Annotated in this window: 50 protein-coding genes, 4 tRNA genes and 1 other RNA gene (1 of these 55 only partly in view); 12 read left to right on the top strand and 43 right to left on the bottom strand. The window is 66.6% G+C overall.

Annotated features, from left to right (window positions below):
• The 9 genes from ABQ137_RS05965 to prpB form a co-directional block, all read right to left on the bottom strand.
• Window positions 1-3807, bottom strand: partial view of an alpha-2-macroglobulin family protein gene (locus tag ABQ137_RS05965; RefSeq protein WP_349781478.1) — the 5' portion only. The gene continues 1095 nt to the left of window position 1, outside the view; the window shows 3807 of its 4902 coding nt (coding positions 1-3807); the start codon lies at window positions 3805-3807; its stop codon lies off the left edge, out of view.
• A 676-nt stretch (window positions 3808-4483) separates the two neighbouring features.
• Window positions 4484-5461: a nucleoside hydrolase gene (locus tag ABQ137_RS05960; RefSeq protein ID WP_349781537.1), complete on the bottom strand. Its 978-nt coding sequence runs from the start codon at window positions 5459-5461 to the stop codon at window positions 4484-4486.
• Between the two features lie 106 nt (window positions 5462-5567).
• Window positions 5568-7784 (bottom strand): TonB-dependent receptor, encoded by a 2217-nt coding sequence (locus ABQ137_RS05955; protein WP_349781476.1) that lies wholly within the window; start codon window positions 7782-7784, stop codon window positions 5568-5570.
• A 188-nt stretch (window positions 7785-7972) separates the two neighbouring features.
• Window positions 7973-9172 carry a 2-methylaconitate cis-trans isomerase PrpF gene (gene prpF / locus ABQ137_RS05950; protein WP_349781474.1) on the bottom strand — a complete coding sequence of 400 codons (1200 nt, stop codon included), beginning with the start codon at window positions 9170-9172 and terminating at the stop codon, window positions 7973-7975.
• Window positions 9173-9265: 93 nt separating this feature from the next.
• Entirely contained in the window at window positions 9266-9583 is a 318-nt protein-coding gene (locus ABQ137_RS05945) for a type II toxin-antitoxin system RelE/ParE family toxin (protein WP_016903136.1), read from the bottom strand.
• The gene (locus ABQ137_RS05940) at window positions 9580-9822 is read right to left on the bottom strand and encodes a type II toxin-antitoxin system ParD family antitoxin (protein ID WP_029220676.1); all 243 of its coding nucleotides are present in this window, start codon (window positions 9820-9822) and stop codon (window positions 9580-9582) included. Before ABQ137_RS05940 ends, ABQ137_RS05945 begins: the two co-directional genes overlap by 4 nt.
• Before the next feature lie 91 nt (window positions 9823-9913).
• Window positions 9914-12505 carry a Fe/S-dependent 2-methylisocitrate dehydratase AcnD gene (gene acnD / locus ABQ137_RS05935; RefSeq protein ID WP_349781472.1) on the bottom strand — a complete coding sequence of 864 codons (2592 nt, stop codon included), beginning with the start codon at window positions 12503-12505 and terminating at the stop codon, window positions 9914-9916.
• Between the two features lie 191 nt (window positions 12506-12696).
• Window positions 12697-13851, bottom strand: coding sequence for a bifunctional 2-methylcitrate synthase/citrate synthase (gene prpC / locus ABQ137_RS05930; protein WP_102581866.1), 1155 nt, complete (start codon window positions 13849-13851; stop codon window positions 12697-12699).
• Window positions 13852-13926: 75 nt separating this feature from the next.
• Window positions 13927-14823, bottom strand: coding sequence for a methylisocitrate lyase (prpB, locus tag ABQ137_RS05925; protein WP_104568847.1), 897 nt, complete (start codon window positions 14821-14823; stop codon window positions 13927-13929).
• A gap of 146 nt (window positions 14824-14969) precedes the next feature.
• On the opposite strand from prpB, the gene prpR reads away from it, so the two are divergent.
• The gene (prpR, locus tag ABQ137_RS05920) at window positions 14970-16571 is read left to right on the top strand and encodes a propionate catabolism operon regulatory protein PrpR (RefSeq protein ID WP_349781469.1); all 1602 of its coding nucleotides are present in this window, start codon (window positions 14970-14972) and stop codon (window positions 16569-16571) included.
• Between the two features lie 205 nt (window positions 16572-16776).
• Here prpR and ABQ137_RS05915 read toward each other — a convergent pair whose 3' ends face one another.
• The 14 genes from ABQ137_RS05915 to ABQ137_RS05850 form a co-directional block, all read right to left on the bottom strand.
• A complete protein-coding gene (locus ABQ137_RS05915) occupies window positions 16777-17103 on the bottom strand; it encodes a hypothetical protein (RefSeq protein WP_039523911.1) in 327 nt (108 codons plus the stop codon).
• Window positions 17104-17409: 306 nt separating this feature from the next.
• Window positions 17410-17484 (bottom strand) — tRNA-Val (locus ABQ137_RS05910).
• 232 nt (window positions 17485-17716) lie between these two features.
• Window positions 17717-18070, bottom strand: a complete 354-nt coding sequence (locus tag ABQ137_RS05905) for a PilZ domain-containing protein (protein ID WP_024938459.1) — start codon at window positions 18068-18070, stop codon at window positions 17717-17719.
• A complete protein-coding gene (locus tag ABQ137_RS05900) occupies window positions 18067-19026 on the bottom strand; it encodes a DNA polymerase III subunit delta' (protein WP_039523908.1) in 960 nt (319 codons plus the stop codon). The genes ABQ137_RS05905 and ABQ137_RS05900 overlap by 4 nt, the downstream gene beginning before the upstream one ends.
• The gene (gene mltG / locus ABQ137_RS05895) at window positions 19023-20087 is read right to left on the bottom strand and encodes an endolytic transglycosylase MltG (RefSeq protein ID WP_154831558.1); all 1065 of its coding nucleotides are present in this window, start codon (window positions 20085-20087) and stop codon (window positions 19023-19025) included. The genes ABQ137_RS05900 and mltG overlap by 4 nt, the downstream gene beginning before the upstream one ends.
• A 60-nt stretch (window positions 20088-20147) precedes the next feature.
• Window positions 20148-21503 (bottom strand): aminodeoxychorismate synthase component I, encoded by a 1356-nt coding sequence (locus tag ABQ137_RS05890; RefSeq protein ID WP_184431935.1) that lies wholly within the window; start codon window positions 21501-21503, stop codon window positions 20148-20150.
• 179 nt (window positions 21504-21682) lie between these two features.
• Window positions 21683-22918, bottom strand: a complete 1236-nt coding sequence (fabF, locus tag ABQ137_RS05885) for a beta-ketoacyl-ACP synthase II (RefSeq protein ID WP_024938455.1) — start codon at window positions 22916-22918, stop codon at window positions 21683-21685.
• A 141-nt stretch (window positions 22919-23059) separates the two neighbouring features.
• Window positions 23060-23299, bottom strand: a complete 240-nt coding sequence (gene acpP / locus ABQ137_RS05880) for an acyl carrier protein (protein ID WP_002814322.1) — start codon at window positions 23297-23299, stop codon at window positions 23060-23062.
• 155 nt (window positions 23300-23454) lie between these two features.
• The gene (fabG, locus tag ABQ137_RS05875) at window positions 23455-24198 is read right to left on the bottom strand and encodes a 3-oxoacyl-ACP reductase FabG (RefSeq protein WP_016902515.1); all 744 of its coding nucleotides are present in this window, start codon (window positions 24196-24198) and stop codon (window positions 23455-23457) included.
• Window positions 24199-24280: 82 nt separating this feature from the next.
• Window positions 24281-25225: an ACP S-malonyltransferase gene (gene fabD, locus ABQ137_RS05870; protein ID WP_104568852.1), complete on the bottom strand. Its 945-nt coding sequence runs from the start codon at window positions 25223-25225 to the stop codon at window positions 24281-24283.
• Between the two features lie 104 nt (window positions 25226-25329).
• A complete protein-coding gene (locus tag ABQ137_RS05865) occupies window positions 25330-26112 on the bottom strand; it encodes a BUD32 family EKC/KEOPS complex subunit (RefSeq protein ID WP_016902517.1) in 783 nt (260 codons plus the stop codon).
• Window positions 26113-26172: 60 nt separating this feature from the next.
• Window positions 26173-27150 (bottom strand): beta-ketoacyl-ACP synthase III, encoded by a 978-nt coding sequence (locus ABQ137_RS05860; RefSeq protein WP_024938452.1) that lies wholly within the window; start codon window positions 27148-27150, stop codon window positions 26173-26175.
• A 90-nt stretch (window positions 27151-27240) separates the two neighbouring features.
• On the bottom strand, window positions 27241-27435 hold the full coding sequence (rpmF, locus tag ABQ137_RS05855; RefSeq protein ID WP_003483870.1) for a 50S ribosomal protein L32: 195 nt from the start codon (window positions 27433-27435) through the stop codon (window positions 27241-27243).
• A 97-nt stretch (window positions 27436-27532) separates the two neighbouring features.
• The gene (locus tag ABQ137_RS05850) at window positions 27533-28042 is read right to left on the bottom strand and encodes a YceD family protein (protein WP_046341941.1); all 510 of its coding nucleotides are present in this window, start codon (window positions 28040-28042) and stop codon (window positions 27533-27535) included.
• Window positions 28043-28152: 110 nt separating this feature from the next.
• On the opposite strand from ABQ137_RS05850, the gene ABQ137_RS05845 reads away from it, so the two are divergent.
• A complete protein-coding gene (locus ABQ137_RS05845; protein WP_184431937.1) occupies window positions 28153-28728 on the top strand; it encodes a Maf family protein in 576 nt (191 codons plus the stop codon).
• Between the two features lie 103 nt (window positions 28729-28831).
• On the opposite strand, the gene ABQ137_RS05840 is transcribed toward ABQ137_RS05845, so the two are convergent.
• Genes ABQ137_RS05840 through ABQ137_RS05830 form a run of 3 tightly spaced genes read right to left on the bottom strand, consistent with a single transcriptional unit; the run spans window position 28832 to window position 33509 of the window.
• The gene (locus tag ABQ137_RS05840) at window positions 28832-30664 is read right to left on the bottom strand and encodes a hypothetical protein (protein WP_349781465.1); all 1833 of its coding nucleotides are present in this window, start codon (window positions 30662-30664) and stop codon (window positions 28832-28834) included.
• Complete coding sequence (locus ABQ137_RS05835) at window positions 30664-31659, bottom strand: glycosyltransferase (RefSeq protein WP_349781463.1); 996 nt, start codon at window positions 31657-31659, stop codon at window positions 30664-30666. Before ABQ137_RS05835 ends, ABQ137_RS05840 begins: the two co-directional genes overlap by 1 nt.
• An 8-nt stretch (window positions 31660-31667) precedes the next feature.
• Window positions 31668-33509: a glycosyltransferase family 39 protein gene (locus ABQ137_RS05830; RefSeq protein ID WP_349781461.1), complete on the bottom strand. Its 1842-nt coding sequence runs from the start codon at window positions 33507-33509 to the stop codon at window positions 31668-31670.
• Between the two features lie 36 nt (window positions 33510-33545).
• Here ABQ137_RS05830 and ABQ137_RS05825 point away from each other — a divergent pair, with 36 nt between their 5' ends.
• Genes ABQ137_RS05825 through ABQ137_RS05810 form a run of 4 tightly spaced genes read left to right on the top strand, consistent with a single transcriptional unit; the run spans window position 33546 to window position 37936 of the window.
• Entirely contained in the window at window positions 33546-34499 is a 954-nt protein-coding gene (locus ABQ137_RS05825) for an AAA family ATPase (RefSeq protein ID WP_016902524.1), read from the top strand.
• Window positions 34500-34504: 5 nt separating this feature from the next.
• On the top strand, window positions 34505-35461 hold the full coding sequence (locus tag ABQ137_RS05820; RefSeq protein ID WP_039515942.1) for a DUF58 domain-containing protein: 957 nt from the start codon (window positions 34505-34507) through the stop codon (window positions 35459-35461).
• Window positions 35454-37406, top strand: a complete 1953-nt coding sequence (locus tag ABQ137_RS05815) for a transglutaminase TgpA family protein (protein ID WP_349781459.1) — start codon at window positions 35454-35456, stop codon at window positions 37404-37406. The genes ABQ137_RS05820 and ABQ137_RS05815 overlap by 8 nt, the downstream gene beginning before the upstream one ends.
• On the top strand, window positions 37403-37936 hold the full coding sequence (locus ABQ137_RS05810; RefSeq protein WP_024938444.1) for a Slp family lipoprotein: 534 nt from the start codon (window positions 37403-37405) through the stop codon (window positions 37934-37936). The genes ABQ137_RS05815 and ABQ137_RS05810 overlap by 4 nt, the downstream gene beginning before the upstream one ends.
• A gap of 111 nt (window positions 37937-38047) precedes the next feature.
• On the opposite strand, the gene ABQ137_RS05805 is transcribed toward ABQ137_RS05810, so the two are convergent.
• The 4 genes from ABQ137_RS05805 to dnaX all read right to left on the bottom strand — a co-directional run bounded on the left by ABQ137_RS05805 (window position 38048) and on the right by dnaX (window position 41561).
• A complete protein-coding gene (locus ABQ137_RS05805) occupies window positions 38048-38398 on the bottom strand; it encodes a histidine triad nucleotide-binding protein (protein WP_016902528.1) in 351 nt (116 codons plus the stop codon).
• A gap of 105 nt (window positions 38399-38503) precedes the next feature.
• Window positions 38504-39097 (bottom strand): recombination mediator RecR, encoded by a 594-nt coding sequence (recR, locus tag ABQ137_RS05800; protein ID WP_016902529.1) that lies wholly within the window; start codon window positions 39095-39097, stop codon window positions 38504-38506.
• Window positions 39098-39197: 100 nt separating this feature from the next.
• Window positions 39198-39518: a YbaB/EbfC family nucleoid-associated protein gene (locus ABQ137_RS05795; protein WP_005913896.1), complete on the bottom strand. Its 321-nt coding sequence runs from the start codon at window positions 39516-39518 to the stop codon at window positions 39198-39200.
• Window positions 39519-39524: 6 nt separating this feature from the next.
• On the bottom strand, window positions 39525-41561 hold the full coding sequence (dnaX, locus tag ABQ137_RS05790) for a DNA polymerase III subunit gamma/tau (RefSeq protein ID WP_184379690.1): 2037 nt from the start codon (window positions 41559-41561) through the stop codon (window positions 39525-39527).
• A 235-nt stretch (window positions 41562-41796) separates the two neighbouring features.
• Here dnaX and ABQ137_RS05785 point away from each other — a divergent pair.
• Together ABQ137_RS05785 and ffs are read left to right on the top strand one after the other, a co-directional pair.
• Window positions 41797-41889 (top strand) — tRNA-Ser (locus ABQ137_RS05785).
• A 69-nt stretch (window positions 41890-41958) separates the two neighbouring features.
• An RNA gene (ffs, locus tag ABQ137_RS05780) (signal recognition particle sRNA small type) lies at window positions 41959-42055 on the top strand.
• A 248-nt stretch (window positions 42056-42303) separates the two neighbouring features.
• On the opposite strand, the gene ABQ137_RS05775 is transcribed toward ffs, so the two are convergent.
• The 6 genes from ABQ137_RS05775 to ABQ137_RS05750 form a co-directional block, all read right to left on the bottom strand.
• The gene (locus tag ABQ137_RS05775) at window positions 42304-42753 is read right to left on the bottom strand and encodes a molybdenum cofactor biosynthesis protein MoaE (protein WP_184379688.1); all 450 of its coding nucleotides are present in this window, start codon (window positions 42751-42753) and stop codon (window positions 42304-42306) included.
• On the bottom strand, window positions 42750-42995 hold the full coding sequence (locus ABQ137_RS05770) for a MoaD/ThiS family protein (protein WP_184379686.1): 246 nt from the start codon (window positions 42993-42995) through the stop codon (window positions 42750-42752). The genes ABQ137_RS05775 and ABQ137_RS05770 overlap by 4 nt, the downstream gene beginning before the upstream one ends.
• Window positions 42992-43489 (bottom strand): cyclic pyranopterin monophosphate synthase MoaC, encoded by a 498-nt coding sequence (gene moaC, locus ABQ137_RS05765; protein ID WP_024938436.1) that lies wholly within the window; start codon window positions 43487-43489, stop codon window positions 42992-42994. Before moaC ends, ABQ137_RS05770 begins: the two co-directional genes overlap by 4 nt.
• Window positions 43490-43565: 76 nt before the next feature.
• Window positions 43566-44597, bottom strand: coding sequence for a GTP 3',8-cyclase MoaA (gene moaA, locus ABQ137_RS05760; RefSeq protein WP_024938435.1), 1032 nt, complete (start codon window positions 44595-44597; stop codon window positions 43566-43568).
• On the bottom strand, window positions 44597-45346 hold the full coding sequence (locus tag ABQ137_RS05755; RefSeq protein WP_349781454.1) for an MBL fold metallo-hydrolase: 750 nt from the start codon (window positions 45344-45346) through the stop codon (window positions 44597-44599). The genes moaA and ABQ137_RS05755 overlap by 1 nt, the downstream gene beginning before the upstream one ends.
• A complete protein-coding gene (locus tag ABQ137_RS05750; protein ID WP_024938433.1) occupies window positions 45346-46095 on the bottom strand; it encodes a 3-deoxy-D-manno-octulosonic acid kinase in 750 nt (249 codons plus the stop codon). The genes ABQ137_RS05755 and ABQ137_RS05750 overlap by 1 nt, the downstream gene beginning before the upstream one ends.
• A gap of 20 nt (window positions 46096-46115) precedes the next feature.
• Here ABQ137_RS05750 and ABQ137_RS05745 point away from each other — a divergent pair, with 20 nt between their 5' ends.
• Window positions 46116-47165 carry a glycosyltransferase family 9 protein gene (locus tag ABQ137_RS05745; protein WP_349781451.1) on the top strand — a complete coding sequence of 350 codons (1050 nt, stop codon included), beginning with the start codon at window positions 46116-46118 and terminating at the stop codon, window positions 47163-47165.
• Window positions 47166-47402: 237 nt separating this feature from the next.
• On the opposite strand, the gene ABQ137_RS05740 is transcribed toward ABQ137_RS05745, so the two are convergent.
• A complete protein-coding gene (locus tag ABQ137_RS05740; protein WP_039530440.1) occupies window positions 47403-47807 on the bottom strand; it encodes a DUF6165 family protein in 405 nt (134 codons plus the stop codon).
• Between the two features lie 99 nt (window positions 47808-47906).
• A tRNA-Ser gene (locus ABQ137_RS05735) sits at window positions 47907-47997 on the bottom strand.
• Between the two features lie 197 nt (window positions 47998-48194).
• On the opposite strand from ABQ137_RS05735, the gene ABQ137_RS05730 reads away from it, so the two are divergent.
• Complete coding sequence (locus ABQ137_RS05730) at window positions 48195-48899, top strand: PP2C family protein-serine/threonine phosphatase (protein ID WP_024938430.1); 705 nt, start codon at window positions 48195-48197, stop codon at window positions 48897-48899.
• Between the two features lie 602 nt (window positions 48900-49501).
• On the opposite strand, the gene dnaQ is transcribed toward ABQ137_RS05730, so the two are convergent.
• From dnaQ to ABQ137_RS05715, 3 genes are read right to left on the bottom strand one after another with little or no spacing between them, the layout of a single operon-like run.
• Entirely contained in the window at window positions 49502-50236 is a 735-nt protein-coding gene (gene dnaQ / locus ABQ137_RS05725) for a DNA polymerase III subunit epsilon (RefSeq protein WP_024938429.1), read from the bottom strand.
• A gap of 19 nt (window positions 50237-50255) precedes the next feature.
• The gene (gene rnhA / locus ABQ137_RS05720) at window positions 50256-50708 is read right to left on the bottom strand and encodes a ribonuclease HI (protein ID WP_024938428.1); all 453 of its coding nucleotides are present in this window, start codon (window positions 50706-50708) and stop codon (window positions 50256-50258) included.
• Window positions 50709-50739: 31 nt separating this feature from the next.
• A complete protein-coding gene (locus tag ABQ137_RS05715) occupies window positions 50740-51396 on the bottom strand; it encodes a hypothetical protein (RefSeq protein ID WP_184516356.1) in 657 nt (218 codons plus the stop codon).
• 12 nt (window positions 51397-51408) lie between these two features.
• On the opposite strand from ABQ137_RS05715, the gene gloB reads away from it, so the two are divergent.
• Window positions 51409-52176: a hydroxyacylglutathione hydrolase gene (gene gloB, locus ABQ137_RS05710; protein WP_184516353.1), complete on the top strand. Its 768-nt coding sequence runs from the start codon at window positions 51409-51411 to the stop codon at window positions 52174-52176.
• Entirely contained in the window at window positions 52173-53357 is a 1185-nt protein-coding gene (locus ABQ137_RS05705; RefSeq protein ID WP_046341927.1) for a lytic transglycosylase domain-containing protein, read from the top strand. Before gloB ends, ABQ137_RS05705 begins: the two co-directional genes overlap by 4 nt.
• A 643-nt stretch (window positions 53358-54000) precedes the next feature.
• Here the strand turns inward: ABQ137_RS05705 and ABQ137_RS05700 are convergent.
• Together ABQ137_RS05700 and ABQ137_RS05695 are read right to left on the bottom strand one after the other, a co-directional pair.
• Window positions 54001-55971: a peptidyl-prolyl cis-trans isomerase gene (locus ABQ137_RS05700; RefSeq protein WP_349781447.1), complete on the bottom strand. Its 1971-nt coding sequence runs from the start codon at window positions 55969-55971 to the stop codon at window positions 54001-54003.
• Between the two features lie 165 nt (window positions 55972-56136).
• Window positions 56137-56213 (bottom strand) — tRNA-Asp (locus ABQ137_RS05695).
• Window positions 56214-56381: the final 168 nt, after the last annotated feature.

Raw genomic sequence — 56381 nt, 5'->3', positions numbered from 1 at the left:
GTCCTGCCCGTAGAACTCGTTGCCACCGGACAGCAGGTCCTCGCTGAGTCGATTGAGCGCCTTCTGCAGCACGTTGTCGGGCACCGCAAAGCCGGCATCCTTGGCGTCGAGCAGGAACTCGGCGATGTACGGGGTCAGGCCCGGATTGACGTAACCGTCGTCGCCCCACATCGAAAAATGCCCGCTGGCGATCTGCATCGAAGCCAGGCGACCGAATGCGCCTTCCATGCGCTCGCGGCGCTTGGCCGCCTCCAGCCCCTTGGTGCCCAGTGCCCTGGCGGTGGCATCGTCGAGCAAGAGCGCGGCGTAACCCTTGCTGGTGGTCTGCTCGGCGCAGCCATACGGATAGTCCAACGCACCCTGCAGGGCGCTGGCGAACGGAATCGGCGGCAGCGGGCTGACCACCATGCGCGCGGTCACCGAGCCGGCCATCAGGCCATCGGCAAAGCCGCTGTCCAGGGTGATCGGCGCCAGCGGATCGAGCACGCGCGTCTGCGCACGCAACACCTGCGGCCAGCCGGCACGCACCGGCAGGTCGTAGCTGCGGTCGGCCTTGAAGCCGTTGCCGTCCACACGTACGCGCACCTTGGCCACGCTATAGCCTTCGGTGGCGGTCAGCGGGAAGCTCAGCGTCTGCTTGGCATCCACACCAAGCTTGACGCTGCGCGCCGCCTCGGCGATGGCCAGCGGGCCGATCCCGTCCACGCGCACATTGAACTCGCCCGGCTTGCCGGTGAAGTTCTGCACATCCAGCGTCACCGTGCTGCGGTCGCCCGGCGCCATCACGCGCGGCATGCTGGCCTCGGCCAGGATCGGGGCGCGCACCACGGTTTCCACCGCGTGGTTGCCGAACCGCGTATCCGAATACACCAACGCCGACACCCGCAGCGTGCCGTTGAAATCCGGCACCGGCAGTTGCACGCGCGCATTGCCCTTGGCATCGAGCTTCACCGAGCCGGAGAACAGGTCCACGGTCTGCACGCGCGCGGTCGGGCGCTTGGCCTGCGGCAAGGCTTCCAGCGCCATGTCGCCGCCGAACTTGAGCTTGCCGCTGGCGCCTTCGAAGCTCTCGATCACGCGGCCATAGATGTCGTAGGCATCGGTGCCCAGACGACGCTGCGCGAAGAACTGCGCGTTGGCATCGGGCACCGGGAAGCGGGTGATGTTGAGGATGCCCACGTCCACCGCCGAGATGGTCACGTGCGCCGCCTTGCCGGCCAGCTCGGGCACGCTCACCGTCACCGGCAACGCCTGCTCGGGGCGCATCTGCTTGGGCGCAGCCAGGCCCACCGCCACGCGTCGCGCCTTGCGATCCATCGGCACATACGCCACGCCCACCGCACGCGCCGGGGTGATCTTGCTCGGCGCACTGCCGCCGCGGAACACCAACGCGGTGACGTAGACATCGTGGCGTTCCCACGCGTCGGTCACCGGAATTTCGAAGCTGCTGCCCGGCTTGACGTCGATGTCCTGCACGTACAGCAGCTTGTCGCTTTCCACCAGCAGCACGCCCTTGCCGGCATGCGGCGGGGTCAGCGTGACGGTGAGCGTGTCGCCGGCACGATAGGCGGTCTTGTCCAAGGCCAGCTTGACCTTGTCCGGGCGCGCGTCCAGGCCGCGGTTTTCGTCGTTCCAGCTCCAGCCGGCGCGGAACGGGTAGCGCGTGGTCAGCCCGGTGGACGGGTCGAACACGTCCAGGCGGTACTCGCCCCACTCCACCGGAACCTCGAGCTTGGCATTGCCGCCGGCGATGTCGAGCGTGCGCATGTCCTTGTTCTCGAAGCGGCGGGTGAAGTCGTAATCCCAATGGTCGTCGGTGTAGTTCCAGTGGTAGTCGCGCAGCTCGCGCACCAACGTGGCCTTCAGGCCCTTGACCGGCTGCGGCTTGCCATCGGCATCCACGCGGGTGATTTCGAAGCGCGCGGTGCCGTTGGCGTCGGTGCCCTCCTTGTCGTCGAACAGGGGGCGTACGCCGACCAGCGCCTTGGCCGGCCACAGCACGCGCTTGACGCTGCGGGTGACGGTGCGCCCGCCGGTCTCGTACACGCTGCCCGAGACCACCGCCGCAATCGTGCTGACCGGCTTGGCTTCGGCAGGCAGCGCGATGTCTTCGCGCAATACGCCATCGCTGCCGAACTCGGTGTCGATCACGTCCTTGGCGTCGCGCGGCAGCTCCAGCGTGGGGTCGCCGAAGAACCAGCCCGGCAAGGACTCGAGCGGGTGCTGCTCGACGCTGACCGCAAGCTTGGCGGTGAAGCGGTTGCCGTCGGCCGGCGCGCCATACAGGTACGCGGCATTGGCGACCAGCGTGAACGGCTGGCCGGCGCTCAGGGTCTTTTGGGTGCTGTCCAGATCCAGCTTCATGCGCTCGGGCAGGAACTCTTCCACGCGCACGGTCATGCCCTGCACGGCGTCCTTGCTGGCCGGATCGGTGCGGAATTCCACCTGCCAGCGGCCGGTCGGCGCATCGGCCGGAATCTGCTGGCTGAATTCGAAATAGCCCTGCTCGCCCGGCTGCAGCTTGGTCTCGCGGAAGGTCTTGCCGTCCGGCTGCTTGAGGCGCAGGAACACCGGTTGCGGCTTGGTCGGCTTGCCGTCGTTGTCGCGCAGGATCGCCGACACGCGCATGGTCTCGCCAGGGCGATACAGGTCGCGGCCGGCCCAGGCGAACACGTCGAACCAGGCGCTCTCGCGCCCGGCCACCGCAAATTCGCTCAGGTCCAGCGCCGGCTGGTTGAACGGCAGCACCGAGATATCGGTCTTGCTGCGCGCCACCAGCACGTGGCCGGCATCGAGCGTGTAGTTGAGCAGCGCATTGCCGTTGCCGTCGGTGGCGCCCTTGAGGAACAGCTCGCCCTTGGCATCGAGGACGCGCACCTCCACGTTCTTGATCGGCTCGCCGCTTTGCAGCGAGGCGGTGTGCACGAACAGCTTGTCCTTGTAGGCGCGCGTGTGCAGGCCGATGTCGCTGACGGTAAAGAACGCGGTATCGAAGCCATTGTCGAAACTGCCGGCACGCTTCATCACCGCAAAGTACAGGCCCGGCTCCTGCAGCTCCTTGATGTCCTGCGTGGGCAGGTAGGTCAGCACGCGCTCGTTCTGCTTGCCGCCGAGAATGAAACGATTGACGTACACCGGGTCGGCCAGCTTGGACAACGGCTGCTTGTCGTTATATTCGCTCTCCAGCTCCCAGCTGCCGCGACGACCGCCGCGCTGGAACTGCTGGAAGAACGCCGGCAGCGACTTCTCGCGCACGCGCAGGAACTCCACGTCCACTTCCGGCACGTTGACCGACACCACCGGCAGACCGCGGCTCTCGCGTGCCGGCAGCACGCTGCCTTGCGAAGCGAACCCGGCCACTGGCTTGAGCGCGCCGGTGTAGACCTTCTGCTTGAGCGGCTTGCCCAGGCGGCTGCCATCGGCGGCCAGCAGGTTGGCGTCGACCAGGACGGTGTAGTCCTTGGCCGCTTCCACGTACGGGTAGCGCAGCGTCTTGCCGTCGTCGGACAGGGTCCAGCTGCTGTCGCCGGTGCCGACCTTTTCCTCGAAACGCACCAGCGCATCGAAGTCCTGCGTGCCCACCAACGGCCGCGAGAATTCCAGCGCCAGCGACAGGCCGTCGCCGGTCTGGTCGGGATAGGCGCGCGCCAGCGCAAAACCGGTGATGGCCTGCTTGTCGGCCTTGATCGCCTCGCCACTGGCGGCAGGCAGCTGGCCGCTTTCGTTGCGCTTGCACGCCACCGCGCCGATCGCCACGCCCAGCAAGACCACCCACAGCAACATGCGCCGCGTACCCGACCGCTTCATCCCTGATTCCCGGCTATCCATTCGCACTACCCCATGACTGAGGACGCAAGTATAGCGATGCCGTTCACTTCACCGATGGCGGCATGGGGCGACGCAAGGACTTGCCGATGGGCGGCGATGACGCGCCACCGGGCCAGCGCTGCGATGGGACCGCCGCGCCCGACCGGTGGTAAGCGCAATGGTTTGACGCCGGTCCATGGCAGGTCGCTGAGTTGCGGACTGGCTGCAGGGCCCTTGCCCGCCCACCATCGCAGGACACGCCGCAAGTACGTCCCTGTAGGCTCTTACGCGGCATCCATGCCGCGTAAGGTCCCGCGACGGTGGGCGGGCAAGGACCAGTCGAGATGGTCGGTGTGCAGGGGCGCACAGGGCATGGCGTGCATTGTTCGGAGGATGGTGCGTCCAACAAACGTTCCATCACAAGCAGAGCAACAAGCAGGCGTTCAACCAAGCAACCGACGCATTTTCTGGTGCGGTGTCCTCGCCGATTGCGGGACCGTGTGGCGGCATGGATGCCGCCACCGAGCCTACAAGGACGTACTTGCGGCGTGTCCCGCGAGCGGTGAGGGCACCGCGCACACGACCAACCAGGCTTTTGACTGCATCCCAAAGTACGGCCAATAAAACCACTGCGCTCGCCACCAAGCCGGCGCTCACCACATCTTGATAGCCACTCCTAGCGCAACTGCAGCACCGTGCGCATGTACAGGTCGATCAACGCCGGCTTGTCCGCGCGCAGGCAGGCCTGCACGTTCGGCGTGTCTGTGCCTTCGCGGGTGTAGCCCTGCGCATCGACGTCCAGATGCAGCGGCGTGGTCGGGCACAGGTCGGGGCGCAGCAGCCAGGCCACCGGCACTGCGTCGAACAAGGTCGGCGTGGCGCTGGCCCAGGGCTGGTCGGTATTGCGCCACTGGTAATACAGCTGGGTGAGCGCATCAGTGAGCCCATCGCCATGTGCAAACAAGGCGATGCGCTCGGGTTCTTCCAGCGTGATCTGGGTGGCGTCCAAGGGCAGCAACACGATCGGCACGCCGGCCGCGAACACCCGCTGCGCCGCCGGCACATCGGCCAGGATGTTGTACTCCGGCGCCGGCGCGCTGGCCGGACGATAAGCCGACTTGCCGTAGCCGACGCGTACCGAACCGCCCATCGCCACGATACGCTTGAGCTTGGCAAAGCCGGCCGGGTCGCGCTGCTGCGCCACTGCGGCGTCGGTCATCGGCCCCAATACCAGCAAGGTCACCTTGCCAGGGTGCAGGCGCGCCTGCTGCAGGATCATCGCCGCCGCATCCGGCAGCTTGCCGGGCAACTGTCCCCTGGCGGCCCAGCGCGCCTGGCTGAAGGGGATCGCGCTGATGGTGCGTGCGCCCACCGCCAACGGAATCTCGCTGCGCCCGGCCTGCTGCAACAGGCGCTGCAGCAACTGCGCACGCAAGTTGGTATCGCCCCAGGCCGATGCGATGCCCAGCACATGCAGCTGCGGGCTACGCAGCAACAACCCGAGCGCAAACGCATCGTCGATGTCGTCGCCGATATCGGTGGAGACCACCAGCAACTCGGGGGACGTCGACGTCGATGTGGGCGTTGGCTGCGCTGCAGTGGCGGCAGGCGTCTGCGCCCATGCCACTGCCGACGCACACCATAGCCCCAGCATCCACCACATGTTTCGCCATCTCCGCTGCATGTATCCACTCCTGCGACCATAAAAAAACCGCCGGCATGTTGGCCGGCGGTTCGATAGTGCTACACCACGACGCCGATCAGAAGTTGGCGCGGAACTGCGCGCCGACGATGCGCGGGTCGTTGATGAAGCCGGTGAGGTTGTTGAAGTCGATCGCACCGGTCACGCGGATCTGGTTGGTGCAGTTGCGGCAGAACACCGACAACTCGTAGGCGCCCGCGCCCCAGTTGTAGCCGATCTTGGCGCCGCCCTCGACCAGCGGCTGGCCGGTGAACTCCTTGGAGTCGTACAGGAAGAAGTTCACTTCGCTGCGGTAGGACCAGTCGGTGTAGAAGAACAGCTCGCCGTCGTTGCCCATCGGGATGCCGTAACGCAGGGTGGCGTTGGCCATCCACTTGGCAGCCTGCGGCAGGTCGTTGCCGTCGATGATGGCATTGCCGGCCGCATTGAGCGGGTCGGTCACGGTGCAGGTGCGGCATACGCCCACCGACAGGGTCGGGTCGTCGATGCGGGTCCAGTTGTAGGCGCCGCCGGCGGTGACGCGCAGGTTCTGGGTGAGCAGCGCTTCGAAGTCGAACTCGGCGCCGCGCGCCTTGGTCTTGTCGGCGTTGAGCAGGCGCACGTCGTTGGAGACGCCGCCCACTGCGGTGAGCTGCTGGTTCTTGACGCGGAAATCGTAGATGTCAAAGCTCAGACGCGCGCGGTTGTCGAACAGGTCGGACTTGATGCCGATCTCGAACGAATCCACCGTCTCCGGCTCGGCCACGGTCAGCGGCGCGGTGCCCGAGGGCACGCCGAAGCTGGCGCCGCGGAAGCCGCGTGCGGCACGGGCGTACACGTTGACGGCGTCGTTGATGGCGAAGGTGGCCGCCAGATCGCCGGTGACCTTGGAATTGTCGGTCTCGCCGCTGGACGGCTCGACCAGCGTGACGCGGTCCAGCGCCAGCACGTCGAAGGTCTTCTTGTCGTAGGTGTAGCGGATGCCGGCGCGCAGGTTCAGGCGATCGGTGGCCGCATAGTTCAACGAGCCGAACGCCGCCCACGAGGTGTTGCGCTGGCGGGTCAGCTGGTAGCTGGCCAGATCGCCGCCGCTGAAGGTGTTGTAGGTGTAGTTTTCGCCTTCCACATCGTCGTGGAAGTAGTACAGGCCGGCCTGCCAGTTGAGCGGGCCTTCGTATTGCGATTCGGCACGCAGTTCCTGGCTGTACTGGTCCAGGCTCTTGATGCCGCCGGCGGTTTCCACCGGGAACGGAATCACGCCCGGGCCGGACGGCGGTGCGAACACCGCGCCGAAGCCGCCGTCGATATCACCGCGGCTGTAGTACTTGCCGATGCCCTCGTAGGCAGTGATCGAGTGCAGCGCGATGTCGCCCAGGTCCCAGGTCAGATTGGCGCTGCCGCCGTAGGTCTGCAGTTCCTGGTTGTTGGCGCCGTCGATGAAGGACTTCTCTTCGTCGAAGCCGTCCACCAGCTGGTTGGTGCCGGGCTGGATGATGTTGGCGCGGAACAAGCGTGCGGTGCCGTCCAGGTGACGCGCATGCGCGTTGAACAAGGCGCTGAAATCGTCGCTGGCTTGGTACAGCAGCTGCAGGCGCACGGCCGAGTCGGTATAGCCTTCCAGATCGCGGCCATCGCGGTTTTCCACCCAGTCGTCGCGGCGCTGGCCCAGCGTGGACAGACGCGCCGCCCAATGGTCGCCCATGGCGATGCTCAGGCCGCTTTCCAGGGTCATGGTGCCGTAGGTGCCGTAGGACAGGCTGGCGTAGCCGTCATTGGCGCCGATGGCCGGCTTGACCGAGTTGAACTTGACCACGCCGGCCGGCGTGTTGCGGCCGAACAGCGTGCCCTGCGGGCCGCGCAGCACTTCCAGGCCTTCCAGATCGAAGATCGGGAAGCCCTTCAGGAATGCATTTTCCTGCACCACGTCGTCATAGATCAGCGACACCGGCTGCGAGGCATAGGTGTTGAAGTCGGTGTTGCCGTAGCCGCGGATGTACACGCGCGGGAACACACGGCCGTTGGACGATTCGATGTTGAGGCTGGGCGCCTTGCCCGCAAGCACGCGGATATCTGAGCCGCTGGTGGAGATGGCATCCAGGAATTCCGGACGCAGCACCGATGCCGAGACCGGCACGTCCTTGGAATCTTCCGAGCGGCGCTCGACCGTGACCTTGACCGCGTCCAGGCGCACGACACCATCGTCGCCGGGCGCCTGCTGGGCAGCGGCATGGAGCGGGAGAAGGGAAGCAACGGCAACGGCGAGCGCGCTGATCTTGAGCGACCGGCTGGCGGACATGGGAAGACTCCGAATTCGGTTGGCGGAGCGGCCTGATCTGCATGCCGCGTTGCAACAGAATTAACACGATTTACACAAATTTGGCAGAGCGCGTGCGAAAAAGTTTTCCGAATTCGAAAAGGCGTTCGAATTAATGCAACACGCGCGTGCAATTTGTGCGTTGGGGCCTGCCCAGTCTCAGCGGGCGATCAGCCGCCCCCGGTAGCGTCGACCGGCACCCGCACCCAACCTTCCATCAGCACCCGCGCACTGCGGCTCATCAGCGCCTTGGTCACCTGCCACTGGCCGTCCACCAGCTGCGCCTCGGCGCCGACGCGCAAGGTCCCGGAGGGATGCCCGAAGCGCACCGCAGAACGCGCCGCGCCGCCCGCTGCCAGATTGACCAGGGTGCCGGGCACGGCGGCCGCGGTGCCAATCGCCACCGCGGCGGTGCCCATCATGGCGTGATGCAACTTGCCCATCGACATCGCCCGCACCAGCAGATCGAGTTCGGCAGCGTGCACCGGTTTGCCGCTGGAGGCGGTGTAATCGGCCGGCGGCGCCACGAACGCCACCTTCGGCGTGTGCTGCCGCGTTGCTGCGTCTTCCACCTTCGCAATCAAGCCCATCCGCACCGCGCCGTGCGCACGCAGGGTCTCGAACATCGTCAATGCACGCGGGTCGCCATTGATCGTCTCCTGCAGCTCGGTACCGGTATAGCCCAGGTCGCGCGCGTTGACGAAGATGGTCGGAATGCCGGCATTGATCAGCGTTGCGGCGATCGTGCCCAGGCCGGGAATCTCCAGCTGATCGATCAGCTGGCCGGTGGGGAACATCGCCCCGCCCTCGCCTTCGGCATCGTCGGCCGGGTCGAGAAATTCCAGCTGCACTTCGGCGGCAGGAAAGGTCACCCCATCCAGTTCGAAGTCGCCGGTTTCCTGCACCTGGCCATCGGTCATCGGCACATGCGCCACAATGGTCTTGCCGATATTGGCCTGCCAGATCCGCACCGTCGCCAAGCCGTCGCGCGGCACCCGCGCGGCATCGACCAAGCCATTGGCGATCGCAAACGGTCCCACCGCCGCCGACAGGTTGCCGCAGTTGCCGCTCCAGTCCACGAACGCGCTGTCGATGGACACCTGCCCGAACAGGTAGTCCACATCGTGCCCGGCACGGGTACTGGCCGACACGATCACGCTCTTGCTGGTGCTGGAGGTCGCCCCGCCCATGCCATCGATCTGCTTGCCGTAGGGATCGGGGCTGCCGACCACCCGCAGCAACAACGCATCGCGCGCAGGCCCGGGCTGCTGCGCGGCGGCGGGCAGATCCTGCAGACGAAAGAACACGCCCTTACTGGTGCCGCCACGCATGTAGGTGGCCGGGATGCGGAGTTGGGGGAGCGGGGTCATGGGCTTGGTCTATCTCGGTTGATCGTGATCACAGCGAAGACGCACTGACTGCGGCGCTGCCGGAGAGTTGAGGCAAAACTCGCGTCGAACCGCTCAGGCGTCGCCGCTCATCCACGCAGGAATGTCGCGCTGCATCTGCAGCACACGCCAGATGACGATGTCCGTGTCGCGTTCGATGTAGAAAATCAAATAGGGAAATCCCTTGAGTGGCCACACCCGCAGGTCCTGCAGCTTCAACAGCACCGCATGTCGGCTGGAACCGACACCCGGGTGCTGCATCAGCATCTTGACCGCCGACTCCAGCGCGTCGGCAAACGCCAGTTCCAGCGCGAGCCCGGCTTGTTCGCCATACCACGCAGCGGCTTCGTCGACGTCACGCAGCGCCAATGGGCGCCAGCGCGCCGGCTTCACTTGCTGGCAGCGCGTGCCTGCGCGCGCTCACGCATCTTGTCGAAGAAATCAGGTTCCGTTGCCACGGCCGGCCCGGAGTTGGCCCCATCCAGCAGCAACCCACGCAGCTGTTCCACATCACGTTGCTTGCGGATCAGTTCGCGCAGGTACTCGCTGCTGGAACCGTAGGCGTGCTCCTGAACTTGCTGATCGACGAACTGCTTGAGCTCGTCGGGCAAAGAGATATTCATCGTGGCCATGCGACCTCCTGATGGCAAAGATTGCCAAAGTGTGCGCGCCTGCACGGGTGGGTGCAAGCGGGCGACCTGGCGTCCTCGGGCGTCGAAGCCATCAGGCTGCCGAGGCCTCAAGAAAATCCTGCGCAAACCGTTGCAGCACGCCGCCCGCCTCGTAGATGGACACTTCCTCGGCGGTATCCAGGCGGCAGATGACCGGCACCTGCACCTGCTCGCCGTTGCGCCGATGGATAGACAGCGTCAGTGTCGCGCCCGGCGTGCGCTCGCCGACCACATCGAAGGTTTCGCTGCCATCGATGCCCAGCGTCTTGCGGTCGGTGCCCGGCTTGAACTCCAGCGGCAACACGCCCATGCCGATCAGGTTGGTGCGGTGGATCCGCTCGAAGCCTTCGGCCACGATCACCTCCACCCCGGCCAGACGCACGCCCTTGGCCGCCCAGTCGCGCGAGGAGCCCTGCCCGTAATCGGCACCGGCAATGATGATCAGCGGCTGCTTGCGCATCATGTAGGTTTCGATCGCCTCCCACATGCGCAGCACCTGCCCTTCCGGTTCCAGCCGCGTCAGCGAACCGGCGGTGACCTGTCCATCGATCACCGCCATTTCGTTGACCAGCTTGGGGTTGGCGAAGGTGGCGCGCTGCGCGGTGAGGTGATCGCCGCGATGGGTGGCGTAGGAATTGAAGTCTTCCTCCGGCACGCCCATCTGCGCCAGGTATTCGCCTGCCGCGCTGCCGGCCAGGATCGCATTCGACGGCGACAGATGGTCGGTGGTGATGTTGTCGCCCAGCACCGCCAACGGGCGCAGGCCCTGCAAACTGCGTGCACCGGCAAGCGCGCCTTCCCAGTACGGCGGGCGCCGGATGTAGGTGCTGGCCGGCCGCCAGTCGTACAACGGGCTCACCTGGATGCCCTGCCCCACGCTGCGCTTGAACATCGGGTCGTAGACGCTGCGGAAGTGCTCTGGCTTGACGCTGCGCGCCACCACTGCATCGATCTCCGCATCGCTCGGCCACAGGTCCTTGAGCGTCACCGCCACGCCATCGGCATCGATGCCCAGCACATCCTTTTCGATATCGAAGCGCACCGTGCCGGCGATGGCATAGGCAATCACCAACGGCGGCGATGCCAGAAACGCCTGCTTCGCATACGGATGGATGCGCCCGTCGAAATTGCGGTTGCCCGACAACACCGCGGTGGCATACAGATCGCGGTCGATGATCTCCTGCTGGATCGCAGGGTCCAGCGCACCGCTCATGCCATTACAGGTGGTGCAGGCAAACGCGACGATGCCGAAACCCAGTTGTTCCAGCTCCCCCAGCAACCCGGCCTCTTCCAGGTACAACTGCACCGCCTTGGAGCCCGGCGCCAGCGAACTTTTCACCCAGGGTTTGCGCGTCAGTCCGCGTGCGTTCGCATTGCGCGCCAGCAAGCCGGCGGCAATGACATTGCGCGGGTTGGAGGTATTGGTGCACGAAGTGATCGCGGCGATGATCACCGCGCCATCGGGCATCTGGCCCGGCACGGCATCCCAGACGCCGGCAATGCCGCGCTCGGCCAGCTCGCTGGTGGCCACGCGTTTGTGCGGATTGGATGGCCCGGCCATGTTGCGCACCACGCTCGACAGGTCGAACTGCAGCACACGCTCGTACTGCGCTGTGACCAGGTCATCCGCCCACAGGCCGGTGTGCCGCGCGTAGGTCTCCACCAAGGCGATCTGTGCGTCCTCGCGCCCGGTCAGGCGCAGGTAATCCAGCGTCTGCTGATCGATATAGAACATTGCCGCAGTGGCACCGAACTCCGGCGTCATGTTGGAGATGGTCGCGCGATCGCCGATGGTCAGCGCGCTGGCGCCGGCCCCGTAGAACTCCAGATAGGCACCGACCACACGTTGCTGCCGCAGGAACTCGGTCAGGGCCAGCACGATGTCGGTAGCGGTAATGCCGGGCGCCGGCCGGCCCAGCAGTTCCACACCGATGATGTCGGGCAGCCGCATCCACGAGGCGCGCCCCAGCATCACGTTTTCCGCTTCCAGCCCGCCCACGCCCACTGCGATCACACCCAGCGCATCCACATGCGGGGTGTGGCTGTCGGTGCCTACGCAGGTATCGGGGAACGCCACGCCATCGAGCGTGTAGATCACCGGCGACATCTTCTCCAGATTGATCTGATGCATGATCCCGTTGCCCGGCGGAATCACTTCCATGTTTTCGAATGCGCGCTTGGTCCACTCGATGAAATGGAAGCGGTCGGCGTTGCGCCGATCTTCCACGCTGCGATTCTTGGCGAAGGCCTGCTTGTCGAAACCGGCGTATTCCACCGCCAGCGAGTGATCGACGATCAACTGCACCGGCACCACCGGGTTGACCTGCGCCGGGTCGCCACCCTGTTCGGCGATTGCATCGCGCAGCCCGGCCAGGTCGACCAGCGCGGTCTGCCCCAGAATGTCGTGACAGACCACCCGCGCCGGAAACCATGGAAAATCCAGGTCGCGCCTGCGCTCGATCAGCTGGCGCAGGTACGCCTCCAGCATCTGCGGTTCGGCACGCCGCACCAGATTCTCCGCGTGCACACGTGCGGTGTACGGCAGCCCTGCGTAGGCGCCGGGTTGCAGCGCATCCACGGCGGCGCGTGCATCGAAGTAGTCCAACGAGGTGCCCGGCAAGGGCTTGCGGTACTGGCTGTTCATGGCTGGCGATATCGAAGCGGGCGGGGGGTATTCGGGATTCGGGATTCGGGATTCGGGAATCGGGAATCGGGAATCGGATTCATGATTTCCGGCGTGTGGGGGGACTGCCATCTCTCGTTGCGGTTGCCATCGTCTTATCGCCTTCGTTGATCGAAGGCGATCGGCAGATCAATCCAACCGCTGGCGCGTCCTCAGGAGCGTTGATCCAGCGGTACGAAGACCTGATCTTCCGGGCCGGTGTAATTGGCCGAGGGACGAATGATCTTGCCGTCCATGCGCTGCTCGATGATGTGCGCGCTCCACCCGGCAGTGCGCGCCAGCACGAACAGCGGCGTAAACATCGCCGTCGGCACGCCCATCATGTGGTAGCTGACCGCACTGAACCAATCCAGGTTCGGGAACATCTTCTTGATGTCCCACATCACCGTCTCCAGGCGCTCGGCGATGTCGTACATCTTGCGGCTGCCCTGCTCATCGGAGAGTTCGCGCGCCACCTCCTTGATCACCTTGTTGCGCGGATCGGACACGGTGTAGACCGGGTGCCCGAAGCCGATCACCACTTCCTTGCGTTCCACACGCGCCTTGATGTCGGCCTCGGCCTCGTCCGGGGTGTCGTAGCGCTTCTGCACCTCGAAGGCCACCTCGTTGGCGCCGCCATGCTTGGGCCCGCGCAACGCGCCGATGCCGCCGGCGATGGCGCTGTACATGTCGCTGCCGGTGCCGGCGATCACCCGGCTTGCAAACGTGGAGGCATTGAACTCGTGCTCGGCGTACAGGATCAGGCTGGTGTGCATCGCACGCACCCATGAGTCCTTCGGCGCGAACCCGTGCAGCAGATGCAGGAAGTGCCCGCCGATCGAGTCGTCGTCGGTTTCCACCTCGATGCGCTTGCCGTTGTGGCTGTAGTGGTACCAGTACAGCAGCATCGATCCCAGCGAGGCCATCAGCTTGTCGGCGATATCGCGCGCGCCGGGATGATTGTGATCGTCCTTTTCCGGCTGCAGGCAGCCCAGCACCGACACCCCGGTGCGCATCACATCCATCGGATGCGCCGACGGCGGCAGCTGCTCCAGTGCGGTTTTCACTGCCGCCGGCACGCCGCGCAGCGAACGCAGCTTGGCCTTGTAGCCGCGCAGTTCGCCGTTGTTGGGCAGCTTGCCGTGCACCAGCAGATAGGCAATTTCCTCGAACTCGCTGGTGGTGGCCAGATCCAGGATGTCGTAGCCGCGGTAATGCAGATCGTTGCCGCTGCGGCCCACCGTGCACAGCGCGGTGTTGCCTGCAGCAGTGCCGGACAGTGCGACGGATTTCTTCGGCTTGAAGCCGGGATTGACGGTGTCGTTCATGCGATGCGCTCCCAAACGGTGTCGTGTTGCGGTGTCACGGATGAAGTGGCCAAACCTGCACGCAGCAAGGCGCGATCATGCGCCTTTGCGTGCAAACAACGCGTCCAGGCGCTGCTCGTAGCCGTGGTAGCCGATGCGCTCGTACAGCTCTTCGCGCGTCTGCATGGTGTCCAGCACGGCCTGCTGATGGCCATCGCGCCGAATCGCGGTATAGACCGCCTCGGCCGCCTTGTTGGCCGCACGGAATGCCGACAGCGGAAACAGCTGGATCGCCACACCGGCCTGCGCAAGCTGGTCGCGCGTGAACAGCGGCGTCTTGCCGAATTCGGTGATGTTGGCCAGCACCGGCACGCCCACTGCATCGACAAACCGCTTGTAGGTGTCCAGGTCGTACGCGGCTTCGGCAAAGATGCCGTCGGCACCAGCTTCCACGCAGGCGATCGCACGTTCGATCGCCGCATCCACGCCTTCCATCTGGATCGCATCGGTGCGCGCAATCAAGAAGAACGCCGCATCGGTCTTGGCATCGGCCGCCGCCTTGACCCGGTCGACCATCTCGGCCTGGCTGACGATCTCCTTGCCCGGCCGATGCCCGCAACGCTTGGCGCCGACCTGGTCCTCGATATGGCAGCCGGCTGCGCCCGCCTTAATCAGCGACTTGATGGTGCGCTCGATATTGAACGCGCTCGGCCCGAAGCCGGTGTCCACATCCACCAGCAGCGGCAGCTCGCAGACATCGGTGATGCGGCGCACGTCGATCAGCACGTCTTCCAGCGTATTGATGCCCAGGTCCGGCAGCCCCAGCGAACCAGCCGCTACACCGCCGCCAGACAGGTAGATGGCCTGGTAGCCGGCACGCTGCGCCAGCAGCGCATGGTTGGCATTGATCGCACCGATCACCTGCAGCGGCGATTCGGCAGCCAGCGCAGCGCGGAAGCGCATGCCGGCGGAAGCGGTGGGTGAGGACGTCATGGCGATTCCAGGGTTGGGATACGGGATTAGGCGCAAATGGCATGCCAACGCCAAGTCATTGATTCGATTTGGCCAGAACGACCCATATGTTGCAAACCTGCAACGCAACGAGCAGCATGCAACATCCTTGCAACGTGGCACCAACGATGCGCAGCCCCAGGTTTACCGAGCCGATGGAGCCCTCTCCACCGGTCATCTGGACCGTCAGCGTCTCTCGCCTGACCGGCCTGCTGGCCGACGTCATCCCCGAGTTCGACCAGCGCGCGCGCATCGAGCAAGTCAACCTCGGTTTTGCCGAGGCGGTGGAGGTCATCGGCCAGCGCCTGCGCCGCGAGCGCTGCGACGTACTGGTCGCCGGCGGCTCCAATGCCGCCTATCTGCGTAGCCGGCTCGCACTGCCACTGGCGCCGATCCAGGCCACCGGGTTCGATCTGATGGAAGCGCTGGCGCGCGCACGCCGCATCGCACCGCGCATCGGCGTGGTCACCCATGCCACCGACGTGCCCTCGTTCCGCGCCTTCCAGGACAGCTTCGACCTCGACATCGAGCACCGCCGCTTCGTCACCGCCGAAGACGCGCGCGACTGCATTGCCGACCTGCGCGCCAGCGGCATCCAGGTCATCGTCGGCACCGGCATGGCGATCGATTTCGCCGAGCAGGCCGGTCTGCCCGGCGTGCTGCTGTACTCGGCAGATTCGGTCCGCCTGGCGCTCGAACACGCCATCGCGCTGGGTACCGCACCCGGCAACGAGCGCGGCGGCAGCCGCACCGGCACGCGCCGGGTGCGGCGCACCGACGCATTGCTTGGCGAAGACGCCGCAATCGCGCAGGTGCGCGAGCTGGTGCAGCTGTACGCCCCCCATCCGGGCACCGTATTGATCAGCGGCGAGACCGGCACCGGCAAGGAACTGGTCGCGCGCCAGTTGCATGCCGGCAGCCGACGGCGCGGCCGCTTCGTCGCCATCAACTGCGGCGCCATCAGCGAATCGCTGCTGGAAGCGGAATTGTTCGGCTACAGCGACGGCGCCTTTACCGGCGCACGCCGCGGCGGCCATGTCGGCCTGATCGAAGCCGCGCAGGACGGCACGCTGTTTCTCGACGAGATCGGCGAACTGCCGATGCCGCTGCAGACACGCCTGTTGCGCGTGCTGGAAGAGCGCGAAGTGCTGCGCGTCGGCGCCACACTGCCGGTTTCCGTCGACGTACGCGTCATCGCCGCCAGCCTGCAACCATTGCAGGCCCTGGTCGAACAGGGGCGCTTCCGCCGCGACCTTTTTTATCGCCTGGCGGCGTTACGCATCGCCCTGCCGCCGCTGCGTCATCGCCCCCACGAGATCGCCTTGTTGTTGACGCATTACTTCCAGCAACTCGGCGCGCTGCCGTCGCCATTGTCTCCAGCAGCGCTGCAGCGGCTGCAACAACACACCTGGCCGGGCAACGTGCGCGAACTACGCAACCTGGTCGAACGCCTGTGCATCCACTGGAAGGCCCAACCGCACGACAGCCTGGACCTGGATCAATTGCGAAGCTGGGCACCCGAGCTGTTCGACATGCGCATTGACGGCAGCGTAGCGGCCCCCGAGCACAGCGATCTTGCAACCTCGCGCATGCAACTCACCGCCGCAGCGGTCCGCTCCGCGCTCGATCGCGCAAACGGCAATCGCGCCCTCGCCGCCCAGGCGCTCGGCGTCTCGCGCACGACGTTGTGGCGCTGGATGCAGGCGCACGCGTCGGCATCGCCTGCTTGAGATGCAGCTGCGGGCTTTGGCTTGCGCGCTCGGGCCGCAAGCGCAGACGTTGGTCGGCGAGTCTTCAGCACGCAAGACTGGCGGTCGGCGGCGACCGGTCATGCGACACGATCACACGACAGGGTCGGCGCGACGTTGGTGATGCGATCCCGCCGCAGATGCAGCACGCCACCCAGCACTCACCTAGTGAGCGAGCGCGCAGCGATCACTTGACCCGCGTGTATTCGGTATCGCCCGTGCTCAGGTGCCCGGTCGCCTGGTCGATCGCGTAGTTGACGGTGCCATCGGCGTTGGATACCTGCAGCACGCCCTTGTTCAAGATCGCCGGATGATTCCTTGTCTTGACGCCACCGCCCAGCAGCTCCGGCGTGGTGTCGCGAATGATGAAGCTCTCGCCGTTGTGCTCGATGCTGAGCACGTTCTTCTCCGACTTCATGTTGACCCACTTGCCCACGTACTGCTCGCCCACGTCACGGGCACAGCCCGCCAGCAGCATCATTGCAACCAGAGCACTTCCAAGCAGCGCCTTCATCGCCACTCCTTCTTCAACGCGGGGGATTGCAGGATGGCGATTCGTTCCCGAGCCTGCAACAAGCAGGCACAACCGGATGAACACGGCTGTCAGCGACTTGAACAAACCCCTGAGTCGACAGGCTCCGTACTTCGCTCGCACGGATATCGTGACAACGGCCATTTGACGGCGCGGCCCAGGTCCACACGACCACGTCAGCCAAACCAGGCGCCCATGGCTTCGCCCGCCGCTGCAGGACAACAAAAAAGCCGGCCCATGGCCGGCTTTTCTTCTCGCGCTAAAACCCTTGCTGTTGCTGGGTTTCGATGGTGGGCGGTACAAGGTTCGAACTTGTGACCCTTGCCGTGTGAAGGCAATGCTCTACCGCTGAGCTAACCGCCCGATGACGCGAGCCGCACATTATAGGGCAGCTGCGGCGATCGTCAACAGGTTCATCCACTGCGATGATGATGCGGTCGAAAACGCCGCGTTCCGATGACCGGGCGCGGCATTCGCGCTAGCTGGCAGCGATGACGCGGCGTTCGATTCGGCGCCGTTCAAACGCCCGATACGCAGCTTCGATGGCCCGCGTCCAACACGACTGCGATCACGCGCACCCGCACCCGCACCCGCCTCACATCGTATGCGTCGGCTTGTCCGATGTGGTCAGGCCCGCCAGCAACATCTCGATCTTGTTGCGCACGCCTTCGCCTTCCGGGCCGTCCGGGAACTGCACGCCGATGCCGGCGGCGCGGTTGCCCTGCGCGCCGGCCGGAGTGGTCCAGACCACCTTGCCGGCCACCGGCAGGCGCTCGCTGGAGTCAGGCAGGGTCAGCAGCAGGAAGACTTCGTCGCCGAGCATGTAGCGCTTGGGCGTGGGCACGAAGATGCCGCCGCCTTTCACGAACGGCATGTAGGCGCTGTAGAGCGCCGGCTTGTCCTTCAACGCCAGCGACAAAATGCCCTGGCGTGCATTCATTGCACTCATCGAGTTCCCCTAGAACGTGCCGGACGCTCTCCCTCGCGCCAGGCCAGCAACAATTCCGTCACCGCCAGATCGGCGCGGACGGTGGTGCGCAGCAGGTCGCGGGTGCGATTGGCAGCGTCGAACCAGGTCGCCAGCTTGTGCAACCGCGATGGATCGGTCAAGCCGGCCGATGCCTGTGCCAGCGCAAGGTCTGCCGCGTGGCGCAGACGTTGGTCGGCCTGGCCGTCGTTGGTCCAGCGCTGCGCGATATCCACTGCGCTGGCGCGCCCGGCGGCGATCTGCTCCAGGTCCTGCGCCACCGCGCGGCGCACCGCCAGGCCATCCTCGCGCAGCCACTGCGCCGCAAGCCCCGGATGACCGCGTGCGGCATCCAGCGCTTCCTGTGCAGCCCGTTCGTCGACACCTTGCGACAGCAGCCAGGCCAGCGCCTCGTGTGCGGGCGGCAGCTTGAATTCCAGACGCTGGCAGCGGCTGCGGATGGTTGCCGGCAGGCGCGCCGGCTGCGCGCTGATCAACCACAGGTAGCGCCCCGGCGAGGGTTCTTCCAGCGTCTTGAGCAAGGCGTTGCAGGCGGCGCGATTGATCGCATCGGCCGGGTCGACGATCACGATCTGGGCAATGCCGTATTGCGGGGTCAGCGACAGCTTTTGCGAAATCTCGCGTACCTGCTCGATCACGATCTCGGTACGCAGCTTGTCGCCGGTGCGGTTGGGAATGAACGAGATCAACTGCAGGTCCGGGTGGGTTCCGGCGGCGATCAGCTGCCGGCTGCGCTGCGCCAGCGCCGGGTCCGGCGAACTGGCCAGCACATGCTCGGCCAGCGCCAGCGCCACCGCACGCTTGCCCAGACCATCCGGCCCGCAGATCAGCAGGCCGTGCCCGAGCCGGCCGGCGTCCAGTGCCGCTAGCGTCTGGTCGTAGGCGCGCTGCTGCCAGGGTGAAAACGCAGTGGTCATGGAGTGGACTCCGGTTGCGGCAGGCGACGGCGCTGCAGATAACGCGCGACTGCCGCATTGTGTTCGGCCAGGGTGGCCGAGAACGCATGCGCGCCGGTGCCATCGCCGACCGCCACGAAGTACAGGGCATTCCCCGGCGCCGGACGCACCGCCGCCAGCAAGGCCTCACGGCCGGGCATGGCGATCGGCGTCGGGGTCAGGCCGGTACGCGTGTAGGTGTTGTACGGCGTATCGGTGGTCAGGTCGCGGCGGCGGATATTGCCGTCGTAACTGCTGCCGATGCCGTAGATCACGGTGGGGTCGGTCTGCAGCTTCATGCCCAACTGCAGGCGGCGCAGGAACACGCCGGCAATCAACGGGCGCTCCGAGCCCAGCGCGGTTTCCTTTTCGATGATCGAGGCCAGGATCAAGGCCTGTTCCGGCGAGCCGAGCGGCAGATCCGGCGCACGCTGCTCCCAGGCCTGCGCCAGCGCCTTGTCCATGGCCAGGTGGGCACGCTTGAGCACGTCCAGATCGCTGTCGCCGCGCTGGTAGAGATAGGTTTCCGGCAGGAAGCGCCCTTCCGGGTGCTGGTTGGCGAACCCCAGCCGCGCCATCAACGCCGCATCGTCCAGCGCAGCGATGGATTGCTGCAGCGGCGTGGCGGTGGCGATCGCGGCGCGCAGCTGGCGGAAGTTCCAGCCTTCCACGATGGTGAAGCGGTACTGGATCACCCGGCCCTGGCGCATGCGTTCGAGCAGCTCGCGCGGCGACAGGGCCGGCGCCAGCGCGTATTCGCCCACCTTGAGCTTGCCGGCCGCATCGACCTGGCGCGCGAGCAACTGCCATTCCAGATCGGTGCCCTGCGCCACGCCGGCGGCGCGCAATTTGCGCAACGTGGCCTTGAGCGAATCGCCGGGCGCAATCACCACGCTGGGCGCGCTCGCGCTCACCGGTGTCTCGGCAAAGTGCAGGTAATGCCGCCACGCCACCAGCCCCGCAATGGCCAGCAGCGCCACGAGCAACAGGGCCGTGCCCAGCACAGCCAGACATCCACGTTTGCCAGTCACCGCCACACGCACCTCGTCATTGCCCCAGCGCCGCGCAGGATACCGCGCGCCGGTGATGTCCCGTTGAAGCGCTCATGCCTGGTCCAAGGCGCGCAGCACGCCGCGCGCCTTGGCGCGGGTCTCGTCCAGTTCGCGCTGCGGGTCCGAATCCACCACGATCCCGGCGCCGGTGCGGAAATGCACCTGCTCCCCGGCCACCTCGGCGGTGCGGATCAGGATGTTCAGATCCATGTCGCCGTCGCGATTGAGCCAGCCGAATGCGCCGGTATAGGCGCCCCGCGCGGTGCGTTCGAGCTCGGCGATGATCTGCATGCAGCGCACCTTCGGGCAACCGGTGATGGTGCCGCCGGGAAACACCGCGGCGATCGCCTCGCCCGGAGTGACGTCGGCGCGCAGACGGCCGCGTACATTGCTGACGATGTGGTGCACGTGCGCGTAGCTTTCCACGCCCATCAGCTCGTCCACCTCCACCGTGCCGGGCGCGCAGATGCGTCCCAGGTCGTTGCGCTCCAGGTCGATCAGCATGACGTGCTCGGCGCGCTCCTTCGGATGGCCGACCAGCTCGCGGATGCGTGCGGCATCGTCGTCGCCAACAAAGCGCGCGCGCGTGCCGGCGATCGGGCGCGTCTGCACCACATCGCCCTGCACCGACACCAGCCGCTCCGGCGAGGAACTCACCACCGCGCGTCCTGCCGCAACAAACAGGCCGGCAAACGGCGCGGGATTGGCCGCGCGCAGGCGCGCATGCAACGCCGCCGGATCGACCGCCGCAGCGAACCTCGCATGCCAGGCGCGCGAGATATTGGCCTGGAACACATCGCCGGCGCGCAGATAATCGAGCACGCGCTCCACTGCGTTGGTGAAGCGCTCCGGCGCGTCCTCATCGACAGCCAGCGGCCCGACCCAGCCGGGCAATGGTGGCAATGCGGCGCAGGCGGCGATGTCCTCGACGATGCGGGTCAGCAGATCCTCGCGGCCCGGCTCGGCCAGCGCGATGCAGCGGCCTTGTACCCGGTCGCGCAGCACCGCGGCGGGCGCACGCAAGGCCAGTGCGCTCGGCAGGCCATCGCTGCGCGTGGGCAACTGCAGAATCGGTTCGACCTGCGCGGCCAGTTCGTAGTCCAGCAATACCGCCCAGCCGCCGCGAAACGGCCAGGGGCTGGTCGCATCGTGCGGCACGCGCTCGGCCTGCCAGGCCGCATCCAATGCCTGCAGAAAGCCGCCGTCCAGCACGCGTCCATCGCCGTCGCGCGTGCGCCCATCGGCATCCAGCCGCAGGCGTGCGCCGTCTGCAAGCAGCAGCACATCCCAGCGACCGTGCGCGGTGCCGGAGGCGGTGGATTCGAGCAGTGCCGGATACCGCTGCGGCGCCAGCCGATGCAGCGCCAGCAGGTCGATGTCGGCGTGCAGGGGTCTGGTGAGCGTCATCGGCCGGTTGGGCGTGGGGTGCTAAGAGGCGCCGCCCTGCGAGAGAGGCAGGGCACACATGAAGAGAAGGATCAGCTCGCGGAGCGACGTTCGGCCGCGTACACGCCCTGCCCGACCGCCGTAACCTGCGTGCGGCGTGTACCGCGAAGCATTGTTCGCGGTACACCAACGCCGGGACGTCAGACGCGCTTGAACACCAGCGTGCCGTTGGTGCCGCCAAAGCCGAAGCCGTTGGACATCACCGCATCCACCTGCACCTCGCGCGCCACGTTCGGCACGTAATCCAGGTCGCAGCCTTCGCTGGGCTCTTCCAGATTGATGGTCGGCGGAATGATGCCGGTATGCAGCGCCATCACCGAGAAGATCGCTTCCACGCCGCCGGCCGCGCCGAGCAGGTGGCCGGTCATCGACTTGGTCGAGCTGACCATGGTCTTGTAGGCGTGGTCGCCCAGCGCGCGCTTCATCGCCAGGGTTTCGGCCAGATCGCCCAGCGGCGTGGAGGTGCCGTGCGCGTTGAGGTAGCCGATCTGCTCGGGATTGAGCTTGGCATCGCGCATCGCCGCGGCCATGCTGCGCGCCGCACCCTCGCCGTCTTCGCTGGGTGCAGTCATGTGGAAGGCGTCGGAGCTGGCGCCGAAGCCGACCAGTTCTGCATAGATGCGTGCGCCACGCGCCTTGGCGTGTTCGTACTCTTCCAGCACCAGCACGCCGGCACCGTCGCCCAGCACGAAGCCGTCGCGCTGCTTGTCCCACGGACGCGAGGCTCCGGTCGGGTCGTCGTTGCGGGTGGACATGGCCTTCATCGCGCAGAAGCCGCCCACCGAACTCGGCGAGGAGCCGCGCTCGGCGCCGCCGGCCAGCATCACATCGGCGTCGCCATGCTGGATCATGCGCATCGCGGTGCCGATCGAATGGTTGGAGGTGGCGCAGGCCGATACTGCCGAGAAGGTCGGGCCTTTCAAGCCCTTGATCAGGCTAACCTGGCCCGGCAGCATGTTGATGATGGTGCTGGGCACATAGAACGGCGAAATCTTGCGCGCGCCGCCCTCGTGGAATTTGATGGTCTGCTCTTCGATACCGAGCAGCCCGCCGATGCCGGAGCCAAGAATGGCGCCAACGCGTTCGGCATTGCTTTCGTCGATTTCCAGGCCGGAGTCGTCCAGCGCCATGAACGAGGCACCGACACCGTAATGGATGAACGAATCCATCTTCTTGACGTCCTTGGCGGACACAAAAAGCGTGGGGTCGAAATTCTTGATCTCGCCAGCGATCTTGGTGGTGAACTGCGAGGCATCGATCTGCGTGATCGGGCCGATGCCTGAGCGCCCGTGGATGATTCCATCCCAGCTGGTGGCCAGATCATTGCCCAGCGGCGACACCATGCCCATGCCGGTAACGACAACACGACGACTCATTGCAGATCTCCTCACCACGGAACGGACGGTGCTTGCAGTTTGCGGATGACGCTTGAAAAACACAGGGCCGCATCAGCGGCCCCATGGAATGTCTGACGCAGCAGCGGCTTGACGCACGCCACCGCCGTCAGGAACAACGCATCAGCTCTTGACGTGAGCCTTGACGTAGTCGATCGCCTGCTGGACCGAGGTGATCTTCTCAGCCTCTTCGTCCGGGATCTCGCACTCGAACTCTTCTTCCAGCGCCATCACCAGCTCGACGGTGTCCAGCGAGTCGGCACCCAGGTCATCGACGAACGATGCGCTGGTGGTGACTTCCTCTTCCTTGACGCCGAGTTGTTCGACGACGATTTTCTTGACGCGTTCTTCGATGGTGCTCATTGGGGATATCGCTCCAGATGGAGTAGTGGTGGTACGAAAAAAACGCCATCGGGCTGCGATGGCCGCGTTGGATAGTGTAGTGGAAGCGACCGAGCCTTGCATTGCATCACAAGTCCCGGCCGATCAGCCACTTAGCGCCTCCCGGCGCCGCACGCTCACGGCATGTACATGCCGCCGTTGACGTGCAGGGTCTCACCGGTGATGTAACCGGCGCTCGGGCCGGCCAGGAACGCCACCGCGTTGGCGATGTCTTCCGGCGCGCCCAGATGCCCGAGCGCGATCTGCTGCAGCAGGGCGGCCTTGGCCTCCTCCGGCAGCGCCTTGGTCATGTCGGTATCGATGAAACCGGGCGCCACCACATTCACGGTGACCCCGCGCGAGCCGATTTCCTTGGCCAGCGACTTGGAGAACGCGATGATGCCGGCCTTGGCCGCGGCGTAGTTGGTCTGGCCGGGGTTGCCGGTCACGCCCACCACCGAGGCGATGTTGACGATGCGGCCCTTGCGCGCCTTCATCATGCCGCGCATCACTGCCTTGGAGGTGCGGAACACGCTGGTCAGGTTGGTGTCGATGATCGCCTGCCAGTCGTCGTCCTTCATCCGCATCAACAGGTTGTCGCGGGTGATGCCGGCGTTGTTGACCAGGATCGAGATCGCGCCAAACTCCTTGCCGATCGCATCGATCAGGCCATCGACCGCCGCAGCGTCGGTGACGTTGAGCTCGCGGCCGTGGCCGCCCTGGGCAGCCAGGCGCGCGCCGATCGCCGCAGCGCCGGAGGCCGAGGTCGCGGTGCCGATCACGGTGGCGCCCTGGGCGGCCAGCGTATCGGCGATGGCCGCGCCGATGCCGCGACTGGCACCGGTGACGAGGGCGATCTCGCCCTGCAGAGGCTTGCTCATGAATGCTGTTCCTCGAGTGGGGAGCTCGCGACCGCAGCCGCGAACGGTGAGGGCTGCCGGCAGCGCCGGCAGGTGCGTCGAATCAGTGCGTCCACGCCTCGAGCGCGCCGGCGTAATCGCCAGGCGTGGCCAGCGGACGGGCGTCCAGGCTCTTGTCGATGCGCTTGATCAGCCCGCTCAGCACCTTGCTGGGGCCGCATTCGGCGACCCGGGTGATGCCCTGGGCGGCCAGCGCCTGTACGCAGCCGGTCCACTGCACCGGCAGGTACAGCTGCTCGGCCAGCGCCTGGCGGATCGCATCGCTGCCGGTGTGCACGCGCGCATCGACGTTCTGCACCACCGGAATCTGCGGCGCGTGCCAGCTCAGCCCGGCCATTGCTTCGGCGAGCTGGTTGGCGGCATCGCGCATCAACGGGGTATGCGAGGGCACGCTCACCGCCAGCTTGACCGCCTTGCGCACGCCACGCTCGGCCAGCAGGGCCAGCGCGCGATCCACCGCCGCCGCATCGCCGCCGATCACGATCTGACCGGGCGAGTTGAAATTGGCCGGCACCACCACCTGGCTGCCAGCCGCCTCGGCACAGACCTCCAGCACCAGCGCATCCTCGGCGCCCAGCACCGCCGCCATCGCACCGACACCGGCCGGCGCAGCGGCCTGCATGAACTGGCCGCGCAGCCGCACCAGGTGCGCGCCGTCGTGCAGCGACAGGGCGCCGGCAGCGACCAGCGCGGTGTATTCGCCCAGGCTGTGCCCGGCCAGGACCGCCGGGCGCTGCCCGCGCTGCGCATTCCACAGCCGCCACACCGCCACGCCAGCGGCCAGCAAGGCCGGCTGGGTGTACTCGGTGCGGTTGAGCATCTCTTCCGGGCCGCCCTGGGACAGCGCCCACAGGTCGACGCCGGCGCCTTCGGAGGCTTCGGCGAAGGTTTCGCGGATCTGCGGATGCAGCTCGGACAGTTCGGCCAGCATGCCCAGGGACTGCGAGCCCTGGCCGGGGAACACGAAGGCGAGAGTGGATTCGGTCACGCGTTGCTGCCTACAAAAATCGAGCCGGGATGATACGTGCGAAATCGCCCCGGCGTCTGTACTGCCGCGTATGCAAGGCCCGTCCGGCGCGACCGCCGGCACACTTACAGCAAGGCGTTGAGCAGGTCCATTTCGCCATCGGCGAGCCAGTCCACGCACATCACCAGCACCAGCACCACGGCCAGGGAGGTCGCCGCGTGGATGGCCAGGATGGCGCGCGCCAGCGCCCCGGCCGAGCGCCCCAGGCGACCGGTGAGCTGCGCAAACCGCTGCAGGCGCCCGGTCACCACGTGCGCATGCGCCGCCACCGCCGGGCCGGCCGCATCGAAGGCGCCCGTCATCAACCGCTGCAGCACCTCGCGGCGGCCGCGGTAGTACTTGGCCACGCCGTAGCCGAACACCAGCCAGTCGCGCGCCTGGGCCTGGGCCAGGTCCATCACTTCCAGCGGGTCTTCTTCGAAATCGATGAAGCCGACCGCCTGCCCGTCGAAGGTCATGTTGCGCGGAAGCGGCTGGCCGAAATACGCGCCATCGCGATGGGCAGCGGCAATGGCCGCCACCGCCAGCGCGATCAGGCGGTCGCGCTCGGGCGCATCGGCCTCGCGCAGGCAGCTGGCAAAGGAACGGCCGTTGTCGCTGAGCACCAGGGCCGCCTGCCCGCAACCGACCACGCGCGGCACATTCACCGCTTGCGCCTGCAGTTCGCCGAGCCGGCGCGCTTCCAGATCGCGCGCGGCATCGCCGCCACGGTGCGGCGGTGGACGCAAGGCGTCCAGGCCCCAGCGGCGGGCGACGAAGTTGAGTGCTCCGAGCGAGACCGCCCGGCTGTCGCGGCGGTACTGCTTCAGCCAGACGCGCTGTCCGGCGATGACGATGGGTTCTGCCATAACGGGTCCGTCCCTGACGCTGTCAGGCATCGCCGGCGGACGCGGCGCTGCCTGCGGAACTCAGTAGCGCAGCAGCGCCGAGCCCCAGGTAAATCCACCACCGAACGCTTCCAGCAGCAGCAATTGACCCCGCTGCACGCGGCCGGAGCGTACCGCTTCGTCCAGTGCCAGCGGCACCGAGGCCGAAGAGGTATTGCCGTGGCGATCCACGGTGACGACCACCTGCTCCATCGGCAGATCCAGCCGCTTGGCGGTGGCCTCGATGATGCGCAGGTTGGCCTGGTGCGGGATCAACCAGTCCAGGTCGTGCTTGTCGTAGCCATTGGCGGCCAGGGTCTCGTCGACCACCGAATCCAGCGCCTTGACCGCGTACTTGAATACGTCGTTGCCCTTCATCAGCAACGCGCCGCCGCCGTTCTTGCCTTCGCCGAAGCCCACCGACACGCCGACCGGATCCCACAGCAGCTCTTTCTTGCTGCCATCGGCATGCAGATGGGTGCTGAGGATGCCGGTGTCTTCGTCGGCCTTGAGCACGACCGCGCCAGCGCCATCGCCGAACAGCACGCAGGTGGTGCGGTCGGTCCAGTCGACGATACGGGTCAGGGTTTCGGCGCCCACCACCAGCACGGTCTTGGCGTCGCCGCTGCGCACGAACTTGTCGGCCACGCTGAGCGCGTAGACAAAGCCCGAGCAGGCGGCGTTGACGTCCATCGCGCCACACCCGACATTGCCCAACCGCGCCTGCAACAGGCAGGCAGTGGACGGGAAGATCAGGTCCGGCGTGGTGGTGCCGACGACGATCAGATCGAGCTCGTCGGCGGTGACGCCGGCCGCTTCCATCGCCTTCAGCGAGGCGAAATACGCCAGGTCGCTGGTGGTCTGGTCGTCGGCGACGATGTGACGCTCACGGATACCAGTGCGCGAGAAGATCCATTCATCGCTGGTGTCGACGATCTTGGACATGTCGTCGTTGGTCAACACCTTTTCGGGCAAATAGCTACCCGTGCCCGCGATTCTGGAATAGATCCGCTTGCTCATACTGTTCCCTGTTGCAAGAGCCGCGGTGGTCGGCGGCTCCGGAAGAAGCGAGGGTCACCCGGCAGCGTCGAACGCGCCGGGTGCCACGAATCAATCTTCTTGGACGGCCGACGACTTGGTCGCAATCACCTTCTTGCCGCGGTAGTAACCGTCAGCGGTGATGTGGTGGCGCAGATGGATTTCGCCGCTGGTCGGATCGGTCGACAGCTGCTTGGCGGTCAGGGCATCGTGCGAACGACGCTGGCCGCGACGCGACGGGGTAACTCGGGATTTCTGCACAGCCATGGGATTGCTCCAACTTAAGTTCGATAACTTGTCTGTCGAGTCGAACAGGACGCTTCACGCCCGCGCCGACCTGTCTTTCCGCCCTTCACAGCGGCGGTTACTGTTTTTTGAACGCTGCCAGCGCCGCGAACGGACTGGCCTTGTCTTGCTCTTCCTGGGTCGGAACCCACTCGGCCTCGACGGCTTCGCTACCCGGCGCCATCGGCACCACCGGTATCGACAGCACCAGTTCGTCCTCGACCAGATCCGCGGCCCGCAGCATGCCATCTTCCGGCACCAGCAAGGCCTCGTACTCGGCCGGCAACGCAGCTTCGTCGGCTTCGTCACGGATCAAACCAAGACGCTGTCTGATTTGCACCGGATACAGAAAACGCTGCAGGCTGCGCTGGCAGGCCAGCGGAAGCTCGACATCGACACTGAGTTCGACGTAGGCGACCTTCAACAGGTCGTCATGATCGAATTGGAGCGAATAGACACACTCGCCCTCGGTATCGACCAAGCTCCCTTGCAGGCGGGTCATCGCAGAGAGCGGGATGCGGCCATCGAAGCGCCTGCGCGCTACGACCATCCGCCAAGCATCCAGCATTTCGGGTACGTTCGCGGACATAAGCCGCAGAATGTTAAAGACCCGCCGACGCCCTGTCAAATACCCCTATTCACGCGCCTCGCAAGGCGCCAACGCTGGCAGACTTCCCTGCCCGTCCTGTGCAGCGCCCCATGATGCCACGCCTGATTCTTGCCTCCACCTCTGTCTATCGACGCGAGCTGCTCGGCCGGCTGCGCCTGGAGTTCAGCACCGCCCGGCCGGAGGTCGACGAGCAGGCGCAGCCTGGGGAGTGCCCGGACGCGCTGGCTAGCCGGCTGGCTGCCGAAAAGGCAGCAGCGGTGGCTGCGCAGGCGCCCGACGCCTGGGTGATCGGTTCGGACCAGGTCGCCGACCTGGATGGCCTGGCCCTGGGCAAACCAGGCACGCTGGAGCGGGCGCATGCGCAGCTGACCGCGATGTCCGGCCGCGTGGTGCGCTTCCATACGGCAGTGAGCCTGGTCGGCCCTGGCCGCACCGCGCACGCGCTGGACCTGACCGAGGTGCAGCTGCGCCCGCTGATGCCCGCCGAAATCGACCGCTACCTGGCCGCCGAGCCAGCGCTGGATTGCGCCGGCAGCTTCAAGTGCGAGGGCTTCGGGATCAGCCTGTTCGACGCCATTCGCTCGCAGGACCCCACTGCCCTGGTCGGTCTGCCGCTGATCGCGCTGGCACGGCTGCTGCGCCAGGCGGGGTTCGAGATCCCATAAGAATTGCCGTGCGGCCAAGAGTGAAGACCGCGCACGGAAAGATCGGGCACGAGCAAAACTCCCGAATCCCGAATCCCCAATCCCTGCACCCACGCACGCAGCCCTAACCGGGCCGAGTCAACTCACAGAACTGATACGGATAATCAGCCTGCCCCACGCGCGAGGACAGCGTGCGGCAGCGTGCAGGGTCCAGCGTCAGCCCGTACGCGGCCAGGCGCTGCTGCGCGGCCTCGCGCACGGCACGGTCGGCGGCGGCGATGTCCAGCGCCCTACCCTTGGCAATGTTGAGCACGCAGCGGCCCGGCTGCGATGCATCCAGTTCGGCACGCAGGCCGCGCGCGATCAACCAGCGCAGGCGCGTGCATTGCGGTTGCACGCTCCAGCCCAGTTGCTGCGCCCAGCGATTCATCCGGTCGATCCGCAGCTGCTGCTTGTCGCGCGCCGCGCCCAGCACGGCGTAGAGCTGCGGCCGCCCGGCAATCAGCGTGCGCACGCGCTGCCGGTACTGGTCGGTCTCGGCGATATTCGTCGCCACACCGATGTAACGCGCCTGCCGCGGAAGCAGCGGCACCCGCCAGGATTGCGGCTCGTCGCCGACCAGCAACACCGTGGAGGCGGCAGGTTCGCCCATCGCCGGTTGCTGCACCTGGAAGCTGTCGCGTGCCCAGGCTTCATGCCCCCAATCCTTCCACCCGACCACCGCGACCAGGGCACATAGCCCGATCAACCAGGCCGCCTTGCGATCCGTGCGTGCGGCAAATGCGTGCCGGCACACGATCCAGAGCACCAGCGGCGCAAGTAGCTCCAGCACCACCAGATAGCGATGAATGCTGAAAATGGCCTGCCACAGCGCGTACGCAACGCCGAAGAACACCAGCAGGACCACGGCCGAGCGATCCAGCCCGACCTGTCGCACGGGCCGGCGCAGCAACCTGCGCCCTGCAGCGACCAGCGTCACCGCATACAGCACCGCCCAACCGGCCTGCACCAGACCGAGATCGCCGATCCGCTGCGGCTTGAAGGTAAACAGCAGTGGCCAGATCAGCTGCTCGCCGAGATTGCGTGGCAACCACCGCACATCGGCGATCGACACCGGCTGCGCCAGCGGCGATTTGAAGACTCCGTTGAACTGCGGAAACAGCGGATTGCCCAGGTGTTGCCAGACCTGCCAATACCAGGGCCCGGCCACCAGCACCACCACCAGCGCCGCAACGCCGGAAAGCACGCCGAGGCCCAGCACGCGTGAGCGCAGGCGCCCGCCATCGCACAGGACCGCCGGCACCAGCGCCAACGCGTAGAGCGCATTGGTGAGCTTAAGCGAGACGGCCAGGCCGATCAGTGCGCCGGCGATGGCCCATCGATGCACCGCATGCGCGCCCTGCCGCGCCCGCGCCTGCGCCGACAACACCAGCGCCAGCGCCGCCAGCACCGGGATCGCGCTGGCGGTGTCGCCCATGGTGCCGCCGAGCTCGGACAGAAACACCGCGCTGCACATGCCGGCCACTGCAAGCAGCGGTGCCCCCTGCGCGCGCCGCGTTTGCCCGGCCAATACGCGCCATGCCACTGCCGCCACCGGAACGAACACCAGCGCATGCAAGCCGCCCAGCAGCAGCCCGGCCACCGGCCCGGGAAGCTGCAGCATCAACCAGGCATGCAGCACATCGAGCAATGGGCTGAAGTAACTCTGCATCTGCGCCGGCGCCAGATCCACGCCCAGCCGGTCGTGCGCCCAGGCATCGCCGATATAGAGGTGGTAGTTGCGCAGGTCCCAGTTGGCGTCCTGGCCAAGCCCAAGCGAGAGCAGCGCGCCCAGCAGCACGACCGCCGTCACCGCCGCGGCGATCTGGCGTGGCGAATGAAAGCCGAAATGGCGATCGGCCCAGCCCAACAGCCGCTGCCGCCGGCCCACCGGCGTCGATGTCGCGATGGCTGCCATCAGCGGGTAGCTCCAGGCGCACGCGGCGCCACAAGAGTGGCGACGCCCGGCTCAGCCAGATACGCCAGATGCTTGGCCTCGACGCGTCCGCGCGTGACCGTGTCCAGGATCAGCCCGCACGCCAGCAGCAGGAAACCCAGCAGCATCAGCGCCACGCACAGGATCGCCGTGGGAAACCGCGGCACCAGTCCGGTCTGGAAATAGGTTTCGAACAACGGAATCGCCAGCACGATCGACAACGTGGCGCTAAGCACAAAGCCGATGGAGAAGAACAACAACGGCCGCTCGGCCTTGAACAACTTGGCAATAGTGGTGAGGATGCGCCAGCCATCGCGCCAGGTATTCAACTTGCTTTGCGAGCCCTCCGGGCGCACACCGTAGGCGGTTTCGACCTCGGCCACCGGCATGCGCAGCTGCAATGCATGCACGGCCAGTTCGGTTTCGGTTTCGAATCCCTGCGCATGCGCAGCGAAGGATTTGACGTAGCGCCGCGAGAACACCCGATAGCCGGACAGCATGTCGTCGAAACTGCGGCCGAACAGCAGCCCCGCGCACCGCGTCAGCAACACGTTGCCGACGCGATGACCGGGCCGATACGCGGCCTGCTGCTGCTCGCGGCGCGCGCCGACCACCATGTCCAGGCCTTCGTCGATCAGCTTGCGCACCAGCGCCGGTGCGGCGGCCGCATCGTAAGTCGCATCGCCATCGACCAGCACATAGATGTCCGCTTCCACATCGGCAAATCCACGCCGCACCACATTGCCCTTGCCCTGCAGCGCCACGCGGCACACCTGCGCGCCGGCCGCCGCGGCGATCGTCGCGGTGGCATCGCTGGAATTGTTGTCCAGCACATGGATTGCCGCGCCTGGCAAAGCAGCAGCAAACGCAGCGATCACCGAGGCGACCGTCGCCGCCTCGTTATGGCAGGGCACCAGCACGGCGATTCGGATCCCGGGCACAGGCACGGGAGGGACAACAGTCATGGCGTCGGTCATTGCGTGATCTAAGGTGCGGAAACGGTGATGGGCTGTTCCCACCAGTCCTCGACGCTGCCGTCGTGGCCATGCAGGCGTAGTCCCAGCCAATGCGTGCCCGGCGGCAGCGCATGCGTGTCGAAGGTGGCGTTGAAACCGACGTTGGGGTGCTGCGGGTCGGTGGAGATCTTCCAGTACGGGCGCACATCCAGTGGCGTGCCGTACTCGGCCTGCGCGACCGGGCGCCCGTCCAGCAGCAGCTCCACCTGCGACAGCCCGACGCCGTCCTTGAATGCCCAGCCGCCCACCTGCACCTGACCGGCCACGCGCACGTCCGGCAGCGGCGTGTCGATCCAGGCCATCGCCGGAGCGATGCACGGCCCGGGCTGGCGTTGCGCCGGCAGCGCGAACAACAGGAAGCGCTGGTAGCCGTGATCGGTGGACACCACGGTGGGCGGCGGCAGCGACCCGACCATCTCGCAGATGTCGTGATAGCGCTTCAACAGGTCGCGATAACGCTGATCGCTGGGCGAGAGCACCAGCAGCCGCGGCCCGGCGCGCGTGCCATCGCTGAGCAGCCCCCACTGCTGCAGCTGTGCGCTGCGTCCGTGCTTGTCGTTCAACTCCGCGCGCAGCACTTCCACGTTGGCATCGTGCAGTTGAAAGCCCAGCTCGGCACCGACCTTGAAGTTTTCCGCCAGCACGCGCGTGCCCGGCGGCATCTGCGCGAGCCGGAGCTCGACCGCGCGCGCCAGGTCCTTCCACCCGGCAAAGTTGCGCGGATAGTATTTTTCGCCGGCCGCATGCGCGCGAATCGAGGGCACCGACACGGCCAGGTAATAGCCGTACGCACCCAGGGTGCCGAGCAGCGCAATCGCCCAGGCCGCGCGACGCAGCGTATGCGGCCAACGCATCAGGATCACCGGCACCGCCACCAGCAAGGCCAGGTAGCCCGGCAGCGGCCAGTGGAAGCTGATCCGCTCGGCATCGCTGAAGAAGCCGAGCACGAAGATCGCCACGGTCGAAATCCCGCCAAGCAGGCCGAAATACCGCCATTGCGCACGCGAACCGCCACCGGCGCGCGTGCCGGCCAGGCCGACCTTCAGCATCGCCCAGGCCAGCAGCGGGGTCACCAGCACCGCCTGTATCAGCAAGAACCACAGCCCGGTGATCTGAAAGCGCCATGGATGCCGGTCGACCAGCTGGAAGCGCAGCCCGGCCTCGTCATGCTCGGTATTCCAGAACAGCAGCGGCAGCCAGCTCACCGCACCCACCGTCAGCGCCATCCAGATGCGCGGGTCGCGCATGACCGCGCGCCCCTGCGGAATGCACAGCAGCGCGATGCAGCCCATCCCGATCACCCCGGCAAAACGGTAATGACTGAGCGCGCCGATCACCAGGCCGATGGCGAGCTCGAGCGCACTGGTGGCATCGACCTCGCGCAGCAGCCGCGCGCCGGCATCCATGCACAGCACCGCCGCCAGCGCCATCGGCACATCCGGCACCGCCAGGATGCCGAGCGTGGCCGACAGCGGCATCAGCAGGGTCAGGCTGCCGGCCTGCCAGCCCAGCGTGGAGCCGAACCAGCGCGTGGCGATATGCGCGATCAACCAGGGAATCAGCGCGGCAATGGCCAGAAACGGCAGGCGCAGGGCCAGCAGATGATGCCCGCCCAGTTCCACGCCCAGCCGCGCCAGCCAGGCGGTCATGCCCGGCAGATCCGAATACGCGGCGGCCAGATGCTGGCCTTCCTGCCAGTAGAACGCCTCGTCGACGAACAGCGGCAGCCGCGCGGCGATCAACAGCTTGACGGCCGTCGCCAGTGTCCACAGGATCACGAAGGTGCGATGTGCGCGTTGGTCCCCTTGCATTGCCCTGTGCACTCTTCTTCCACCTACGGAATTGTGATGTCGACACCGCTGCGTTCCACGGAAATGCTAACCGATGCGCTGCGCCAATCGCTGCGGCGCGCACAGGACCAGGTCAATTCGCTGCTGCTGGGCAAGGCGCAGGAAGTGCGCCTGGCGTTCGTGGCACTGCTGTCCGGCGGACATCTGCTGATCGAAGACCTGCCCGGCCTGGGCAAGACCACCCTCGCCCACGCGATGGCCTCCAGCCTGGGGCTGGGCTTCCAGCGCGTGCAGTTCACCTCCGACCTGCTGCCGGCAGACGTGCTGGGCGTATCGGTCTACGACGCCGCCTCGCGCCAGTTCCAGTTCCATCCCGGCCCGGTGTTCACCAACGTGCTGCTGGCCGACGAAATCAATCGCGCCCCGCCGCGTACGCAAAGCTCGCTGCTGGAGGCCATGGCCGAACAGCAGGTCACGCTCGACGGCGTCACCCATGCGTTGCCGGAGCCGTTCTTCGTGATCGCCACGCAGAACCCGGTCGATCTGTCCGGCACCTTTCCGCTGCCGGACTCGCAACTGGATCGCTTCCTGCTGCGGCTCAGCCTGGGCTACCCCAGCGCCGACGCCGAGCGCGCGTTGCTGTCGGGCGTGGATCGACGCGAGCTGATCGCCCAGGCCGCACCGCAGCTCAGCGACGCCGACGTGGTGGCGCTGCGCACGGTGGTGGGCCAGATCCATACCAGCGATGCGCTGATCGGCTATGTGCAGGCCTTGCTGCTGCGCAGCCGCCAGCACGCCGGGGTGCGCGTGGGGCTGTCGCCGCGCGCCGGCATCGCGCTGCTGCGCGCGGCCAAGGCCTACGCGCTGCTGCTCGGGCGCGAGCACGTGCTGCCGGAAGACGTGCAGGCGTTGTTCGTGGCGGTGGCCGGGCACCGGCTGGTGCCGGAGGCCGAATCCTCGTCCGGGCCGGCGCTGGCCAAGGCGCTGCTGCACAGCGTGCCGGTGGACTGACCCAGGTGCGTGCGCACGTGCGCGGCATCGGTCGCCGACTCAGCCTGCTGGCGCGTCCGCGGGGCGCGGAGGCCTTGCCGATCGTGCTGGATCGGCGGCGCATCTACGTGCTGCCGACGCGCTTCGGGTTGTTCGTCACCGCCTTGCTGCTGGCGATGCTGCTGGGCGCATTGAACTACAACAACAACCCGGCCCTGCTGCTGGCGCTGCTGCTGGCCACCGCCGGGATTGCCAGCAGCATCATGGCGCACCTGCAGTTGTCGGCACTGCGCGTCGAGGCGGTGTCGGCCGAACCGGTGGTTGCCGGCGAACCGTTGCGCATGCGGGTGTCGCTGGCACGTCGCGATAGCCGCGCACGGCGTGGGCTGCGCCTGGATCACCTGGACAGCAGCGGCTTCTGTGCGTTGCTCGAGCACGACATGGCCGAGGTCGACCTGCCGGTGCCCACCGAGCGGCGCGGCTGGCAGGACATCGAACGCATCCGCCTGTCCAGCACCCAGCCGCTGGGGCTGGTGCGCGCCTGGTCGTGGGTCTGGCCGGAGACACCGCTGCTGGCCTATCCCAGGCCCGAGGAACAGGGGCCGGCATTGCCCGAGGGCGCCGGTTCGCCCAACCAGACCCGCCTGCACCCGCAAGGCGAGGAACTGCACCAACTGCGCCCGTATCGCGCCGGCGATGCGCCACGCACGATTTCCTGGAAGCACTCGGCACGCCGCGACAGCCTGCTGGTGCGCGAATACGAGCAGCCGCTGGGCATCGAAGTCACGCTGGACTGGCGCACGCTGAACGCGTTGCCGTACGAGCGCCGCATCGCGCGGCTTGCCCGCTGGGTCAACCTGGCCGAGCGCGACGGGCGGCGCTACCGCTTGCTGTTGCCGGGCCAACCGCCGCTGGGGCCTGCACAAGGTCCGGCCCACCATCACCTGTGTCTGCGCGCCCTGGCCCTGCTTCCCCATGACTGAGCCGTCCGTCCCGATCACCCAGGCCAGCCGCGCCTGGGTGCTGGTCACCAGCTGGCTGGCGCTGGCACCGTTGCTGTTGCAGCTGCCCGGCCCGCTCGCCAGCACCATTGCCGTGGCCGCCGTGCTGGTCGGCGTGCTGAGCTGGCGCGGCACCGTGATGGCACCGGTGCGGCTGTTGCTGGTGGTGGCGATGCTGGGTGCGGTGTACTGGCAGATCGGCATGCGCTTCGGCCGCGACACCGGCTGCGCGGTGCTGGCCGCGATGCTGGCGATCAAGGCCTCCGAGCTGCGCACCTTGCGCGATGCGCGCAGCCTGCTCGGCTTTGCGTTGTTCGCCCCGTTCGCGGCGTTTCTGCTCGACCAGGGGCCGGCGACGATGGGGCTGGCGCTGCTGGCGGTGGTGAGCGCGCTGCTGAGCATGCAGCGGCTGGCCGACGAGGAACACCGCACCGCCACGCCTGCGCTGCGGATGCAGTTGCGCGGCATCGGCAAGCTTGTCGCCATCGGCGTGCCGCTGGCCCTGGCCACGTTCTGGCTGCTGCCGCGCCTGAGCTCGCCGCTGTGGGGCGTTCCCGAGCGCGCGCTGTCGCGGCCCGGCCTGTCGGACAACATGTCGCCGGGCGAATGGATCGACCTGATGGCCGACGACAGCCCGGCGCTGCGCGTGCAGTTCACCGGCAACGCGCCACCACCGCAGCAACGCTACTGGCGCGGGCCGGTGATGTGGGACTTCGATGGCCGGACCTGGCAGCGCGCGCGCTGGACCGGCCGCGGCCAACCCGCCTCGGTCACCGCCGGGCCTCAGCGCTATCGCTATCGCCTGGACTACGAGCCCACCGATCGTCGCCAGCTGGTGTCGTTGGACCTGCCCACGCAGGCGGTGGCCAATGCCGAGCTGTCACCCGACTACGAACTGTTCGCGCAGCGGCCATTGAGTGCGTTGACCCGCTGGGAGCTGCAATCGGCGCCACCGGCACGCTTCGACACCGACCTGCCCGACCAGTTGCGCAAGCGCGCCCTCGCCCTGCCGCCGGGCTTCAATCCACGCACGCTCGCGCTGGCACGGCAATGGCGCGCGGAAGCCGGCAGCAACGACGATGCCGTGGTGCAGCGCGCGCTGCAGTGGATCACCCGCGACTTCGCCTACACCCTGGATACCCCCCTGCTGGGCCGCAACAGCGTCGACGAATTCCTGTTCCAGCAGAAGGCCGGGTTCTGCGAGCACTTCAGCTCTTCGTTCGTGGTGCTGATGCGCGCGGCCGGCATCCCCGCGCGCGTGGTCACCGGGTATGCCGGCGGCACCTACAACGGCTTTGGCAATTACTGGGTGGTGCGGCGCATGGATGCGCATGCCTGGACCGAAGTCTGGCTGGCCGGGCGCGGCTGGGTACGCGTGGACCCCACCGCGGCGGTGGCGCCGGAACGCATCTACGACACGCTGGAAGACCGCGTGCAGGTCGGCGCGGGCGACAATTTCGCCCAGCTCGGCATGTGGGCCAGCCTGGGCCAGGTCAGCGACCTGCTGCGCCGCGGCTGGAACGATCTGGTGCTGTCCTTCGACGCCGACCGCCAGCAACGGCTGCTGCAACCCTTCGGCATCGATCGCCTGGACAGCTCGCAGCTGGCCGCCATCTTCGGCATGTTTGCGGTCAGCGCGCTGGCGTGGATGGGCTGGCTGCTGGCGCGCGGCGAGCGTGAACGCGACCCGCTGCTGCGCGCCTGGCATCGCCTGGGCCGTCGCTACGGCAAGCTCGGCCTGGCCCGCGAACCGCACGAACCGGCCATTGCCTGGGCGCAACGTGTCGCCCGTTCACACCCGAATCCGGCATTGTTGGCACTCAGCCAACGTTTCGCTGCCGCGCGCTACGCTGGCGCTGATTCGGACAGCGCCTCACTCCTCAAAGATCTGCAGCAGCATCGCCCGCGAACCGGAGCTTCCTCATGAGTACCCGCTTTCTTCTTCCCATTGTCGCCGTGCTCGGGCTCGCCGCCTGCGCGACCGCGCCCAAGCCGCTGCAGGGTCAGTTCCCTACGGTCAGTCCGAGCGATTCCACCGCCAGCGCCCAGGTCGGCACGTCGGTGCGCTGGGGCGGCAAGATCATCCAGACCAAGCCCGGGCAGGGCCAGACCTGCTTCGAGCTGATCTCGCGTCCGCTCAATGCCAGTGGCCGTCCGGACCGCAACGCCGTGGACGCCAGCGATGGCCGCTTCCTGGCTTGCCGCTCGGGCTTTTACGACCCGGCCGTGTTCGAGCCCGGCCGCGAAGTGACCTTCATCGGCAAGATCGAAGGCTACGAAACCACCAAGATCGGCGAGTACGACTACAAGCTGCCAAAGGTGAATGCCGACGTGGTCTACCTGTGGCCGGTCGTGCGCGAGGTGGATGTGGTGCCGGCCTACCCGTACGGCCCGTGGGGCGACCCGTGGGGCCCGCGCTGGGGCGGCGGCTGGGGCTGGGGCCGCGGCTGGTGGTAATCGACCGCTGAGTCAGTGACACGCAAAAACGCCGCTCGCAGGGAGCGGCGTTTTTGCTTATGCGATACGGCTGCTCGAACAGGCGCTGATGCGCTCGATCGTGTAACCAGGTCAGGGCGTGCCGAACCGTCCCAGCGGCGCGCCGGCCAGCAGATGCAGATGAATGTGGAACACCGTCTGGCCGGCATGCTCGCGGCAGTTCATCACGATGCGATAGCCGTCCTGCGCCAGCCCCTGCTCGCGTGCATACGACGCTGCAGCGAGTGCGAGCCTGCCCACCAACAGCGCCTGCTCCGGCGGCACATCGTCCAGCGTGGGAATCGCATGCTGCTTGGGAATGAACAGCACATGCACCGGCGCCTGCGGTGCGATGTCCTGAAAGCCCAGCACCTCGTCGTCTTCATAGACGATGTTGGCCGGGATTTCGCGACGAATGATCTTGCCGAAGATGGTGTCGGTCATGGGTGGGGATTGGGGATTGGTCATGAGGGATTGGCAAGAGCTTACCGCGCGCTTGTGATGTTTTGCTTTTGCCAATCCCCAATCCCGCCTCCCCAATCCCCGCCCTCAAAGCACCTCACCCCGGGTGCCAAAGGCATGCGACAAGGTGCCGCGATCGACGTATTCCAGCTCGCCGCCCAACGGCATGCCCTGCGCGAGCCGGCTCGGGCGCACCGCATGCTGGCGGGCAAGCTGCGCCAGGTAATGCGCGGTCGCCTCGCCTTCCACGGTGGCATTGGTGGCGATGATCATCTCGGTGACCTCACCGGTGGCCAGACGCTCGCCGAGCCGGTCCAGGCCCAGCTCGCGCGGGCCGATGCCGTCCAGCGGCGACAGCCGGCCCTGCAGGATGAAGTACAGCCCACGGTAGCCGGTGGCGTGTTCGATCGCCAGGCGATCGGCCGGCGATTCCACCACGCACAGCTGCTGCCGGTCGCGGCTGCTGCTGGCACAGATCGCGCAGATCTCCGCCTCGGTGAAGTCGCGGCATTGCACGCAATGGCCGACCTTTTCCACCGCATTGGCCAGCGCCGCAGCCAGGCGGCGGCCACCCTCGCGCTCGCGTTCGAGCACGTGGTAGGCCATGCGCTGGGCCGATTTCTGGCCCACACCCGGCAATACCCGGAAGGCCTCGATCAGTTGTTCGAGAAGAGAGGACATTGGGTGGCCGGGATTGGGAATTGGAGATTTGGGATTCGCAAATGCAGAAGCGGATCTCGCTTCCAGCCAATCCCCAATCCCGACTCCCGAATCCCCTCGCTCAGAACGGCAACTTCATGCCCGGCGGCAGCTGCATGCCGGCAGTGGCCGAGCCCATGCGGTCCTTGGATTCGGCGTCGATCTTGTTGGAGGCGTCGTTGAAGGCGGCGGCGATCAGGTCCTCGGCCATTTCCTGGTCGGAGAGGATGCTCGGGTCGATGCGGACCTTGCGGCACTCCTTGGCGCCGGTCAGCGTCACGCTGACCATGCCGCCGCCGGCGGTGCCGGTGACTTCCAGCTTGGCCAGTTCTTCCTGGGCGCGCTGCAGGTTTTCCTGCATCTTCTGCGCCTGCTGCATCAATTGGGCAATGTTCCCACGCATGTGTCGTTACTCGTCGTAAGGGCGGATGGAATCGGGGACGACGCGCGCGCCTTGCTGCTGAATCAGCTGCTGCACGTTCGGGTCGTTCATGAACGCTGTTTCGGCCGCGCTCTGGCGCTCGCCTTTCTGGCGACTGGCCCGCTCGTGCAGGGTCTCGACATCGGCGTTGCCGGTCTCGATGACGATGCGCGGCGTATTTCCCAACTCGGGCGCGAGTGCCTGCGCAAGGTTGGCGATGGAACGCTCGGAATTGAGGTATTCGAAGCCCGGTGCCAGCGCCAGGCGCAGCACGCCGTCACGATGGCCGATGAAGGCGGCATTGGCGGCGAGCTGTCGCGAGGGGCCATTCAAGCCGCTGCGGGTGACCAGATCCAGCCATTGCTCGGCGTCGGCGATATGGCCGTTGTCGAGCAGGGGCGATGGATCGGTTGTCTGTGCCGGTGCCGGTGCCGATACGGAGGGTGCGGCAACCGATGGCATCGACATCATCGCCGCTGCAGGTGCAGGTACCTCAGCCGCTACGGCAACTGCCACCGCAGCTTCGGGCGCGACCGCAGCCGGCTGCGTCGCAGCGGCTGCTGCGGGTGGCGCCATTGCCGCTTCCGGCGCCAGCACGGGCGTCGCCGCAGCGACGGGGGCAGTGTTGGCGCGCACCGGCGCATCGTCCATTGCCCAGGGCGGCGTGTCGTCGCTGCGCGTGGGAGCTGTCGATGGGCGGCTATCGGTCGATGCCTGCGCAGCGGGCAGCACCACGACAGGCGCGGGCGCAGCAGCGACCGGCGCCGGCGCGGCGACCGCAGCCACGGCAGCAGGCGCGGCCTCCAGGTCGGCCGGTTTCGCCACCGCTGCGGGTGCTGGTGCGGCTGCCACCGGCGCGGCGGCCTGCACGCCAGTTGCCGAAGAACGCGCATGACCGCCGGCGCTGGCACCACGTCCATCGTCGCTGCCCCCAGCCGGTACTGCCGCCGCTGGGCGGAAGGCCAGCATGCGCAGCACCGCCATCTCGAAACCGGCGCGCGGACTCGGCGCCAGATACAGATCGCGACGGCCGTTGAGCGCCATCTGGTACCACAGCTGCACCACTTCCGGCCGCAGCTGCGCGGCATAGGCAGTCGGGTCGATGCCATCGCCGACGAATGCCACCGACGGCACCAACTGCTGCACCTGGATGCGGTGCAAGGCCTCGGCCAGCGCCTCCAGCACGCCGCTCCAGTCGGGCGAGAACTCGGCCAGCGCGGCGACCACCTGCATCAGGCGCGCGCCATCGCCGTCGGCCAGCGACTGCAGCATCGCGCCGACCTGGGTGCGATCGACCGTGCCGAGCATGGTGCGCACCACGTCCTCGCGCAGCGCGCCGCCGGCATAGGCAATGGCCTGGTCGAGCAGCGACAGACCGTCGCGCAGCGAGCCGTCGGCGGCCTTGGACAGCTGCACGATCGCCGATGGATCCGATTCGATCTGCTCGGCGGCCAGGATCCGGGTCATCTGGCCCTGGATCTGGTCTTCGTCCAGCCGCTTGAGATTGAACTGCAGGCAGCGCGACAGCACGGTCACCGGCAGCTTCTGCGGGTCGGTGGTGGCCAGCAGGAACTTCACATGCTCGGGCGGCTCTTCCAGCGTCTTCAGCAGCGCATTGAACGCCGCCTTGGAGAGCATGTGCACTTCGTCGATCAGATAGACCTTGAACTTGCCGCGCGAGGGCATGTACTGGGCGTTCTCGATCACCTCGCGCACATCGTCCACGCCGGTGTTGGACGCGGCGTCGATTTCCAGCAGGTCGATATAGCGGCCGGCGTCGATATCCAGGCAGGCCGGGCACTGGCCGCACGGATCGGCACTGGTGCCGGTCTCGCAGTTCAGCGATTTGGCGAAAATGCGCGCAATCGTGGTCTTGCCCACGCCGCGGGTGCCGGTAAACAGGAATGCGTGGTGCACACGCCCACTGTCGAGCGCGTTACTGAGCGCGCGAACCACGTGTTCCTGGCCTACGAGTTCGGCAAAACGCTTCGGGCGCCACTTGCGGGCGAGAACAAGATAAGACATCGGGCAACCAGCTTCCTCTGAACCGATATTGTGCCATGGCGCGTCAAGTGGTTCGTTCAGCGGCCGTGGTACCCAGGCGTTGCCACCCACCGGAGGACTGCCGGCAGCGTCGGCGGCCGGCCAGGCACCTGCGCTGACGCCGTCATGCCGGACCGGCAGATCCTTTACCTTGTTAATGGCGCCCGTGGCGGCTAGAATCCCGCTCCTGCCGACGACCCGGTCGCACGGCAGGTACGGAGAGGTGTCCGAGTGGTTGAAGGAGCACGCCTGGAAAGTGTGTAAGCGTCTAAACCGCGCTTCGGGGGTTCGAATCCCCCTCTCTCCGCCAGTTTCATGATCCTGCAATGCGTTTGCATGGATCCAGGGTCACGCCAGTGACCCACGTCTTATGGTGGCCCCGTCGGTCCCTCGCGACGCTAGATCGAAAATCCCGCCAGGGCCGGAAGGCAGCAACGGTATCGATTGATGCGGGCGCCGAGGTCAACCGGCGGGGACACCACCCCAACCCAGACTGATGGCGCATCGACAGATGCCGCACGCATTCGGCGCGTAAATGCTGACGGTGTGCAGCCGCCACTGCGACGCGGCACTTCGCGGCCATGCTCAAGGCTGGCCAGTGATTTGCACCGGCTGCAGCGATGGCTCGGAAATACGCGCAGCGTCGGGCGCTTTCCAGCGCGGTCAACCGGCGGGACACCAACTGATCTCTTGATGTTCCCGCAGCACATGACCCCCGAGCGCGTTACTGCGTCTGCGATTCCGGATGCAGCCAGCCGGCATCGCCTTCCAGGTAATGCTCGTGCTTCCAGATCGGCACGCGCGCCTTGACCTCGTCGATGATGAAGCGGCAGGCATCGAATGCGGCGCCGCGGTGCGCCGCGCTGACGCCGACCCATACCGCCATGTCGCCGATGCTCAGCTCGCCCACGCGGTGCACGCAGTAGGCGTTGACGATGGCAAACCGACCCATTGCCTCGTCGAGCACGCGCTGGCCTTCGGCCTGCGCCAGTGCGGCGTAGGCCTCATAGCGCAGCCCGGCCACGCTGCGGCCCTCATTGTGGTTGCGTACCCAGCCTTCGAAACTGGCGAATGCGCCGGCATGCGGGTGTTCCAGCGCAGCGCGCAAGCTGTCGACCGGCAAAGGCACCTCGGAAAGCGCAAAGAGGGCGGAAGTCTGCTCGCTCATGCTCAACCTCCCGACACCGGCGGAATAAACACGATTTCACTGCCATCGCGCACGCCGTCTTCCCAGCGCGCAAACGCGCCATCCACTGCCACGCGCAGCTGCGCCGGTGTCCAGCGCAGGCCATGGCGCGTATCGAGTTCGGCATAGAGCGTGCGCAGGTCCTGCGCCTGCGATTGCACCTGCTCGCTGGCAATGCCTGCTGCCTCACGCAGGCTGGCGAAATACAGCACCGTCACTGTCGTGCTCATTGGCTTGCTCCGATATCGCGCTTGCCACCACGTTTGGACACCAACCTGGTCGGGCCGATGCTCATGCTGTGCGACAACGCCTTGCACATGTCGTAGACCGTCAGGGCCGCCACGCTGGCGCCGGTAAGCGCTTCCATTTCCACACCGGTGCGATGCACGCAGCGCACCGTGCAACGGATGTCCAGCAGCTGCTCGCCCGCCCAGTCGATCTCGAACCGACACGCGTCGATCGGCAACGGATGGCAGAAGGGAATCAACTCGTGCGTGCGTTTGACCGCCATGGTGCCGGCGATCACCGCGGTTTCCACGATGCCGCCCTTGGCGCTGCGCAAGCCGTTGGCGCGCAACTGCGCGGCGACGGCGGCCGGAAAACGCACCCGGCTTTGCGCGGTGGCGCTGCGCGCGGTGACCGCCTTGTCCGAGACATCCACCATCGTGGGCAGCCCGGAATCGTCCAGGTGGGTCAGGCGTGCGGAACGGGATTTTGCAGGCATGGGAAACGACACGATGACAGGCGCTCAGGATGCGACATTCTCGGTGAACGGGGCGCCTGGATGGAACAGCAGTGCCTTACCCGCCGATCAGGAACATCTCCACCGGCTTGCCACGGCGCGGTGTCGATGCGCGCACCTCGCTGTAGCGGTCGCCACGTATGCTCCAGCGCGCACGCAGATGCTCGGACAATCCATGCTCGCCCTCGGCCAGGGCCGGCTTGAGGTCATGGCCCTGGCTGGCGAACAGGCAGGTGTACAACTGCCCGTCGGCCGACACGCGTGCGCGCTGGCAGTCGCCGCAGAACGGCACGCTGACCGAACTGACAAAACCCACCTCGCCGGCGCCATCGGCAAATGCATGCCGCTGCGCCACTTCGCCGGTGTAATTGGCATCCAGCGGCAGCAATGGCCAGCGCGCGTGGATGCGCGCGTGCAGTTGCGCCGAAGTCACCACCGCATCGGCGGTCCAGCCATTGCAACTGCCCACATCCATGAACTCGATGAAGCGCAGCACATGGCCGCTGCCACGGAAGTGCTCCACCAGGGGCAGCACCTGATCTTCGTTGACGCCGCGCTGCACCACGCAGTTGATCTTCAGGCGCTGGAAGCCGGCCTGCTCGGCGGCGGCGATACCGGCCAGCACCTGCGCGATCTCGCCACGGTTGCCACTCATGCGCCTGAACAGCTCCGGATCCAGCGCGTCCATGCTCACCGTGATCCGGCGCAGCCCGGCCTGGCGCAGCGCCACCGCCTGACGCGCGAGCAGGGTGCCGTTGGTGGTCAGCGCCAGATCCTCGATGCCCTCGATCGTGGTCAGGCGCGCAATCAGGCTGGGCAGATCGCGACGCAACAGCGGCTCGCCACCGGTCAGGCGCACCTTGGTGACGCCGACCGAGACGAAGGCACGCACCAGCGTTTCCAGCTGATCGAAACTCAGGCGCTGCTGCGCATCGAATCCGTAATCGTCGGGCACGCGATCGGCCGGCATGCAGTAACCGCAGCGGAAATTGCAGGCCTCGATGACCGACAGGCGCAGGTCGCGCAGCGGCCGGCCATAGCGGTCCTGCATCGGCGCGGCGGTCAGGTTCGGCAACAGCAGGGCGCTCATCAGGGCACCATGGCGGCAGTCGGCTCCGCCAGCGGCAGATGTTGACCAGGCACGGCCACGCGATGGCCGCGTGCGCGGAGCACGTCGCCGTCGGCGTCGCTGGCGTAGTGGTACAGCAGCATGCGGCTCAACAGGTCCTGCGGGTACTCCCGCTCCAAATCGTCCACCCCAGTATGCGACGGGTTGCCGTGAACGCCGCAGTCATGCGCGATGAGCTCGCTGTCATCGGCATAACGGGCCAGCATTTCCGGGATCGGCCGGGTGTCGCCACTCCAGACCAGCGCCCCCTTCAGCCGCAGCCCGTAGGCGGTCTCCGGCCAGTGGTGGCGCGCCGGGAACACTTCCAGCCGCACCCCGTCGTGCCAGAACGCGTCGCCGACCGGCACCAGCTGGAAGGCATCCCAGAAGTTCGCGCCGCCCTCGGCCAGCACGTTGGGGTAGTCGGCGATCCGCCGCTGCAGCAACGGCACCACCGGCGCCGGCACGTACAGGCGCGTGCGGCCGCGGCGTTGGGAGAAATAGCTGTCCACGAACAGCCGTTCCAGCCCGCCGACGTGGTCCAGGTGCACATGGGTGATGAAGACCGCCTGCGGCAGATGACCGTACTGTGCCTGGTAGGTAGTCAGCCCTTCGCTGCCGCAATCGATGGTCAGCCACGGCGCGCCGGCGCGCTCGATGGTGGCCATCGGCGAACCGAGCGCCACCGCCGACGCATTGCCGACCCCTTGCACCCGCAATGCCCAGTTCATCAGTAGCCCCGGCCCCAGGCCAGTTCGTACGCGCGATGCAGGCGCTCGTAATCCTTGTCGACCTCTTCGCGGCTGCGGTTGCCGCGCAATTTCAGCAGCGAGCGATGCAGGCGCTTGAGATTGCGTTCGCGCCAACGCGTGGCCGGAATGCGCAACACGCCGCGGTCGAAATCGATCAACCAGCCATGCCCGCCGGCATCGAACAGGATGTTGTGCGCGTTGAGATCGGCATGATCCAGGCCGGCGCGATGAAAGCGCGCGATCAGCCGCCCGGTTTCTTCCCACGGCGCACCGCGCCCGGCGACCTGCGCATGATCGGCGAGCGAGCGCACGTTCTCCAGGCGCTCCATCAACAATGCAGCGCGATAACTCAGCCCCTCGCGCAGATAACAGGCCGCCAACGGGCGCGGCACCGGCAACTTGCGCTTGAGCAGTTCGCGCATCAGCCGGAACTCGGCAAAGCTGCGCGTGCGCCCGGCGCCCTTCCACAGATAGTGATCGCGGCTCACGCGCGCGGCCATGCCGCCGCGCAGGTACTGCCGCAACACGCTGTGACCGAACGGCGCATCCACGAACCACGCCCCACCCCGTCCGCCTTCGTCGACCGGCCGTGCCCTGTCACCCCAGCGTTGCGGCGAAAACAGCCCGGCATCGGCTTGCCGCAGCCGTTCGCGGTCGAACAGAATGGCGCCATAGCCGCGGCCTTCGCGGTACGGCGCCAGCGCTTCAGTGGCGTCGAAAGAAACCATCTATCGAGTCTAACAACACCATGGCTTCTACGCCCGCCTCGTTATGCCTGCTGCGCCTGTCCGCCCTGGGTGACGTCACCCACGTGGTGCCGCTGGTGCGCACCTTGCAGGCGGGGTTTCCGGCAAGCCAGCTGCACTGGATCATCGACAAGGCCGGGCTGAAATTGCTCGACGGCCTGCCTGGCGTGCAGTTCCATGCCTACGACAAGCGCACCGGCGTGGCCGGCATGCGCGCGCTCCGCCGCTCGCTGGCGCCATTGGGTCGCTTCGATGCGCTGCTGCAGATGCAGGTGGCCTTGCGCGCCAATGTGCTGTCGGCCTTCGTGCCGGCGCGGCGGCGGATCGGCTATGACCGCAGCCGTTCCAAGGACCTGCACGGCCTGTTCGTCAACGAGCGCATCGCCGACCGCCCCGGCATCCACGTGCTCGACGCCATCGGCAGCTTCGCGCAGCCACTCGGCCTGACCCAGACCCAGGTGCGCTGGGACTTGCCGGTTCCCGACGAGGCGCATCGCTGGGCACGCGCGCAATGGGACGACGATGGCCGCCCGGTGCTGATGATTTCGCCGTGCTCCAGCCACGCACGCCGCAACTGGTATCCCGACCGCCATGCCGCGCTGGCCGACCACGCTGCAGCGCAAGGCTGGCGGGTCGTGCTGTGCGGTGGCCGTAGCGAGCTGGAACGCAGCACCGCCGATGCCATCGTCGCAGCCGCGCGCACGCCGTTGCTGGACCTGGTCGGCAAGGACACGCTCAAACAACTCCCCGCCCTGCTCGCCCGCGCAGAGCTGGTGGTCACCCCCGATTCCGGGCCGATGCACATCGCCAACGCGATGGGCACCAAGGTGCTCGGCCTGCATGCGGCCAGCAACCCGCTGCGCAGCGGCCCGTACTCGGACGTGCGCTACTGCGTGGACCGTTATGACGCAGCCGCCCGCAAATACCTGAGCAAGCCGGCCGACCAGCTGAAATGGGGCACCAAGATCGAGTTCGACCAGGTGATGGCGCTGATCACCGTGGACGATGCGATCGCCGCATTCGAGCGTTATCGCAGCGATCATCCGCGCTGAGAATCGGCGTCGGATCGGCACTCGAACAGGCGTTCAATCGCTGCGCAGCTGCGCGCTGCGCCGCGGTGCAGACGCCCAGGACAGCCAGGAAACAAGAGCCAAACACCGCCGGCTCACGTGCGCGGCAGCCAATCACCGCGGTGCCGGCCGACTCGAAGTGTGGCGGCGCACCAGAAAGCGCCGCGCACCCACCGACCACCACGTGAGTCGGTTACGCAGACCTGCAATCAGCGGCTCTCAGACACCGCTAGCGCGGTAGTCCTGGTACGACTTCTCTTCCACGTACGACGAACCCAGCGCCAGGTTGATCTCTTTCTTGATGCGCGCGCGTTCGTCGTTTTCGATATAGACGCTGCGCGCCAGCTGCACGAAGCTGTCGTCGAAGGTCTGCGCCTGCTCCTTGAGCCGGATGTCGTCCTCGATCACCCACAGCCGCTCGTTGACGGCCTTGAGCGCCGCACGCAGACGCACGATGTCGTGACCGGCGGCCGGATGCGCCATCCAGCTGGTCTCCAGCGCGGACAGCTCGCTGCGCACGTTGGCCAGCTTGACGGGGTCGCTCATGCGCTCGGACTTGATCTGCAGGATCGCGATCTTGTCGAGCAGCTCACCAAAGGACACGGGCACCAGGATCTCGGACATGACAGGCCTCCAACGGATATCGGGCGGATTGTAGCCAGCGCAGCAGCGCGCGGCGGCGACACATAAACAAAAGCCCCCTTGCGGGGGCTGATGCGAATCTGGCGGAGAGGGGGGGATTCGAACCCCCGAGGCGCTATAAACGCCTGCCTGATTTCGAGTCAGGTACATTCAACCGCTCTGCCACCTCTCCAGATGGTCCCCAGTGTCCCGGGGCCGTGCATCATACGGGCACCGGCGCCCAGCTACAAGCGGCCCGGGCCGGCATCGCCGGCACGATCGAAGGTCCGGGCGTGAACCCGCCCTGCGGCACCGGCGATCGGCGTGTTGCTGCGGGCCGGCCGCGCCGCGATGATGGTCACGCACCTCCTTCCTTGGCGACCCGCCCCCATGCTCGAATTCGGACACCTTACCCATGTCGGCCTGCGCCGTGACCTCAACGAGGACACGTACTACGGCGACAGCGAGCTGGGGCTGTGGCTGGTGGCCGATGGCATGGGTGGGCATGCCTGCGGCGAGGTGGCCAGCGCCCTGGCGCGCGAAACCATCGTGCGCGAGGTGCGCGCCGGCACCCCGCTGGCCCAGGCGGTACGCATCGCCGACGAAGAGATCATCAAGACCTCGCGTCGCTGCAACGACACCTTGCCGATGGGCACCACTGTCGTCGCTGCGCGCGTGCTGGGCCAGCGCTTCGAAGTGGCCTGGGTCGGCGACAGCCGCGCATATCTGTGGCGCGACGGCCGGCTGGCGCAACTGAGCCAGGACCATAGCTATGTGCAGGAACTGATCGCCCAGGGCACGCTGACCAGCGAGCAGGCACGCGCGCATCCGCATCGCAACGTGGTGACCCAGGCGCTGGGCGTCACCGATCCGGTCCACCTCAATGTCGCCACCATGCAGGGCGAACTCAAATCCGGCATGCAGCTGCTGCTGTGCAGCGACGGCCTTACCGAAGAAGTCGATGATGCCGCGATCGCCGCGACTCTGTCGCAGGCCGATTGCAGCGCGCAGGAATGTGTCGAATGCCTGGTCGCCGCCGCACTCGATGGCGGCGGCTCGGACAACATCACTGCGATCCTGGTGCGCAGCTACTGAAAGCGGCCAACAAGACCTAGCGAGCGCCCGGCTGGCGGTGTGAGCGCAAGGGTGTTGTTGGCCCGCATCTGGTTGAAGGCAGACAAGCGCCTGGTCGGTCAAGGGTGCGTTGTCCTCACCGCCTGCGAATCACGCCGTCAATCTAGCCCTGAAGACTCGCTGGCAGCATCCAGGCCGCCCAGGGGCCCGGAACCGGCAAGAGCGCTGCACCAGAGCAGGAGTCGGCTACCTGGTTGAACACCATGCACACCGACAATCTCGACGGGTCCTTGCCCGCCCACCGTCGCGGGACCTTACGCGGCATGGATGCCGCGTAAGCGCCTACATGGACGTATTTGCGGCGTGTCCCGCGATGGTGGGCGGGCAAGGGCCCTGCACCCAGGCCGCAGATCACCGGCCTGCAGCCAAGAGCAAGTTCATCGCTCCGCAATAGACCGGATTGAAGTAGCTGTTAGCCGCGCAAAGCACGGGCATCGAACCCGCACGGCAGCCATCATGTGCGCACTATTCGCGCCCAGAACCGCCAGGCCTCAGCGGCGCACTGCACTCCCACCACATCGCCACGCCGCGCGACAGCCGGACACCCCTTGCCGACAGCCGCACTACCCGGCAGCAGCCACCTCTTCAACCGGCGCATCCCACAGCGCGCGCCCGGCCTTCTTGCGCAGGTACGCCAGGCGCGCCTCATGCGCCTGCGACTCCGACGCGGTCACCACCACCCGCGCGCGCGGCAACAGCAGCGCCGGATCGAAGGTGATCATGCCCTCGCCATGCTCGCTGCGCTGGCCAGTATCGGCGCTGGCAAAGCCGATCTCTTCCTGGCCCGAGGTCAGCGCGATGTACACATCGGCCAGGATCTGCGCATCGAGCAAGGCGCCATGCAACTGGCGATGCGAGTTGTCCACGCCCAGGCGCTTGCACAAGGCATCCAGCGAGTTGCGCTGCCCTGGATAGCGCTCGCGCGCCATCATCAGGGTATCCACCACGGTGGCGCGCTCGACGATACGGCCGTAGTTGTCGCCCAGCAGCGACAGCTCGTTGTCCAGGAAGCCCAGATCGAACGCGGCGTTGTGGATGATCAGCTCCGCGCCGTCGATGTAGGCCAGGAACTCCTCGACCACATCGGCAAACAGCGGCTTGTCGGCCAGGAACTCCAGCGTCAACCCGGTCACTTCCTGCGCACCCGGCTCGAAATCGCAATCGGGCTTCAGGTAGCGATGGAAGTTGTTGCCGCTCGGGCGCCGCTCCAGCAGCTCCACCGCACCGATTTCGACGACGCGGTTGCCCTTGCGCCATTCCAGGCCGGTGGTTTCGGTATCGAGAATGATCTGACGCATGAATCCTCTTGCTGATTGCTTACGCGGTTGCGCTGCCGCCGCGCTGGGCGATGGCCTGATTGCGGGCGAGTACGTCGACGCGCTCGTTGTCCGGGTCACCATTGTGGCCTTTCACCCAGCGCCAATCGATGCTGTGGCGTTGCGTGGCTGCATGCAGGCGCTCCCACAGTTCACGGTTCTTGACCGGGTCGCCGCCGGCGGTTTTCCAACCGCGGCGCACCCAGCCGGACATCCACTCGGTGATGCCCTGGCGCACGTATTGCGAGTCGGTATGCAGCACGATCTGGCATGGCTCGGTGAGCGTTTCCAGCGCCATGATTGCCGCCATCAACTCCATGCGGTTGTTGGTGGATGTGGCTTCGCCGCCGGACAATTCCTTCTCGCGGCCGTTGTAACGCAACAGGGCCGCCCAACCGCCCGGCCCGGGATTGCCGAGGCAGGAGCCGTCGGTATGCACTTCAATGGATTTCATCAGCTTCTGGTATTTGGAAAGTGGTCGGTCGTCAGATCGTGGCTACAGGCTGCGGCCAGCGCGAGGGCATCGCGATCGGGGTCGGCCCGATCGAAGCGGCGGCGCGCTTTTCCACTTCGAGCAGATACACCGCGCGCCAGGGTGCGCGATCGGTGCCGGTAACGCCACGCCCGGCGCGCCAGATCGGCCCCAGGTAGCGCTCGGTCTCCACGCATTGCAGCCCCGCACGCTGCGCCAGCAGCCGCCAGCGATCCGGCCGCAGCGCCACCGGACCGCGCCGCGCCCAGCGAAAGCGGTACGGGCTCAGCGGATTGAGCGTGAACAGCCATAGCCGCCCGCCCGGCATCAGCAACCGCTCGCATTCGGCCAGGAATTCCGCCGCGCCGCCCACCACCGCATGCTGCACCACGATGGCCTGCAGGCTTTCGGTCGGCAACGGAAACGGCATGGCGCAACGCGCATCGCCCGCAAAGCGGCCAGCGCTGCGAGTCAGCCGCAGCCCGCGCCCCTGCAGCAGCTCGCGCGGCGGCAGCTCGGGCGTCGGCGTCAGCCACAACCAGGGCTGCGAGGGACGCGTTTGCAACGCCGCAAGCGCCAATTTGCGCTCCAGCAGGAGCAGGCTGCGCCCTGCACCTGTTTCAAACCAGGATGAGACGCCAGCTTGACGGGAGAATGGCGTGGCAGGCATGGTCCCAATTCTATGCGACTGACCGCCCTGCCCGCATTCGACGACAACTACATCTGGGCGCTGGTCGCCAGCGATGGCCGCGCAGTCATCGTCGATCCGGGCCAAGCCGAGCCGGTGTTCGCCGCCGCAGAGCGCGAAGGCTTCAGCCCCAGCGCCGTCCTGCTGACCCACCACCATGCCGACCACATTGGCGGCGTGGCAGCGCTGCAGCAGCGTTGGCCGGACCTTGCGCTGTACGGTCCGGCCGACCAACGCATCCCGGCAGACGCCCACCGGGTGGGCCAGGGTGATCGCTTGAGCCTGCTTGGAAACAGCTTCGATGTGCTGGAAGTGCCCGGCCATACCCGCAGCCATATCGCCTTCGTCACTGACCGCCATCTGTTCAGCGGTGATACCCTGTTCAGCCTAGGCTGTGGGCGGATGTTCGAAGGTACCGCTCCTCAGATGTTCGACGCGCTACAGCGCCTGGCCTCCCTGCCTGGCGAAACGCTCGTGTGTTGCGGCCATGAATACACCCTGGCCAATGCGGCTTTTGCGCTGCACGTCGATCCCACCAACGCTGCCTTGCAGCGCCGTCAACAGGAAGCCCAGGCCATGCGTCATGCAGCCCGTCCTACCCTGCCGATTTCGCTCAAGAGTGAACTGGCCACCAATCCGTTCTTACGCATCAGCAGTCCCGAAATCCGCGCTGCCGTGGCATCTCGCGCAGGTGGGGCAATCTCCTCTGAAGTTGACGTTTTCGCCGAACTTCGGCGCTGGAAAGACGAATTTCGCGCATGAGGCGCCTGCTTCTGGCAGTGCTGACCGCATCGGCGGTCATCGCACCCGCAGCCGCATCGTCCAACGACGCAAGCCGCTCCAAACCCGCAGAGAGCTCGATCGCCCAGACCGCCACGCCCCAGGTGCGCAACGGTCGGGAGATCTTTTCGTCGTTTCTGGACGGTCGCGCCGATCCTGGCTGCGACAGCGAACATAGCGATACCCGCTGGGAACAACATTTTTCGCGCGCGCCGGCCCGTCTGGCAGACGACGCACAGGATGTCTTGCCGCTGTTCGGCTACGTGGTCGATGAATTGCGCGAAGCCGACATGCCGACCGAATTTGCGCTGATTCCGTTCGTCGAGAGCGGTTATCGCCCGGGCGCCCGCAACGGCAGTGGCCCCGCCGGCCTCTGGCAGTTCATCGCCACCACTGCGCGCAATCACCATGTGCCGGTTGGCGCGCAATACGACGGACGCCTCTCGGCAGTGGACTCCACCACGGCGGCGGTGCGTTATCTCAAGACGCTGTATGGCATGTTCGGCGGCGATTGGCGCCTGGCGCTGATGGCCTACAACGCGGGCGAGTATCGCGTGCTGCAGGCCATGCGCACGGCCGGCATGAACGCGCAGAACGCTCGCCCGTCCGAATTGCCCGGCATGTCCAAGGTCACCTACGAGTACGTGGAAAAGCTGCACGCGCTCGCCTGTGTGCTGGACCATGCGCAGCAGCAGGGCAATCTGCTGACCTCGCTCGACCGCCCGGTACCGGTACTCACCGAACATGCATTGCCGGCCGGCACCAGTCTCAACGCCTTTGCCGGACAACGCGACATCGAGCCGCAGCTGCTGGCCCGGCTGAATCCGGCGCTGGCCAGCGCGCGCGCCGCACCGCGGGGCGTGCATGTGCTCGCCCCGATCGCCCCTGCGCAGCCAGGTGCGACAGGTGCCGCGGTCGCATCTGCCGACACGGGCAGCACTGCGGACAACAGCGCTGCCGCTCCCACGGTCGTTGCCGCCGCGACGACGGATGCCTCCAGGCCACAGGCGCGCACCACGCATACGGTCCGCAACGGCGAATCCGCCTGGGCCATCGCACGCCGCTATGGCGTGACAGTCACGACACTGCTGACCAGCAATGGCCTGGACAAGCGTGCCGTGCTGAAGCCCGGCATGGTGTTGTCGTTCGAAGACACACCCTGACCTAAGCCGCCTGCGTCCTGCGCCGTTCCGGCGCCGCTGACACTGCAGCGGCATGCTTCTCGTCGACCTTGCACGGGGAAGTTGAGCGCCGCGCTGCGCAGGCGTAGGTCGGATGCGAAGAGAGAGCCTGACACTTACCTTTTGCGTGCGCTGCTAGCGACGCCGTATGGAATCGGACACGGGTGGAATCGGAAACGGGCGTACTCGCAGCCGATTGGCCCGCTATCGTTGCAAGCCGACCGACATCGCAGTTGATGAGCGCGCCCGCAGCGCCTGCCGCCAACCGCCATGTAGCCACCCGTAGGCGCACCAAACGCGCAACCCGACGCTGGCTTTTCTGGCCTGGCAGATTGGCTCGGCAGATCAGCACGTTGAATGACGCACGTCTTCGCAACCGCACGCCTGCAATCCTGACGCGCGAAATCCGCAACCCCGGCAGACCTATCCCAAACGGATGGCAATGCGCACGACGCCAGATCAGTTGCGGCGGGCCATCGCAGTGCCTGGTCCACGCAACCACAGACTCGCCGCAGCGCCAGCGGCGGGATACTCCACACGAACGCTGGCACCTGCCCACGACGGCATCGGCCAAAGAAAAAGCCCGGTTCCCCGGGCTCTTTCTCCACCAGTCGAACAGCAGCGGTTACAGCTGCGCCTCTTCGATCTGGATCTTGTAGCGCTTGCGCATTTCCTTGACGTACGCCTGCGCCGCATTGTTGCCGTCGATCTGGCTCAGCTGCTCGCGCAGCATGGTCTCCTGCTCGGCCGGCATCTGCTTCAGGTCGCCCGGGGTCGCCTTGCTGATGACAAACACCGCAAAGCGCCCGCCATCCAGCTCCACCTTGCCCACCGACGGCTTGCCGTCGGTCGGACGCGGCGCGCTGAAGATGGCGCGGTTTGCCGCCGGCGTCGGAATCGGCGCGGTGCGCGGCAAGCCCGGGATCGGCTGCACCTGCAACTTCTCGCTGGCGGCCAGCGCCTGCAGGGTCTCGCCTTTCTGCACACGTGCCAGCAACGCGTCGGCAGCCGCTGCGGCGGCCTTCTCGGTGCGGTCCGCGCGGACGGCGGCCATCACCTTCTCGCGCACCTTGTCCAACGGCAGGGCCGCCTCGGCGGTGTGGTTGGTCACACGCAACACCACGCTGTGGTTCGGACCGATGGTGATCGGATCGCTCACCGTGCCGTCCTGCACCAGCGTTTCGGAGAATGCCGAACGCAGCACCGCCGGATTGGCCGCAATACCGCTCGCATCGGCGCGCGAGAACGGACCCAGTGTCTGCACCGGCAGACCGACCTGCTTGGCTGCCGGCTCCAGCGCGGTGGGATTCTTGTAGACCTGATCCACCAGCCTGCCGCTCACATCCGTAAATGCCTTGTCGGCATCGGCCTTGAGCTGCTCGGCGGCGAGCTGATCGCGCACCTGCTCGAACGACTTGCCCTGGCCGCCCTTGACCTCGCGCAGCTGGATCACGTGGTAACCGAACTCGCTCTTGATCGGGCCGACCACCTCGCCAGCCTTCATCGAGAACAAGGCATCTTCAAACGGCTTGACCATCGTGCCCTTCTCGACCCAGCCAAGATCGCCACCAGCGCCCTTGGAACCAGGGTCTTGCGAATTGGCTTTGGCCAACGCGGCAAAATCGGCGCCGGGCTGCTTGGCTTCCGCAGCCAGCTTGGCCGCTTTCTCCTCGGCGGCTTTCTGCGCGGCAGGATCGCTACCGGCGGTGATCAGGATGTGCGACGCCAGACGCTGGTCCGGCTCGACAAAACGCGCCTTCTCTTCGTCGTAGCGCTTGCGCAGCGTCGCCTCGTCAGCGGCGGTTGCCGGCGGCAACTTGGCGGCATCGAGTTCGACATACTCGATCGTCACCGTCTCCGGCTGACGGAAATCCTGGGTATGCCCGTCGTACCACTGCTTGATCTGTGCATCGCTGACCGGCGCCGTATCGGCGGCCGGTGGCGGCAGCATGGCCAGCTGCACGTCACGCGTTTCGCCCATCAGCTTGAGCAAGCGCTCGAACTCGGCCTTGGTCGCAAAGCCCGACTCGGCAATCGCCTGCGGAATCACCGACTGCTGCAGGCTGTCGCGCACCAACGCATCGAACTGCGCCGGCGTGCGCGGTGGCGTGCCCTGCGCAAGTGCAGCGCGGTACTGGTCGGGGCTGAATTTGCCGTCGACCTGGAATGCCTGAATGCCGGCGATGTAATCGCGCACCGTCGCATCGCCGATCACGATGCCGGCATCTTCGGCCCCCAGACGCACCACTTGCTCGTCGACCAACTGGTCGAGCACCTGCAATTTGTTTTCGCGGGATTCGAACGTGCGCGGATCGAAATTCTCGCCCTGGCGCTGCCGCTCCTGCATGCGCGCCTGCTCGAAGCGGGCGCGGAAATCCTGCGTACTGATTTCATGGTGCTGCCACAGCAGCGAAACCGGCCACCACGACGGCGCCGATTTCCACCATGTCGGCGGTGCCTGCACCTTGGCCACATTATTGGCGCCAATGCCGCCGAGGTAGCTGTTGTCGATGACGAACAGGAACGGAATCATCAGCAACCCCAGGATGGCGGTAGCGATCCAGCCTGACGTCTTGTCGCGAAGTTTCTGCAGCATTGGCAAATCACGGCCTGTGGGCGAGCCGCGCAGTGTAACGCGCCTGACGCCGGGCACCCAGCCCAATCCCGCACCGCACCGGATCCGACATGGCTTTCGGCGCGCAATTGCCGCCATAGCGGCCAAAAAAAAGCCCCCGGCACGGAGCCGAGGGCTTTGTATAACTGGCGGAGCGGACGGGACTCGAACCCGCGACCTCCGGCGTGACAGGCCAGCATTCTAACCAGCTGAACTACCGCTCCGCTTTAAACTTGGACTGCTGCTTCTCCACCATTTCCGCAATGCGAATCCGGTGGAGAAAACGAAGCCCCCAATCGCTCAGGGGCTTCGGTATAACTGGCGGAGCGGACGGGACTCGAACCCGCGACCTCCGGCGTGACAGGCCAGCATTCTAACCAGCTGAACTACCG

The organism is Xanthomonas sp. WHRI 8393 (genome assembly GCF_040203315.1).
GTDB lineage: Bacteria > Pseudomonadota > Gammaproteobacteria > Xanthomonadales > Xanthomonadaceae > Xanthomonas > Xanthomonas arboricola.
This window is presented reverse-complemented; position numbering and strand designations above follow the sequence as displayed.

Coding starts and splice junctions, on each gene's coding strand:
- prpF (WP_349781474.1), bottom strand. CDS start 9,172: ATGACCCCGCTCCCCCAACTCCGCATCCCGGCCACCTACATGCGTGGC.
- ABQ137_RS05940 (WP_029220676.1), bottom strand. CDS start 9,822: ATGGCCACGATGAATATCTCTTTGCCCGACGAGCTCAAGCAGTTCGTC.
- acpP (WP_002814322.1), bottom strand. CDS start 23,299: ATGAGCACCATCGAAGAACGCGTCAAGAAAATCGTCGTCGAACAACTC.
- moaA (WP_024938435.1), bottom strand. CDS start 44,597: ATGAGCGCCCTGCTGTTGCCGAACCTGACCGCCGCGCCGATGCAGGAC.
- ABQ137_RS05705 (WP_046341927.1), top strand. CDS start 52,173: ATGAGGCGCCTGCTTCTGGCAGTGCTGACCGCATCGGCGGTCATCGCA.
- ABQ137_RS05795 (WP_005913896.1), bottom strand. CDS start 39,518: ATGCGTGGGAACATTGCCCAATTGATGCAGCAGGCGCAGAAGATGCAG.
- ABQ137_RS05915 (WP_039523911.1), bottom strand. CDS start 17,103: ATGAAGGCGCTGCTTGGAAGTGCTCTGGTTGCAATGATGCTGCTGGCG.
- fabF (WP_024938455.1), bottom strand. CDS start 22,918: ATGAGTCGTCGTGTTGTCGTTACCGGCATGGGCATGGTGTCGCCGCTG.
- rnhA (WP_024938428.1), bottom strand. CDS start 50,708: ATGAAATCCATTGAAGTGCATACCGACGGCTCCTGCCTCGGCAATCCC.
- ABQ137_RS05730 (WP_024938430.1), top strand. CDS start 48,195: ATGCTCGAATTCGGACACCTTACCCATGTCGGCCTGCGCCGTGACCTC.
- ABQ137_RS05900 (WP_039523908.1), bottom strand. CDS start 19,026: ATGACCACTGCGTTTTCACCCTGGCAGCAGCGCGCCTACGACCAGACG.
- ABQ137_RS05700 (WP_349781447.1), bottom strand. CDS start 55,971: ATGCTGCAGAAACTTCGCGACAAGACGTCAGGCTGGATCGCTACCGCC.
- ABQ137_RS05755 (WP_349781454.1), bottom strand. CDS start 45,346: ATGAACTGGGCATTGCGGGTGCAAGGGGTCGGCAATGCGTCGGCGGTG.
- prpC (WP_102581866.1), bottom strand. CDS start 13,851: ATGAACGACACCGTCAATCCCGGCTTCAAGCCGAAGAAATCCGTCGCA.
- moaC (WP_024938436.1), bottom strand. CDS start 43,489: ATGCCTGCAAAATCCCGTTCCGCACGCCTGACCCACCTGGACGATTCC.
- ABQ137_RS05770 (WP_184379686.1), bottom strand. CDS start 42,995: ATGAGCACGACAGTGACGGTGCTGTATTTCGCCAGCCTGCGTGAGGCA.
- acnD (WP_349781472.1), bottom strand. CDS start 12,505: ATGAACAGCCAGTACCGCAAGCCCTTGCCGGGCACCTCGTTGGACTAC.
- ABQ137_RS05715 (WP_184516356.1), bottom strand. CDS start 51,396: ATGCCTGCCACGCCATTCTCCCGTCAAGCTGGCGTCTCATCCTGGTTT.
- ABQ137_RS05815 (WP_349781459.1), top strand. CDS start 35,454: ATGACTGAGCCGTCCGTCCCGATCACCCAGGCCAGCCGCGCCTGGGTG.
- dnaX (WP_184379690.1), bottom strand. CDS start 41,561: ATGTCTTATCTTGTTCTCGCCCGCAAGTGGCGCCCGAAGCGTTTTGCC.
- ABQ137_RS05955 (WP_349781476.1), bottom strand. CDS start 7,784: ATGTCCGCCAGCCGGTCGCTCAAGATCAGCGCGCTCGCCGTTGCCGTT.
- ABQ137_RS05830 (WP_349781461.1), bottom strand. CDS start 33,509: ATGCAAGGGGACCAACGCGCACATCGCACCTTCGTGATCCTGTGGACA.
- rpmF (WP_003483870.1), bottom strand. CDS start 27,435: ATGGCTGTGCAGAAATCCCGAGTTACCCCGTCGCGTCGCGGCCAGCGT.
- prpR (WP_349781469.1), top strand. CDS start 14,970: ATGCGCAGCCCCAGGTTTACCGAGCCGATGGAGCCCTCTCCACCGGTC.
- fabG (WP_016902515.1), bottom strand. CDS start 24,198: ATGAGCAAGCCTCTGCAGGGCGAGATCGCCCTCGTCACCGGTGCCAGT.
- ABQ137_RS05850 (WP_046341941.1), bottom strand. CDS start 28,042: ATGTCCGCGAACGTACCCGAAATGCTGGATGCTTGGCGGATGGTCGTA.
- ABQ137_RS05825 (WP_016902524.1), top strand. CDS start 33,546: ATGTCGACACCGCTGCGTTCCACGGAAATGCTAACCGATGCGCTGCGC.
- ABQ137_RS05960 (WP_349781537.1), bottom strand. CDS start 5,461: ATGCTGGGGCTATGGTGTGCGTCGGCAGTGGCATGGGCGCAGACGCCT.
- ABQ137_RS05750 (WP_024938433.1), bottom strand. CDS start 46,095: ATGGTTTCTTTCGACGCCACTGAAGCGCTGGCGCCGTACCGCGAAGGC.
- ABQ137_RS05740 (WP_039530440.1), bottom strand. CDS start 47,807: ATGTCCGAGATCCTGGTGCCCGTGTCCTTTGGTGAGCTGCTCGACAAG.
- ABQ137_RS05890 (WP_184431935.1), bottom strand. CDS start 21,503: ATGACGCTCACCAGACCCCTGCACGCCGACATCGACCTGCTGGCGCTG.
- ABQ137_RS05745 (WP_349781451.1), top strand. CDS start 46,116: ATGGCTTCTACGCCCGCCTCGTTATGCCTGCTGCGCCTGTCCGCCCTG.
- ABQ137_RS05805 (WP_016902528.1), bottom strand. CDS start 38,398: ATGACCGACACCATCTTCGGCAAGATCATTCGTCGCGAAATCCCGGCC.
- ABQ137_RS05865 (WP_016902517.1), bottom strand. CDS start 26,112: ATGGCAGAACCCATCGTCATCGCCGGACAGCGCGTCTGGCTGAAGCAG.
- recR (WP_016902529.1), bottom strand. CDS start 39,097: ATGTCCTCTCTTCTCGAACAACTGATCGAGGCCTTCCGGGTATTGCCG.
- prpB (WP_104568847.1), bottom strand. CDS start 14,823: ATGACGTCCTCACCCACCGCTTCCGCCGGCATGCGCTTCCGCGCTGCG.
- dnaQ (WP_024938429.1), bottom strand. CDS start 50,236: ATGCGTCAGATCATTCTCGATACCGAAACCACCGGCCTGGAATGGCGC.
- ABQ137_RS05835 (WP_349781463.1), bottom strand. CDS start 31,659: ATGACCGACGCCATGACTGTTGTCCCTCCCGTGCCTGTGCCCGGGATC.
- ABQ137_RS05845 (WP_184431937.1), top strand. CDS start 28,153: ATGATGCCACGCCTGATTCTTGCCTCCACCTCTGTCTATCGACGCGAG.
- ABQ137_RS05905 (WP_024938459.1), bottom strand. CDS start 18,070: ATGAGTGCAATGAATGCACGCCAGGGCATTTTGTCGCTGGCGTTGAAG.
- ABQ137_RS05860 (WP_024938452.1), bottom strand. CDS start 27,150: ATGAGCAAGCGGATCTATTCCAGAATCGCGGGCACGGGTAGCTATTTG.
- ABQ137_RS05810 (WP_024938444.1), top strand. CDS start 37,403: ATGAGTACCCGCTTTCTTCTTCCCATTGTCGCCGTGCTCGGGCTCGCC.
- ABQ137_RS05840 (WP_349781465.1), bottom strand. CDS start 30,664: ATGGCAGCCATCGCGACATCGACGCCGGTGGGCCGGCGGCAGCGGCTG.
- gloB (WP_184516353.1), top strand. CDS start 51,409: ATGCGACTGACCGCCCTGCCCGCATTCGACGACAACTACATCTGGGCG.